We start from the raw sequence: 57671 nt of genomic DNA, 5'->3' as shown, positions 1-57671 counted from the left end.
ACGACGCTGAAGGGCCGTGGCTGGACCCGCGACGGCGGCGACCTCTACGAGACGCTGGAGCGCCTCGACAAGGAGGGCTGCGCCCGCTACGTCGTCACCGACATCGCCAAGGACGGCACGCTCCAGGGGCCCAACCTGGAGCTGCTGAAGAACGTCTGCGCGGCGACGGACCGCCCGGTCGTGGCCTCCGGCGGTGTGTCGTCCCTGGACGACCTGCGCGCCATCGCCGAGCTGGTGCCCCTCGGCGTCGAGGGTTCCATCGTCGGGAAGGCCCTGTACGCGAAGGCGTTCACCCTGGAAGAGGCCCTGGAGGCAGTGTCATGAACGTCATGAGAACGGACGCGGTGTCATGACGTCCGATGCCGTGCGGCGCGTGCAGAGCGGGAGCCCCTGGGAGGAGTCCTTCGGCTTCGCGCGCGCCGTCGCGGCGGGCGACCGCGTCCTGGTGGCGGGCACCACGTCCTTCAAGGGCACTGTCCTGTACGGGGAGGGCGACCCGTACGAACAGGCCAAGGTGGCCTTCGCCGGCGCGATCGAGGCGCTCGGGGAGTTCGGGCTCGGTGTCGAGTCCGTGGTCCGTACGAGGGTGTATCTGGCGCATCTGCGGGACGTCGACGAGGTGGGGCGGGCCCACAAGGAGATCTTCGACCCCGTGCGCCCGGCCGCGACCCTGCTGGTCGTGGAGGGTTTCGTCGACCCGCGCATCCTCGTCGAAGTGGAAATCGAAGCATTCAGAGGTCCGAGGCCTTCGGAGACCCCCGGAAAGCCCTCGGGAAGCACTGGTTAGGAGCCGTGGATTCATGACCCTGGCGGTCCGAGTCATCCCCTGCCTGGACGTGGACAACGGCCGGGTCGTCAAGGGGGTCAACTTCCAGAACCTGCGTGACGCGGGCGACCCCGTCGAGATGGCCAAGGTGTACGACGCCGAGGGCGCCGACGAGTTGACGTTCCTGGACATCACCGCGTCCTCCGGCAACCGCGAGACCACGTACGACGTGGTGCGCCGCACCGCCGAGCAGGTGTTCATCCCGCTGACGGTCGGAGGCGGTGTCCGTACGGCCGAGGACGTCGACAAGCTGCTGCGGGCGGGCGCCGACAAGGTGGGCGTCAACACCGCGGCGATCGCCCGCCCCGACCTCATCCGTGAGATCGCCGAGCGCTTCGGCCGTCAGGTGCTGGTCCTGTCGGTCGACGCCCGCCGTACCGAGTCCGGCACCTTCGAGGTCACGACCCACGGCGGCCGTCGTGGGACGGGCATCGACGCGGTCGAGTGGGCCCACCGCGCCGCCGAGCTCGGCGCCGGCGAGATCCTGTTGAACTCGATGGACGCCGACGGCACCAAGGACGGCTACGACCTGGAGATGATCCAGGCCGTACGCCGCCACGTCACGGTCCCGGTGATCGCCTCCGGCGGCGCCGGCAAGCTCGCCGACTTCCCCCCGGCCGTCGAAGCGGGCGCCGACGCCGTCCTGGCGGCGTCGGTCTTCCACTTCGGCGACCTCCGCATCGGCGAGGTCAAGGGGGCGCTGCGGGGAGCGGGGCATGCGGTGAGGTGACGCCGTCGGACGTCAGCCGCCCTCGGCGCGACTGACGCCGTTCGTGGGCCTCTTCTGCCTTGGTGTAAGCCCCGTTCACCTGGTGAGCGGGGCTTACTCGGCTCAGATGCCCAGTTGCTTCGTGTCGCTCACCTTGGTGATCGCGTCCTTGTCGCCCTCCAGCTCCACGTCGGCCACCTGCTGGCGGCCGTAGAGGAAGAGGAGCAGTTCCGAGGGTTCGCCGGTGACGGTGACGACGGGGGTGCCTTTCTTGGCGACCGCTGTGCGGCCGTCGGGGCGGCGGAGGACAAGGCCGGTGGGGGAACCGCGGCCCATGAGACGGGCCGTGCGCTCCAGACGGGACCACAGGGCGTCCTGGAAGACGTGGTCGAGCTCGCGCGGGGACCAGTCCTCCTGGGCGCGGCGGATGTCCTCGGTGTGGACGTAGAACTCGATCGTGTTGGACGCCTCGTCGATCTGCTTGAGGGAGAAGGGCGAGAAACGCGGCGGTCCGGTGCGGACGAGCTGGATCAGCTCCTCGTACGGCTTCGCGGCGAACTCCTCCATCACCCGGTCCAGGCGCGACGCGAGCTGCTTGATGAGGATGCCGCCGGCGGCATCGGGGCGGCGCTCGCGCACGACCACGTGCGCGGCCAGGTCCCGGGTCGTCCAGCCCTCGCACAGGGTGGGAGCCTCCGGGCCTGCGGTCTCCAACAGGTCGGCGAAAAGGAGCCGTTCACGCTTGGCATGGGTCGACATGACGCCAGCCTACGACTGGGGCCGACGGTCCGTGTGGTGGGGCTCCGGCGGGGTGCTCGGCGAGTGGAGCCGTGGTGTTCGTAGGACAAGCCGATGAGAGGGTCCGGCCTGTGGACAACGGGCGAGGCCGGTCCAGGGGCGCGGCACAATGGCCGCATGACCAGCACGCCGTCCCCCAGCAGCCCCCTCGGCCCCGAAGCCCGCAGCGGCCCCGGCGCTCCCAGCCGCCTGGACCCCGAGATCGCCGCGCGCCTCAAACGCAGCGCCGACGGACTCGTGCCTGCCATCGCCCAGCAGTACGACACGGGCGAGGTGCTCATGCTCGGCTGGATGGACGACGAGGCACTGCACCGCACCCTCACCACAGGACGCTGCACCTACTGGTCGCGCAGCCGCCGCGAGTACTGGGTGAAGGGTGATACTTCCGGCCATTTCCAATGGGTGAGATCCGTCGCCCTGGACTGCGACGCCGACACCGTCCTCGTCAAGGTCGACCAGGTCGGTGCCGCCTGCCACACCGGCGCCCGCACCTGCTTCGACGAGGACGTCCTCGAAGCCACCGAGGGCGCCACCGCTTCCGACGTACCGTCACTGGATCAGTAAGGTCAGCCGCCATGGACCTCGAGACGTTCCGCAAGCTGGCCACCGACCGCCGTGTCATCCCCGTCAGCCGCAAGCTCCTGGCCGACGGAGACACCCCCGTCGCGCTCTACCGCAAGCTCGCCGCAGAGCGCCCCGGCACCTTCCTCCTGGAGTCCGCCGAGAACGGCCGCACCGCGTTTCAATGGTCTCGCTACTCCTTCATCGGCGTCCGCAGCCATGCCACGCTCACCGCGCGCGACGGCCAGGCCCACTGGCTGGGCACCCCGCCCGTCGGCGTCCCCGTGGACGGTGACCCGCTCGTCGCCCTGCGCGCCACCATCGAGGCCCTCCACACCCCCCACCAGGAGGGCATGCCGCCCTTCACCGGCGGCCTGGTCGGCTACCTCGGCTACGACATCGTGCGCCGCCTGGAGAAGATCGGCCCCGGCGAGCGCGACGACCTCCGACTGCCCGAGCTGACCATGCTGTTGACGAGCGACCTGGCGGTCATGGACCACTGGGAGGGCTCGGTCCTGCTGATCGCCAACGCCATCAACCACAACGACCTCGACACAGGTGTCGACGAGGCCCACGCCGACGCCATCGCCCGCCTCGACGCCATGCAGGCCGACCTCAGCCGTCCCGTCGCCCAGCCCCCGGCCGTCCTCCCGCCCTCCGAACTGCCCGAGTACACCGCGCTGTGGGGCGGCACCGACTTCCAGGAGGCCGTGGAGGACATCAAGGAGCGCATCCGCGCCGGAGAGGCATTCCAGGTCGTCCCCTCCCAGCGCTTCGAAACCCCCTGCACCGCAAGCGCGTTGGACGTCTACCGGGTCCTCAGGGCGACCAACCCCTCGCCGTACATGTACCTGTTCCGGTTCGACGGCTTCGATGTGGTCGGCTCGTCCCCCGAGGCCCTGGTCAAGGTCGAGGACGGGCAGGCCATGGTCCACCCCATCGCCGGCACCCGGCACCGGGGCGCCACCCCGCAGGAGGACCAGGCCCTCGCCGACGAGCTGCTCGCCGATCCCAAGGAGCGCGCCGAACACCTGATGCTCGTCGACCTGGGCCGCAACGACCTCGGGCGGGTCTGCGAACCCGGTTCGGTCGAGGTCGTCGACTTCATGTCCATCGAGCGGTACTCGCATGTGATGCACATCGTGTCCACGGTCACCGGCCGCGTCGCGGCGGGCCGTACCGCCTTCGACGTACTGACCGCCTGCTTCCCCGCCGGCACCCTCTCCGGCGCCCCGAAGCCACGCGCCATGCAGATCATCGACGAACTGGAGCCCTCCCGCCGGGGCCTGTACGGCGGCTGCGTCGGCTACCTCGACTTCGCGGGCGACTCCGACACCGCCATCGCCATCCGCACGGCCCTCCTCCGTGACGGCACGGCATACGTCCAGGCCGGCGCGGGTATCGTCGCCGACTCCGACCCCGTGGCCGAGGACACCGAGTGCCGCAACAAGGCGGCGGCGGTCCTGCGCGCGGTCCACACGGCGAACCGACTGCAGGGGGAAGGATGAGCGACCGGCCGCACAAGGAGAGACGGGCGATCGGCTGCGCGAGGGGGGATGAGCGACCGGCCGCGTGAGGAGGGATGGAGGAGCGGGCGAAATGTGGCGCGGGACACGGTGAACCCCGGGTGACGGGGCCGGTGGGGCGCGCGCGATAGTGGAGTACGTGACCGCAGTACCTCACCCCCGTTCCGAGCCCGCGTTCGTCCGCTCCGGGCGGCGCAGCCTCGCCCTCGCGCTGTTGAGCGGCGCGCTGGGCGCGGCCGTCGCGCTGCTCGCCACCCGTCAACGCTGGTCGGAGGGCACCATCTCGGTGGCCGGCGGCCCCTTCCCGCTCACCGCCAAGGGCAGCGACATCACCGGTGTGCCGGCGGCCCTCGCCATAGTGGGCCTCGCCGCGCTGGTCGCCGTGTTCGCCGTACGCCGGTCCGGGCGCGCCCTGGTCGCCGTGCTGCTCGCGCTCTCCGGCGCGGGCACGGTCGCCGCCGCGCTGTTCGGCGCCTACGACAGCTCGGCGCTGGACGACAAGGCCGCCGAGGCCTCCGGCGACACCTCCGCGACCGTCGACGCGCTCAGCCACACCGGCTGGCCGTATGTGGCGGCCGTGGGCGGGGCGCTCATCCTGCTCGCCGGATTGCTCGCGCTGCGCTACGGACGGCTGTGGCCCGGGATGTCGGGCCGTTACGAGCGCGACGGCACGCCCCGGCCGCGCAAGGCCAAGCCCGTCGACCCGGACCGGCCCGAGGACATGTGGAAGGCGCTGGACAGGGGCGAGGACCCGACAGGCGCGGACACGCCATAGCCGGAAGACGGGGGGAGACCCCCGCTCAAGACAGTCGCGCGCGTCGGGGACAATGGACGGCGAGCGTCCGACTCACCACAGGCATCGAGCGTCACGCATCGAGCACAGCATTCAGCAACGAGGAGCAAGTCATGGCGGGCAGCAGCCACGGTCACACCCCGGCCGCCTGGACCGGAGTCACCATCGCCTTCATCGGTTTCTGCGTCTCGGGCGCGTTCATGGTGATGGCCGAGCCGCTGGGATTCTGGGCGGGGATGGCCATCGTCGTCCTCGGCGGTGTCGTCGGCATGATCATGCGCTCGATGGGCCTGGGCCAGCCGAAGGACGCCCACGCGGTGTACGAGGGCGCGGTGACCAAGAGCGCCGCGACCGCGTCCGCGACGCCCGAGCCGGCCGCCGCCAAGAGCTGAAGCCCTGCGGAGGGGCGGTCCGGCAGCCGTACGAGGCCGGACCGCCCCTCCGTGCTGTCGCCGGACCGATTGGTCCGGACGGCTCCGCACGCGCGTGTGCGGTGGGCGGCGGGCAGAATGCGGTATGTGAACGCCGAGAGTCAGCCAGTCCCGTCGCCATGTGCCGCCGAACAGCGCGGCCCGGTCGCGCACGCGGGGCCGAGCGGTGGGGCGCGACGGCTGTGGCTGCCCGCAGGGGTGCTCGCTGCCGTCGGCGGGGCCTTCGCCTATGTCGCCGCCGTGGACCCCAATGAGCCCGGCCACTACCCGGTCTGCCCGTTGTGGCGGTTCACCGGGCTGTACTGCCCGGGCTGCGGCGGACTGCGCAGCGCGCACGCCTTCGCGCACGGCGACTTCGTCACCGCCCTCACCGACAACGCGCTCGCCGTGGCGGGCTTCGTGGGCTTCGCGGTGCTGTGGACCGTATGGGCGGTCCGGGCGGTGCGCGGCCGGCCGGTACGGCTCGACCTCGGGCCCGTTCAGTTGTGGACACTCGGTGCGGTGGTGCTGGTGTTCACCGTTGTCCGGAACCTGCCGTTCGGTGGCTGGTTGCATCCTTGATCATCGGGCGAACGTCCAGGAGTGGGGGAGGGACCGCCAACGGCCGGATGCGAGAGCTGTGCCCCGCTCCGGATACCATCGCAGTGAACTTGTAGAACCCCGAGAACCGCTCGACTGTCAATGCTTGACTGTCAAACGTTGTCAACGATCGCAACCGTCTGAAAGGGGGCCGCTCGCGTGAGTGTGCTCGACGAGATCATCGACGGAGTTCGTGCCGACCTCGCGGAGCGGCAGGCGCGCGTCAGCCTCGACGAGCTCAAGGAGCGCGCGGCGAAGGCTCCGGCGGCCAAGGACGGCGCCGCCGCCCTGCGCGGTGACGGCGTCAAGGTGATCTGCGAGGTCAAGCGGTCCAGCCCTTCCAAGGGCGCGCTCGCCGCGATCGCCGACCCGGCGGGACTCGCCGCCGACTACGAGGCGGGCGGCGCCGCCATCATCTCCGTCCTCACCGAGCAGCGCCGCTTCGGCGGTTCGCTGGCCGACCTCGAAGCCGTCCGCGCCCGCGTGGACATCCCCGTCCTGCGCAAGGACTTCATCGTCACCTCCTACCAGCTGTGGGAGGCCCGCGCGTACGGCGCCGATGTGGCCCTGCTGATCGTCGCGGCCCTAGACCAGCCCGCCCTCGAATCCCTGATCGAGCGCGCCGAGTCCATCGGGCTCACCCCGCTCGTCGAGGTGCACGACGAGGACGAGGTCGAGCGGGCCGTGGACGCCGGCGCACGGGTGATCGGTGTCAACGCGCGCAACCTCAAGACGCTCGAAGTGGACCGCGCGACGTTCGAGCGGGTCGCTCCCGAGATCCCCGACTCGATCGTCAAGGTCGCCGAGTCCGGTGTGCGGGGGCCGCACGACCTCATCGCGTACGCCAACGCCGGCGCCGACGCGGTACTCGTGGGCGAGTCCCTCGTCACCGGCAAGGACCCCAAGACCGCGGTCGCCGATCTCGTCGCCGCCGGTGAGCATCCGGCGCTGCGCCACGGGCGGGGCTGAACCGGGTATGACGTACGACCTCGCACTCACCGCCGACCACCGGCCGGGGTCCTGCCCCGCCGGGGTGGAGAGGTGCGCGGTCGCGGAGGGGCGCGCGGTTTCGGTCGGACTTTCGGTCGGGCTTTCGGAAGTCGCCCAGGAGGTCACCCACATGGGTGATCAGGGGTCGGTAGGCTGTGCCCCGATGTTCTCGATCTCCATGACTGCCAGGGACCCCTACGCCCGCCTCGCGCGCGGGTGCCGTCCCCGTGGCTGCCGGGCGCCCGCGCGCCGGGTCCATGGGCGCCGGGTTCGGTATGTCATCGGGGACGAGCCGGGTCAGGTGAACGGTATGCGATGGCCCCGCCCACGCGTCATCTGCGGTGAGCCCGGCCGAGTCCTTCGCTGAACGCCGGGTGACGTGTCGCCGCCGGGCCGTGGTGATGGTTCGGTGGGGGCGGTGTCGCTCGGTTGCCTGGGATGAGGCTGATAGGTGCTTGCGATGCGCTGAGCGTCGTCCACCCTGCGTGAGCGCCGTGTTTCTCCGGGCGCCCGACGGTTCGATGAGGGCGGTTCCTGCCGGTTCGGCACCGCCGATCAACGCCGTCGTGGTCGCTCGCCGTCGCGGCGGGTACTTCGGGGCGGCGGTGATGGGGCCGCTGCGCGGAGATACCGGGCCGTTCGGCGAGATGCGGCCGCTCGGCGAGATGCGGCCGTTCGGCGAAAGTGCTGCTCGGTGACATGGCGCTGTCGGCTTGCCGTTGGTGATGGGCGTGGTTGTCGTGATCCCAGTCCGAAACAGACCCGGGGCCTGGCCCCTGTGAGGTATGCGTATGTCCAGTGAGTTCTTCATTCCCGACCCCGAGGGGCAGGTGCCCAGTGCCGAGGGGTACTTCGGGGCCTTCGGCGGCAAGTTCATCCCGGAGGCCCTCGTCGCCGCCGTGGACGAGGTCGCCGTCGAGTACGACAAGGCCAAGCACGACCCCGAGTTCGCGCGTGAGCTCGATGATCTGCTCGTCAACTACACCGGGCGGCCCAGCGCGCTGACCGAGGTGCCGAGGTTCGCGGAGCACGCCGGGGGCGCCCGGGTGTTCCTCAAGCGCGAGGACCTCAACCACACCGGCTCCCACAAGATCAACAACGTGCTCGGTCAGGCCCTGCTCACCAAGCGCATGGGCAAGACCCGGGTCATCGCCGAGACCGGCGCGGGTCAGCACGGCGTCGCCACGGCGACGGCCTGCGCGCTCTTCGGGCTCGACTGCACCATCTACATGGGCGAGATCGACACCCAGCGGCAGGCCCTCAACGTCGCCCGGATGCGCATGCTGGGCGCCGAGGTCGTCGCCGTGAAGTCCGGCTCCCGCACCCTGAAGGACGCGATCAACGAGGCGTTCCGCGACTGGGTCGCCAATGTCGATCGCACGCACTATCTGTTCGGGACCGTCGCCGGGCCCCACCCGTTCCCCGCCATGGTCCGTGACTTCCACCGGGTCATCGGGGTCGAGGCCCGGCGGCAGCTGCTGGAGCGTGCCGGCCGGCTGCCCGACGCCGCCGTCGCCTGTGTGGGCGGCGGGTCCAACGCCATCGGGCTGTTCCACGCGTTCATCCCCGACACCGATGTACGGCTCATCGGGTGCGAGCCCGCCGGGCACGGTGTCGAGACCGGTGAGCACGCGGCGACCCTGACCGCCGGTGAGCCGGGCATCCTGCACGGCTCGCGGTCGTACGTCCTCCAGGACGAGGAAGGCCAGATCACCGAGCCGTACTCGATCTCGGCCGGTCTGGACTACCCGGGCATCGGGCCCGAGCACTCCTACCTCAAGGACAGCGGGCGCGGCGAGTACCGTGCGGTCACCGACGACGCGGCCATGCAGGCACTGCGTCTGCTGTCGCGCACCGAGGGGATCATCCCGGCCATCGAGAGCGCCCACGCGCTCGCCGGTGCCCTGGAGGTCGGCAAGGAACTGGGCAAGGACGGGCTGATCGTCGTCAACCTGTCCGGGCGCGGCGACAAGGACATGGACACGGCGGCGCGCTACTTCGGTCTCTACGACAAGGGGGCCGATGCCGAGGTCGCCGCCAACGCGGCCGACACCGCCGAGATCGAGGGGGACGCCAAGTGAGCGGAAACATTCAGCTGCTGTCGGACACCCTCGCAGCCGCCAAGGCCGAGGGCCGCTCCGCGCTCATCGCCTACCTGCCGGCCGGGTTCCCGACCGTCGACGGCGGTATCGCCGCGATCAAGGCGGTCTTCGAGGGCGGCGCCGACATCGTCGAGGTCGGGCTGCCGCACAGCGACCCGGTTCTCGACGGGCCCGTCATCCAGACCGCCGACGACATCGCCCTGCGCGGCGGGGTCAAGATCGCGGATGTGATGCGTACGGTCCGGGAGGCGTACGAGGCGACGGGCAAGCCGGTGCTCGTGATGACGTACTGGAATCCGATCGACCGTTACGGCGTCGAGCGGTTCACCGCTGAGCTGGCCGAGGCGGGTGGCGCGGGGTGCATCCTGCCCGATCTGCCGGTGCAGGAGTCGGCGCTGTGGCGGGAGCACGCCGAGAAGCACGGGCTCGGCACGGTCTTCGTGGTCGCGCCCAGCAGCAAGGACGAGCGGCTCGCGCAGATCACCGCGGCGGGCAGCGGCTTCGTCTACGCCGCCTCGCTGATGGGCGTCACGGGCACCCGGGAGTCGGTGGGCGCCCAGGCGCAGGACCTGGTGCGACGCACCCGGGCCACCGGCACCGACCTGCCCGTCTGCGTCGGCCTCGGGGTCTCCAACGCCGAGCAGGCCGCCGAGGTGGCCGGCTTCGCCGACGGCGTGATCGTCGGGTCCGCGTTCGTGAAGCGCATGCTGGACGCGCCCGACGAGGCGGCCGGCCTGGACGCCGTACGGGAACTGGCGGGCGACCTCGCGAAGGGCGTACGCCGGGGCGCGTGACCGGGCGTACAGCAGCGGGCGTGACGTTCACCCGTTTGTCGTACGGGTAGGGGTGGACGTCACGGGTCAACCGCTCGCTCGAACGAGTGGAAGAAGGATCGGGGAGGCGCGGTGCGCCTCCCCGGTTCGTTCTGCGGGATGTGAGCGAGAAGAACCGTGACGGAAAGCGCAGCGCCCGCGAGCGGCTGGCGGAGGAGCGCGAGAAGCAGAAGGCCGCGGAGAAGCGGCGCCGGGCACTGATCGTGGGTGCCTCGGTGCTGTGCGTGCTGGGGCTGGCGGCCGTGATCGGCGTGGTCGCGGCGAACGCGGGCAAGGACGACGCCTCCGACGCCTCGGGCCCGGTCGTGGCGCCCTCGGGGGCCAACGGCGAGGACAGCCTCGCGATCCCCGTCGGGGACGCCGGCGCCAAGTCGACCCTCACGGTGTGGGAGGACTTCCGCTGCCCCGCCTGCAAGTCCTTCGAGGACGCCTACCGCTCGACGATCCATGAGCTGACCGAGGCCGGACAGCTGAAGGTCGAGTACCACCTGGCCACCCTGATCGACGGGAACATGGGCGGCAGCGGCTCCCGCAAGGCCGCCAACGCCGCCGCGTGCGCGCAGAACGAGGGCGAGTTCGCCGCGTACCACGACGTTCTCTTCGAGAACCAGCCCGCCGAGACCAGCGATGACTTCGCCAGCAACAGAAAGCTCCTCGACCTCGCCAAGAAGGTAGACGGACTCGACACCGCCGAGTTCCGCGGCTGTGTCGAGGACGGTAGGCACAACAGCTGGGTCGTGAAGTCGAACGAGGCGTTCCAGAAGGGCGGCTTCTCCGGGACGCCGAGCGTCTTCCTCAACGGCACCAACATCTACGCGGACCAGTCGATGACCCCCGCCAAGCTGAAGCAGATGGTGGAGGAGAAGGCCAAGGGGTGACGCCCCGTGTCGGGCCCCGGAAGAGCGGGGCCGCTGAGAGGGATGGGGCGGCGGGGGAAAGGGGGGCGTTATGGACCCGTTGTCGGGGCGCCTGCCGTCCGTCGGGCCCGGCAAGGTAGCGTCGGTTCTGCCATGGAACTTGCCTACATTCCCAGCCCGTCGCGCGGGGTGCTGTACCTCGGCCCCATCCCGCTGCGCGGCTACGCCTTCTGCATCATCATCGGTGTCTTCGTAGCCGTCTGGCTCGGAAACCGACGCTGGATCGACCGCGGAGGGCGGCCCGGAACGGTCGCGGACATCGCGGTCTGGGCCGTGCCCTTCGGTCTCGTCGGCGGCCGGCTCTACCACGTGATCACGGACTACGAGCTGTACTTCAGCGAGGGCCGTGACTGGGTGGACGCGTTCAAGGTCTGGGAGGGCGGCCTCGGTATCTGGGGCGCGATCGCCCTCGGTGCCGTCGGCGCGTGGATCGGGTGCCGCCGTCGTGGCATCCCGCTGCCCGCGTACGCCGATGCCGTCGCCCCCGGTATCGCGCTCGCGCAGGCGATCGGGCGGTGGGGGAACTGGTTCAACCAGGAGCTGTACGGGCGGCCGACCGATCTGCCGTGGGCGGTGGAGATCACGTCCTCCACGGATGGGCGGATGCCGGGGACGTACCACCCGACGTTTCTGTACGAGTCGCTGTGGTGCATCGGGGTCGCGCTGCTGGTCATCTGGGCGGACCGGAAGTTCAAGCTGGGGCATGGGCGGGCGTTCGCGCTGTATGTGGCGTCGTACTGTGCCGGGCGGTTCTGGATCGAGTACATGCGGGTCGATGAGGCCCACCACATCCTTGGCCTGCGGCTCAACAACTGGACCGCGCTGCTGGTCTTCGTTCTCGCCGTGATCTACATCGTGCTGTCCGCCAAGAAGCGGCCGGGGCGGGAGGAGGTCGTCGAGCCGGGCGCCTCCGACGGGGGGACCGATTCCGGCTCGGTGGACCTTGAGAAGAAGGACGAGGAGCCGGAGGCGGAGAAGAAGGGCGAGGAGACGTCGGGGGCCGACACCGACGGGGACTCCGGCTCGGACTCCGATGACGCCGAGGTCAAGGATCGGGCCGAGGCCGTCGAGAAGAGTTGATGTCCCGCGCGGACTGAGGTGATCCGCCGCTTCGCGACGGATGTTTCCCACCCGCCCACCCTTTCAGGGTGGGCGGGTTTTTTGGGTTGTGGGCGGGGATCGTGCGGGATGGAGGCGCCAAGTGGGTGGGGTGCGACGGGACGCGAGGTGGGCCGGGGCCGCGCGGGGCGGGGACGTGAAACGGACGGGCGCCGTGGTCGGCGGGGACCGTGTGGGGGTGAGGCGCCAAGTGGGTGGGGACCGTGTGGGCGCGAGTGGGTGGGGGTGTGCGGGACGGGCCGCGAGGTGGGTGGGGCGTGCGGTGACGAGGCGCGAGGTGGGCGGGGTGTTCGGGGCGGGACCCGGAGCGGGGCGGGGTCTGCGGGGCGGGGACCGTACCGCGTGGAGGTCGCCCGGGTGGGCGCAGACCGTGCGGGGGCGGGCCCGGAACGGGGGTCAGTGTTTGGTGGGGCGGTTGGCCAAGGTGAGGGTTTTTTGGGCTTGGGCCAGGACTGCCGGGTCGATGAAGTGGCCGTTGGGGAGGGCTTGGGCGCCGGGGGTGGTGGTTGCTGCCTCCAGGATTTCCTGGGCTGATTCGATCTCCTGGGGGGTGGGGGCGTAGGCGCGTTCGATCACCGGGAGTTGGCGGGGGTGGATCGCCGTACGGCCCAGGAAGCCCAGGGCGCGGCCGCGGGCGCAGGAGGCGGCGAGGCCGTCCAGGTCCTTGGTGTCCGGGTAGATCGACTGGGCGGGGGACGGCAGGCCCGCGGCTCTGGCGGCGAGGATCACTCGGGAGCGGGGCCAGTCGAGGGCTGTTTCGGCGGTGGTGCCCAGGTCCGCGCGCAGGTCCGCCTCGCCCAGGGCGATGCCTCGGAGGGCGGGGTGGGCGGTCGCGATGGCGTAGGCCTGTTCGATGCCGAGCGCCGATTCGAGCAGCGCGTAGAGGGGGGTGCGGGCTGTTCGCTCGGCCACGCGTACCACGTCCTCGGGAGAGGTGATCTTGGGGAGGCGCAGGCCTGAGAGACCCGGGAGCTGGGCCAGGGTTTTCAGGTCCCGTGTGGTGAAGGGGGTGTTCAGGGCGTTCACGCGGACGTGGACCGGGGTCGGCGGAGGGGCCGAGAGCAGGTCTGCCGTGGCCGCGCGGGCGTATTCCTTGCGGGCCGGGGGGACCGCGTCCTCCAGGTCGACGATCACCACGTCCGCGCCGGAGGCCAGGGCCTTCGTGACCACCTCCGGGCGGTCGCCGGGGACGTACAGCCAGGTCAGGGGGATGGGGTGGGTGGGGGGTGGTGTCATACGGCGCCCTCCTCGCGGAGGGTTGCCAGGTCCGTCTCCGTCAGGCCCAGTTCCGTCAGGATCGTCTGGGTGTCGGCGCCGTGGGGGCGGCCCGCCCAGCGGATGGAGCCGGGGGTCGCGGAGAGGCGGAAGAGGACGTTCTGCATACGGAGGGGGCCCAGGTCGGGGTCGTCGACCGTCGTGATCGTGTCGAGAGCCCGGTACTGGGGGTCGGTCATCACCTCCCGTACGTCCTGGATGGGGGCCACCGCCGCCTCCGCCTTCTCGAACACCTCGATGACCTCCTCCCGGGTGTGGCGGGCGATCCACGCGCCGACCGCGTCGTCGAGGACGTCCGCGTGGCGGGCGCGGTCGGCGCCCGAGCCGAACCACGGCTCGTCGATCAGCTCGGCGCGGCCCACCAGGCGCATCACCCGCTCCGCGACCGACTGGGCCGAGGTGGAGACCGCCACCCAGGAACCGTCCGCCGTGCGATAGGTGTTGCGGGGCGCGTTGTTGGCGGAACGGTTGCCGGTGCGGGGCTGGACGTGGCCGAGTTGGTCGTACCAGAGGGGCTGGGGGCCGAGGACCGTGAGGATCGGCTCGATGATCGCCATGTCGACGATCTGGCCCTCGCCGGTGCGGTCGCGGGCGGCGAGCGCCGTCATCACCGCGTACGCCGTCGCCAGGCCCGCGATCGAGTCGGCGAGGCCGAAGGGCGGGAGGACCGGCGGAGCCTCGGGTTCGCCGGTGATCGCGGCGAAGCCGCTCATCGCCTCGGCGAGCGTGCCGAAGCCGGGGCGGTGCGCGTACGGGCCGAACTGGCCGAAGCCGGTGACGCGGGCCAGCACCAGGCGGGGGTTCGCGGCGGAGAGTTCCTGCCAGCCGAGGCCCCACTTCTCCAGGGTGCCGGGGCGGAAGTTCTCGATGATCACATCGGAGCCGGCGGCGAGACGGAGGAGGGTGTCACGGCCGCCGGGGGTGGAGAGGTTGAGCGTCAGGGTGCGCTTGTTGCGGCCGAGGAGTTTCCACCACAGGCCCACGCCGTCCTTCGAGGGGCCATGGCCCCGGGACGGGTCGGGTTTCGTCGGGTGCTCGACCTTGATGACCTCCGCGCCGAAGTCACCGAGCATCGTGGCGGCCAGGGGGCCGGCGAAGAGGGTGGCCAGGTCGAGGACCCTGAGGTGGGTGAGGGGGGCCTGCGTCTCGTTCACTGCGGGCATGGAAGGGCGGTCTCCCGGAGGGTCAGTCGGGCCAGGGTGTCGAAGCCGGTGCCGTTGAAGTCGGCGATCGAGGTGGTCAGACGGTTCTTGAGGGGGGCGGTCCAGTGGGTGGGGAGGGCTTGCGGGGAGCCGGTCAGCAGGGCCGCGATGCTGCCCGCCGTGGCGCCGTTGGAGTCGGTGTCCCAACCACCGGACACCGCACGGCAGATGGAGGCCGTGAAGTCGCCGTTCGCGTGGGTGAGGGCGGCTGTGATCAGGGCCGTGTTCGGGATGGCGTGGACCCAGTGGTGGTCGGCGTAGGTGGCGTGGAGTTCGTCGACGACCGTGTCGAAGTCCCGGTGCAGGTCGGTCAGTTGCAGGGCGTGGTCGATCGCCTTCGCCAGACGGGAGTTCGGGGGGACGACCGTGCGGCCGGTGCGTAGGCAGTGGTGGATGTCGTGGGTGCCGGTCGCGGCCTCGGCGATCGTGGCCGCGATGTACATCGCCGCGTAGACGCCGTTCGCCGTGTGGGTGAGGGTGGCGTCCCGGTGGGCCTGTTCGGCGGCGGCGGCTGGATTGCCGGGGTTGGTCCAGCCGTGGACGTCGGCGCGGATCAGGGCGCCGATCCATTCGCGGAACGGGTTGCGGTGGCGGGCCGTGTGGGGTGGGTCGATGCCGGTGAGGAGGTTGCGGTAGGCGATGCGTTCGGCTGTGAACGTGCGGCCCGCCGGGAGTTCGTCCAGCCAGAGGCGGGCCACGTCGGTGGTGGTGAAGTCGTGGCCGTGGCGGTTCAGGAGGAGGAGGTTGAGGAGGGGGTAGTTGAGGTCGTCGTCCTCGGGCATGCCGTCGATGTTCTCGGCGAGGGAGGTGGGGGCCGAGCGGCGGTTCCAGGGGTGGGAGCGGAGGAGGTCGGCGGGGACGCCCTGGGCTGTGAACCAGGTGGTCAGGGGCCAGTTGCCGGTGGAGCGGGCGAGGGCGCGGATTGCGGAGAGGGGGAGTTTTTCCACGGGTTTGCCGAGGAGGCAGCCTGCGGCTCTGCCTAGCCAGGCGGCTTCCAGGTGGGGGAGGTAGTTGGAGGGCGAGGGGAGTGAGAGGGAGGGGTGGTACTTGCTTGGGGTGGGGGGTTCGGCTGGGGCGTGGTGGGTGGCTGGGGTGGGGTGGGTTTCACCGGCCTGCGCTGGCAGGGTGCCGCCTGCGCCCACCCTCCCCCACTCTCGGCTTCGCTCGATCGGGGGGACCCCCATCGCCCCAGCGGCACGATTGCCCGCGGAGGAGTGAGGCCATTGCGGGCAGAGCGCTCTGATTCTGTCCAGGTCTGTTGGCTCGGTGTCCGTCAACCTGCTGGGTAGGTCTGCCAGTTCGTCCAACAGGTCCTCGGCGAGTTGGCGGAGGTAGCGGGAGGCCGGTTGTTCGGAGGCGCCTGCTCTGTGGGGGGACGGGGGGCCGCCCGCTGTGTGCCATCGGGCGGCGATGGCCTTGGGTTCTCGGCCGTCCTGGGCCGCCTGGTGGAGTTCATGGCCCAGGAGGTCCTCCGGTTGGACCCAGGTGAGGCGGAGGGGGGTCATCGGGTGGCCGCCAGGGTGGTGAACGCGGCCTCGTGGGCGCGGCGGCGGCGTACGTCCTCGGTGTGGATCTCGCGGGTGACCTCGGCGAGAGCCGTCGCGGGGGTGTGCAGGTCCAGGCGGCTTGCCTCCGCCACCGTTTTCGCCCAGTCCTGTGGGATGTCCGAGCCCAGTGCTCCCGCCAGGGCGCCGGCCATCGTGGCGATCGAGTCGCAGTCGCGTCCGTAGTTCACCGAACCGAGCACCGCGTGGCGGTAGTCGCCGCGTGCCAGCAGCAACATGCCCAGGGCGATGGGGAGTTCCTCGATCGCGTGGAGGCGGGAGGGGCGGCGGGCGCCGAGGGAGGGGGCGCGGTAGTCGGGGCCGACGGTGTCGAAGGGGGTCACGGCGGTGCGGAGGGGGCGCAGCGCCGACTCGAAGTCCGAGTGGCGGGCGGCGACTTCGCAGACGGCTTCGATCGCCTGGCGCGTGCCGTCCTTCGCCAGGCGGAGGGACGTCTCGATGACCGAATCCGGGGTCGCTCCCGGTACGCACGCCGCCGCCACCGCTGCCGCGAACACGCCCGCCGCCTCCCTGCCGTACGACGACTGGTGGGCGCCGGCGATGTCGAGTGCCTCGGCGTACGCGCCCCTCGGGTCGGCGGCGTTGACCAGGCCGACCGGGGCCATGTACATCGCGGCACCGCAGTTGACGATGTTGCCGACACCGGCCTCGCGGGGGTCGATGTGGCCGTAGTGGAGGCGGGCGACCAGCCATTTCTCGGCCAGGAAGACGCGTTGGAGGGGGAGTGCCTCGGCTTCCAGTTCCGGAATCCAGCGGGGCGTGGTCATCATGTCCGGGACCAGGTGCTCGGCGATCGCGTACGCGTCCAGGTGGTCGCGGACCTTCGCGTAGACCCGCACCAGCGCGTGGGTCATCAAGGTGTCGTCGGTGACATGGCCGTCGCCCTTGTGGTAGGGGGCGATGGGGCGGGCGGTGCGCCAGGCGTCGCCGTTCCAGGGGCCGACGATGCCGTGGACGCGGCCGCCGTGGCGTTCGACGATCTGCTCCGGGGTGTAGCCCTCGACGGGGCCGCCGAGGGCGTCGCCGACCGCGGCGCCCACGAGGGCTCCGGTGATGCGTTCTTCGAGGGACGCGTGAGTGAGGGGCGCTTCGGGGGACGCGTGAGTGAGGGGCGCGTCGGCGCGAGTCGCGTCGAGGGATGCGTCGGTGTGGGGTTCGTTGGGGGGCGTCATGCCCGAATCATCCTCCTGGGACTGCCAGTTCCGTGGCTGCGAGAAGTTCGGCGAGGTGTACGAGATCCGTACCGGTGAGGCGGGGGAGGGCGCAGCCGGAGAGGGTGCGGCAGGCGTCGCGCCAGGCGTCGGGGATGGCGGTGCCGCCGCTGAGCGCGCCGGTCAGGGCGCCGGCGAGGGCGGGCGCGGAGTCGGCGACGCGGGAGAGGCAGGCGGCCGCCGGGACCGCCTCGGCGATACGGCCGCGCGCGGCGGTGGCGAGGGCGAGCGCCACGGGGACGGTATCGGCGGCGGCGATGCCGTAGCTGTAGACGTGGTCGACGATCTGGTGCTCCAGGAGGGGGACCAGAGCGAATGTTCCTTCTTTTTTGTGGCGTTGGGCGAGGTCGAGGGCGTGGCGGGCGTTGCGGCCGATCTCCGTCTCCTCGGGGAGTTCGGCGAGGGCTGCCGCCGCGCAGTCGTCGACGTTCGCGCCCGTCAGGGCGAGTGCGATCGCCGCCGCCATCGCTCGGGCGCCGTGCACTCCGTCGCCGTCCTGGGTGTAGCGGGCGTCGAACTCGGCCAGGTCGGCGGCGCGTTGGGGGTCGCCGGGGTGGGCGACCGCCAGGACGCAGGCGCGTACGCAGGCCGCGTCGTCGAAGTAGTGCGGGTTGTCGTGGCCGGTGGCGGGTGGGCGCAGACCGGTGGCGAGGTTGCCCAGGCCGGCGCGTACGGAGATACGGGCGCGCAGGGGGAGTACGGCGGACTCGACCTCGGGGGCGCGTTCCGCGGCGGCGGCGATCTCGCTGGCCACGGCGTTCCAGGAGAGGTCGATCGAGGCTCGGGTGCGGCGCTCCACGCTCAGGTCGCCGAGGGCGGCGGTGTCCGAGGCGCGCAGTACGGCCTCTGCGGCGAAGGCCGCCCACTCCGCGTCGTCGGAGGGGCCGAGGCGTAGGGGCTCGGGGGGTTGGTTGAGGGCGATGGGGACGGGGAGGGTGGTGGTCGCGTTCTGCTCGGCGAAGGTGTCCAGCTCGCGGGTGAGGCGGCGGGTCCACTCCGGCATGCGGGCGGCGCGGTGGCGGGCGGCGGGCCAACCGGCGGCGTCGCCTGCGGCCAGGCCCAGCAGGAGGCCCTCGATGCGGCGGGGGTGGCGGGCCTTGGCCTCGGCTGCGCCATCGGCCTTCGGGCTCGCCTCGGCTGCGCCATCGGCTTCCGGTTTCCCACCCGCACCGCCCGTGCGACTCTCGTCGTCGGGCGCGGGTGGCCCCTGTGGGGGAACCTCGCCGTCGGCGACCGCGGGTTCGGGGGTGGGGTCCGGGATGACGGGGGGTGGGGCGAGTGAGGGTTCAGGGGCGGTTGAGGGCGGGGTGACTGCGGGCGGGGCGACTGCGAGTTCGGCGGTGACTGCGGGCTCGGGGGTGATGGTGGATGGGGCGACTGCGGGCTCGGGGGCGATTGTCGGTACGGCGACTGTGAGTTCGGCGGTGACTGCGGGTGAGGCGACCGTGGGCTCGGGGGCGATCGCCGGTGCGGCGACTGCGAGTTCGGCCATGACTGTGGGTGCGGTGACCGGGACTTCGGCGGCGCCTGGGGGCATGGTGACCGTGGCTGCGGCCGTCCCCGGCGTCGTGTGCGTCCGTTCTTCGGGCTGTGCCGTCGGCAACGCGGCCGGGGGCGCCGGCAACGCGGCCGGAGGCGTCTCGTCCCAAGGGGTGGGCGGGGTCATGATGGGTTCTCCGCGTGGTTGTCCCTCGGCAGGGCGAGGTTGGTGTCGGGGGCCAGGGTCAGGGCGCTCGGGTCCGGTGGGGGCCAGGCGTCCGGGGGCGAGGGGTGGGTGCTCGGGGCCCACTTGCCGCCCTCGTTCGGGACCAGGAGCTCTGCCACGTCCAGTACGTGATGGCCGGCCATGGAGGGGAGGCAGGTGCCGCGCGCCGGGCCGATGGCGGTGGCCCACTCGGGAGGGATCGCGGTGGTGCCCCGGGTCGCCCCGGCCAGGGCGCCGGCGACCGCCGCGGTCGTGTCGGCGTCGCGGCCCATGTTCACCGCCGTGAGGACCGACTCGGTGAAGTCGCCGTCGGCCGCCGCGTAGGCGCCGAAGGCGAGGGCCACCGCCTCGGGGGCGAGGTCGGTCCAGGGGTAGCCGCCGATGACCACGGCCGAGCGGACCGCCCGTTCGCCCCGGTGGGCGACGGCCACCGCGCGGCGGAGGGAGCGGGCCGTCCAGGAGTCGTCCGGGACGACGGCGAGGGCCGAGGCGACCACGGCGATGGTCGGGGCGCCCGCCATGGCCGCCGCCACTCCGGCCGCGACCGCCTGGCCGCCGTAGATGCCCTCGCCCTCATGGCTGACCGAGCCGTCGATGGCCACGAGGCGCGCGGCCTCCGCCGGGCGGCCGGCCGCGAAGACGCCGAAGGGGGCCGCGCGCATGGCCAGGCCGTCGCTCCAGGCGTGGCGGTGCTGGGCTGAGATGGGGGCGGCGAGGCCCCGGCGAAGGTTCTCCAGGGTGCCGCGTTCGCTGAAACCGGCGCCCCGGAACGGGCCCTCGTCGCGGTCCGCGATCCACTGGTGCCAGGCCGTCTCCACATGTGTGACCGTGAGCGCCGAGCCGTGCCGGGCCAGCAGCAGCCCGGAGAAGATGGCGTACTCGGTGTCATCCGTGCCGCAGGGGTTCTCGGCGACATAACCGGTGATGCGCCCCCAGCGCGCGCGGATCTCGGAGGGCTTCATGTTCTCGGCGGGCGCCCCGAGCGCGTCCCCCACGGCGAGCCCCAGCATGGCTCCGCGCGCCCGCTCGCGGAGATCGGTGGCGTCCCCCTCCGCCGGTAGTGACGGAACGCAGGCGATGGAAGGCATACGGTGCCTCTCTGGCCCAATGGGCAGTCTGGCCCGGTGGGGGCGGTCGGCCCGGAGGGGCAGTCCGGCCCTGTGGGCAGTTGATCCGCTCTCAAGACTTGTTCTTGTCTCAAGATCTGTTCTTGAAGATCTCTGCCACATCGGGTGCCTCACCGGCTGCCGGAATGCGTTCGTATCACCCGGTCGACATCTGTGCGGTGTCCTGTACGAATGAGCGCGATCGTTTCCTCGAACAGTCGCGGGCCGGATCGCGGTGCCTTCGGCCGCCCGGTGTGCGCGCGCGGGTAAGTGCGGCCTTCCTTGCTGGCAGAAGCGATTTCCCGAGCGTACGTTCGAGATATGGCGATCATCGATTTCGAAGCTCGGCTGCATGCGGCGCACCGTGACAATCACACCCACCGGGATGTGAGCGGGGGCTGGTTGCGGCCCGCGGTGTTCGGGGCGATGGACGGGCTCGTGTCCAACCTGGCGCTGATGACCGGTGTGGCGGGGGGCTCCGAGGGGCGGCAGGCGGTCGTCGTCGCCGGGCTGGCGGGACTCGCGGCCGGCGCCTTCTCCATGGCGGCCGGTGAGTACACCTCCGTCGCCTCGCAGCGCGAACTCGTCCAGGCCGAACTGGATGTCGAGCGGCGGGAGTTGCGCAAGCATCCGAAGGACGAGGAGAAGGAGCTGGCCGCGCTGTACCGGGCGCGTGGTGTCGAGCCGAAGCTCGCCCGTGAGGTCGCGCGGCAGCTCTCGCACGATCCCGAGCAGGCGTTGGAGATCCATGCGCGGGAGGAGCTGGGGGTCGACCCCGGTGATCTGCCGTCGCCCACGGTCGCCGCCGTGTCCAGCTTCGGGTCCTTCGCGCTGGGTGCCCTGCTGCCCGTACTCCCTTATCTGTTCGGTGCGAGTGCGCTGTGGGCCGCCGTGCTGGTCGCGCTCGTCGGGCTCTTCGTGTGCGGCGCGGTGGTGGCCCGGGTGACGGCGCGGAGTTGGTGGTTCAGCGGGCTGCGTCAGCTGGCCCTCGGAGGGGCCGCCGCGGGTGTGACGTACGCCCTGGGCAACCTGTTCGGCGCGGCCGTATGATGAATCGGATCGCTACCTATGCAAGGGACTGCATAAGTAGTCGTTACTGCGCGGTTTCGAATGCTTAACCGCTGGGCATGAGCCGTAAGCGCCGCTGGCAATGACGCCCGCGCCGCACCTTCCAGCAGTACCTCCAGTAGTGGGCGATGCCGCCCCCTGCGTCCGAGTCGATGGACATGGATCTGTCCGGCTGACTCCACTTACTTCCGCCGCCGTGCGCAGCACCCGCTCCGCGCTCGCGGCGTCCCGCATGTTGGAACGATTTATCCACTTCCCGAGAATCGCTCCATCATGTAACCTGCACGAAATTTTGCACTTTACGCAGAGGGCCAGCGTCGTCCCTCGGCAATTTGCTCCCCCAGAGCCCTTGAGGGCCTGGGAGGAACCTCCAGCCAGATGACGACGACGGGAGAGCCGATGCGTACGCCGCGCCAGCCGTCCCAGCATTCCGCGAATGGCCAGAACTGGTCGTTCATGGATGCTCGCCCTGCTGCGCAGGGTATGTACGACCCGCGCAACGAGCGCGACGCCTGTGGCGTCGGCTTTGTGGCCACCCTCACCGGCGAGGCGAGCCATACGCTGGTCGAACAGGCGCTCACGGTTCTGCGCAACCTGGAGCACCGAGGTGCCACCGGCTCCGAGCCCGACTCGGGTGACGGCGCCGGCATCCTCTCCCAGGTACCGGACGCGTTCTTCCGTGAGGTGGCCGGATTTGAGCTGCCCGAGGCCGGCTCGTACGCCGTCGGTATCGCCTTCCTGCCCGAGGATGGCTCCGACGAGGCTGCCGCCCGTATCGAGGCCATCGCCGACGAGGAGGGCCTGACCGTCCTCGGCTGGCGCGAGGTGCCCGTCGCCCCCGAACTGCTCGGCGCCACCGCCCGCTCGACGATGCCCGTCTTCCGGCAGATCTTCGTCAGCGACGGCGCCGCCGCGTCCGTCGCGGGCATCGACCTCGACCGCAAGACCTTCGTGCTGCGCAAGCGCGCCGAGCGCGAGGTCGACGTCTACTTCCCCTCGCTGTCCGCGCGGACCATCGTCTACAAGGGCATGCTGACCACCGGCCAGCTGGAGCCCTTCTTCCCGGACCTGTCCGACCGCCGCTTCGCCTCCGCGATCGCGCTCGTGCACTCCCGGTTCTCCACGAACACCTTCCCGTCGTGGCCGCTCGCGCACCCGTACCGCTTCGTCGCGCACAACGGCGAGATCAACACGGTCATGGGCAACCGCAACTGGATGCGCGCCCGTGAGTCCCAGCTGGTCTCCGATCTGTTCGGTGAGCAGGACAAGCTGGAGCGGATCTTCCCGATCTGTACGCCGGACGCCTCCGACTCCGCCTCCTTCGACGAGGTCCTGGAACTGCTCCACCTGGGCGGCCGTTCGCTTCCGCACTCCGTGCTGATGATGATCCCGGAGGCGTGGGAGAACCACGACTCCATGAACCTCAAGGACACAGCCCGACGCGCGTTCTACCAGTACCACTCCACGATGATGGAGCCCTGGGACGGCCCGGCCTGTGTCACCTTCACCGACGGCAAGCAGGTCGGCGCCGTTCTCGACCGCAACGGTCTGCGCCCCGGCCGCTACTGGGTCACCGACGACGGCCTCGTCGTCCTCGGCTCCGAGGTCGGCGTCCTCGACATCGAGCCCTCCAAGGTCGTCCGCAAGGGCCGGCTGCAGCCGGGCCGGATGTTCCTCGTCGACACCGTCGAGCACCGCATCATCGAGGACGACGAGATCAAGGCCGCCCTCGCCGCCGAGCAGCCGTACGCGGAGTGGCTGGAGGCCGGGGAGATCGAGCTCTCCGACCTGCCCGAGCGTGAGCACATCGTGCACACCCACGCCTCGGTCACCCGCCGCCAGCAGACCTTCGGTTACACCGAGGAGGAGCTGCGCGTCATCCTCGCCCCGATGGCGAAGGCCGCCGCCGAGCCGATCGGTTCGATGGGTACGGACTCGCCGATCGCCGCGCTCTCCTCGCGCCCCCGGCTGCTGTTCGACTACTTCACCCAGCTGTTCGCGCAGGTCACCAACCCGCCGCTGGACGCCATCCGTGAAGAGCTGGTCACCTCGCTGCGCTCCTCGCTGGGCCCGCAGGGCAACCTGCTGGAGCCGACCGCCGCGTCGTGCCGCAGCGTCACCCTGCCCTTCCCGGTGATCGACAACGACGAGCTGGCCAAGCTCATCCACATCAACGCCGACGGCGACATGCCTGGTATGAAGGCCGCGACCCTGTCCGGTCTGTACCGGGTCAGCGGTGGCGGCGAGGCGCTGGCCGCGCGGATCGAGGAGATCTGCGCCGAGGCCGACGCGGCCATCGACAACGGCGCCCGGCTGATCGTCCTGTCCGACCGGCACTCGGACGCCGAGCACGCGCCGATCCCGTCGCTGCTGCTCACCGCGGCCGTCCACCACCACCTCATCCGCACCAAGCAGCGCACCCACGTGGGCCTGCTGGTCGAGGCCGGTGACGTCCGCGAGGTCCACCACGTCGCCCTGCTCATCGGCTACGGCGCCGCCGCCGTCAACCCCTACCTGGCGATGGAGACCGTCGAGGACCTCGTCCGCGCCGGAACGTTCCTCTCCGGTATCGAGGCCGAGCAGGCGATCCGCAACCTGATCTACGCCCTCGGCAAGGGCGTCCTGAAGGTGATGTCCAAGATGGGCATCTCCACGGTCGCCTCCTACCGCGGCGCCCAGGTCTTCGAGGCCGTCGGTCTCGCGGACGACTTCGTCGAGAAGTACTTCAACGGCACGGCCACCAAGATCGGCGGCGTCGGCATCGACGTCATCGCCCAGGAGGTCGCCGCCCGCCACGCCAAGGCGTACCCGGCGTCCGGCATCGCGCCGGCCCACCGCGCCCTGGAGATCGGCGGCGAGTACCAGTGGCGCCGCGAGGGCGAGCCGCACCTGTTCGACCCGGAGACGGTCTTCCGCCTCCAGCACTCGACGCGCACCGCCCGCTACGACATCTTCAAGCAGTACACCGGGCGCGTGAACGAGCAGTCCGAGCGCCTGATGACGCTGCGCGGCCTCTTCGGCTTCAGGAGTGACCGTCCGTCGATCTCCATCGACGAGGTCGAGCCGGTCTCCGAGATCGTCAAGCGGTTCTCGACCGGCGCCATGTCGTACGGCTCGATCTCCCGCGAGGCGCACGAGACGCTCGCCATCGCCATGAACCAGCTGGGCGGCAAGTCCAACACCGGTGAGGGCGGCGAGGACCCCGAGCGTCTGTACGACCCGGCGCGGCGTTCGTCGATCAAGCAGGTCGCCTCCGGCCGCTTCGGTGTGACGAGCGAGTACCTCGTCAACGCGGACGACATCCAGATCAAGATGGCCCAGGGCGCCAAGCCCGGTGAGGGCGGTCAGCTGCCCGGCCACAAGGTGTACCCGTGGGTCGCCAAGACGCGTCACTCGACGCCGGGCGTGGGCCTGATCTCCCCGCCGCCGCACCACGACATCTACTCCATCGAGGACCTGGCCCAGCTGATCCACGACCTGAAGAACGCGAACCCGCAGGCGCGGATTCACGTCAAGCTGGTCTCCGAGGTCGGCGTCGGCACCGTCGCCGCGGGCGTCTCCAAGGCCCACGCGGACGTCGTCCTCATCTCCGGCCACGACGGTGGCACGGGCGCTTCCCCGCTCACCTCGCTGAAGCACGCCGGTGGTCCCTGGGAGCTGGGCCTCGCCGAGACCCAGCAGACCCTGCTGCTCAACGGCCTGCGCGACCGCATCGTCGTCCAGACCGACGGCCAGCTCAAGACCGGCCGTGACGTGGTCATCGCCGCGCTGCTCGGCGCCGAGGAGTTCGGCTTCGCGACCGCGCCGCTGGTTGTCTCCGGCTGCGTCATGATGCGCGTCTGCCACCTGGACACCTGCCCGGTCGGTATCGCCACGCAGAACCCGGTCCTGCGCGACCGGTTCTCCGGCAAGGCCGAGTACGTCGTGAACTTCTTCCGGTTCATCGCCGAAGAGGTCCGCGAGCTGCTGGCGGAGCTGGGTTTCCGCTCCATCGAGGAGGCCGTCGGCCACGCCGAGGCGCTCGACGTGACCCGCGCGGTCGACCACTGGAAGGCGCAGGGCCTGGACCTGGCCCCGCTGTTCCACGTACCCGCGCTGCCCGAGGGCGCGGTGCGCCACCAGATCATCGAGCAGGACCACGGTCTGGCGAAGGCCCTCGACAACGAGCTGATCAAGCTCGCCGCCGATGCCCTCGCCGCCTCGGACGCCACCGACGCCCAGCCGGTCCGCGCCCAGGTCAAGGTCCGCAACATCAACCGCACGGTCGGCACCATGCTCGGCCACGAGGTGACGAAGAAGTTCGGCGGCGCGGGTCTGCCCGACGACACCATCGACATCACCTTCACCGGCTCGGCGGGCCAGTCCTTCGGCGCCTTCCTCCCGCGCGGCGTCACGCTGCGCCTTGAGGGCGACGCCAACGACTACGTCGGCAAGGGCCTCTCCGGCGGCCGTGTCATCGTCCGCCCGGACCGGGGCGCCGACCACCTCGCCGAGTACTCGACGATCGCGGGCAACACGATCGCGTACGGCGCGACCGGCGGTGAGCTGTTCCTCCGCGGTCGTACGGGTGAGCGGTTCTGTGTCCGTAACTCCGGGGCCCTGGTGGTCTCCGAGGGCGTGGGCGACCACGGCTGCGAGTACATGACCGGCGGTTACGCGGTCGTCCTCGGCGAGACGGGCCGCAACTTCGCGGCCGGTATGTCGGGCGGTGTCGCGTACGTGATCGATCTGAACCGCGACAACGTGAACGTCGGCAACGTCGGTGCCGTGGAGGCGCTGGACGACTCCGACAAGCAGTGGCTGCACGACGTGGTGCGTCGGCACGCCGAGGAGACCGGCTCCACGGTCGCCGAGAAGCTGCTCGCCGACTGGGACGCGTCCGTGGCCCGCTTCAGCAAGATCATCCCCAGCACGTACAAGGCAGTGCTCGCCGCCAAGGACGCCGCCGAGCGAGACGGTCTCTCCGAGACCGAGACCCACGAGAAGATGATGGAGGCGGCGATCAATGGCTGACCCGAAGGGCTTCTTGAACCACGGCCGCGAGGTCGCCAAGTCCCGCCCCGTCGACGTACGGCTGAAGGACTGGAACGAGGTCTACGTTCCGGGCTCGCTGCTGCCGATCATCTCCAAGCAGGCGTCCCGCTGCATGGACTGCGGCATCCCGTTCTGCCACAACGGCTGTCCGCTCGGGAACCTCATCCCCGAGTGGAACGACTACGCCTACCGCGAGGACTGGGGGGCGGCGAGCGAGCGCCTGCACGCCACCAACAACTTCCCGGAGTTCACCGGCCGTCTGTGCCCCGCCCCGTGCGAGTCGGCCTGCGTCCTCGGCATCAACCAGCCGGCCGTCACCATCAAGAACGTCGAGGTCTCGATCATCGACAAGGCATGGGACAGCGGCGATGTCGCGCCCCAGGCCCCCGAGCGGCTGTCCGGCAAGACGGTCGCGGTCATCGGCTCCGGCCCGGCGGGCCTCGCGGCCGCCCAGCAGCTGACGCGGGCCGGCCACACGGTCGCCGTCTACGAGCGCGCGGACCGCATCGGCGGTCTGCTCCGGTACGGCATCCCCGAGTTCAAGATGGAGAAGCGGCACATCAACCGCCGTATCGAGCAGATGCGCGCGGAGGGCACCCGCTTCCGTACGGGCATCGAGATCGGCCGCGACCTCAAGGCGACGGACCTGAGGAAGCGGTACGACGCCGTCGTGATCGCCGCCGGTGCGACCACCGCCCGTGATCTCCCCGTCCCCGGGCGGGAGCTGAAGGGCGTCTACCAGGCGATGGAGTACCTGCCGCTGGCCAACAAGGTCCAGGAGGGCGACTACGTCACCTCCCCGATCTCGGCCGAGGGCAAGCACGTCGTCGTCATCGGTGGCGGTGACACGGGCGCCGACTGCGTGGGCACCGCCCACCGCCAGGGCGCGGCCTCCGTGACCCAGCTGGAGATCATGCCGAAGCCGGGCGAGGACCGTGCCCCGCACCAGCCGTGGCCGACCTTCCCGATGCTCTACAAGGTCACCTCCGCGCACGAGGAGGGCGGCGAGCGGGTCTACTCCGTCTCCACCACCCACTTCGAGGGCGACGAGGACGGCAACGTCCAGTGGCTGCACCTCGTCGAGGTCGAGTTCATCGAGGGCAAGCTGACGCAGAAGCCGGGCACGGAGCGCAAGATCCCGGCCCAGCTGGTCACCCTGGCGATGGGCTTCACCGGCACCGACCGGGAGAACGGCCTGGTCGAGCAGTTCGGCCTGGAGCTGGACGAGCGCGGCAACATCGCCCGCGACGCCGACTTCCAGACCAACGTTCCGGGTGTCTTCGTCGCCGGTGACGCCGGCCGCGGCCAGTCCCTGATCGTCTGGGCGATCGCCGAGGGCCGCTCCGCGGCACGCGGCTGCGACCGCTTCCTGACGGGCGCGAGCGACCTTCCGGCACCGATCCGGCCCACGGACCGTTCGCTGATGGTCTGACGATCAGAAAAACACCGGTGACCTGACGGTCGCCCCATGAACGTCCCGTACAACGGCGTACGGAACATTGACGGCGCCTGCCCGCCAGTCCCCGACCGGACGACTGGGCAGGCGCCGCCGCATGTTCGGGGCGTGTTCGGCGGCGCCTGCGGTGTCCGCGGCAGGCCCTCAGCCCGTCATCGACGCCACCTTCCCCACCGCCAGCACCACCAACAGCGCCAGCATCACCACGCACGCCCCCGCCTGGATCAGGGTCCTCTGCCGGTCCCTCGGGGCGTACGCGAAGGCCAGCGCCACCGTGCCGCCCGTCAGGAGTCCGCCCAGGTGGCCCTGCCAGGACGTGGCGACCGCCGAGATGACCAGCCAGATCAGGAGGCCGGCCATGAAGCGGTTGATGCCGGCGGGGTCGGCGCCGAGGCGGCGGGCGAGGACGTAGTACGCCGTGCAGACGCCGAAGATCGCGCCGGAGGCGCCCACCGTGCCGGCGTCCGGGGCGAGGAGGAGGACGAGGACCGAGCCGCCGAGGGCGGAGAGCAGGTAGAGCGCCAGATAGCGGGATCGGCCGAGTTGGGCCTCCACGGCCCGGCCGACGTTCCACAGCGTGACCATGTTCATCACGATGTGGAGGATGCCGAACGTGCCCTCCGTGGGTGGGAGATGGAGGAACGCGCCGGTCAGGAGGCGGTACCACTCGCCCTCCGCGACGCCCTCGGGCTGGAAGCCGGACGGGTGGACCGCCTGCCAGACGTAGTGGATACCGTCCGGGCCGACCAGCCCCCGGCCCAGCATCGCGAACTCGTCCACGATCGCCGGGCGGACGAGTTCGGCCACGTAGACGAGGACGTTGAGGGCGATCAGTGCGTACGTCACCACCGGCACGGCCGAGATACGGCCGCCGAACGCCGTACGGGCCTGGCGGACCGTCCGCGCGCCCTCCTTCACGCACTCCGGGCACTGGTGGCCCACCGCCGCGTCATGCATGCAGTCGGGGCAGATGAACCGGTCACAGCGCGTGCAGCGGACGTACGACTCCACCTTCGGGTGGCGGTAGCAGGTCGTGACGGTGGGCTCGGGATGCGAGGGGGACTCGGGTTCCACTGCCGGCTCCTTGTATGTGCCATGTGCGGTGCGGGACTGATGACGAGCCGGTGAGGACGGCGGCGAACAAAATAGCGAACGATCAGGGACGGGTGGGGAGGGGGAGGTCTTCGGGGAGCACGGCAGAGGCAATCCCGTCACGGGCGACCCCGTGAGCCCGTAGTCTCGGGCCCTCGTCGAATTCTCCCCGTACGGCAGGAGGGCACCCCTATGTCCGCGATCAGCCTCAGCAAGGTGAGGGAGACGGCCCCCGCGCTCGTGGACCTCTACAAGGCCGCCGGGGTCTCCCTCGACAAGCACGGGCTCAAGGGGCAGCGGGCCGCCGTCTATCTCGTGGTCGACCACAGCGGTTCCATGCGGCCGTACTACAAGGACGGTAGTGTGCAGGCCCTCGCGGACCGCGTGCTCGGGCTGTCCGCGCAACTCGACGACGACGGGAGTGTGCCGGTCGTCTTCTTCTCCACCGGGGTCGACGCGGTGACGGAGATCGGTCTCGCCGATCACCGGGGGAGGATCGAGCGGATCGTGGCGGGGCTCGGCCACATGGGGAAGACCAACTACCACCTGGCCATGGACGCCGTCATCGACCACTATCTCGGCTGCGGCGCCGAGGACCCGGCGTTCGTCGTGTTCCAGACGGACGGCGGGCCGACCAGCAAGTTCGCCGCGGAGCGGTATGTGTGCAAGTCCGCCCGTCTCCCCCTCTTCTGGCAGTTCATCGGCTTCGGTGATCCGGACAGCAGGCAGTTCGACTTCCTCCGGCGGCTGGACGAGCTGGCCGTGCCGGGCAAGCGGGTCGTCGACAACGCCGGGTTCTTTCACGCCGGTTCGCGTCCGGGGGCCCTGTCGGACGGGGAGCTGTACGACCGGTTGTTGGGGGAGTTCCCGAAGTGGCTGGTCGAGGCGAGGGCCCTGGGGATCGTCGGGTAACCGGTCGCAGGGATGCCGTATCGGCATGTCCCACCCATGGCATCTCCCATCCGTTGCATGTCACATCCGCGCGCTCGGGTTCGTCGAGTAAGGCGTGGAAGCGGAGTGGCGTAAGTGGGGAGTGTTCCCCATTTACAGCGCGGGGTGTGCGTGCCACTCTGGGACGAGCCGAGGGGAGGGCTGCGCATGGACGGCGTGCGGGCGGGCAAGTCGGACGGCGGTGGTGCGAGGGGAACTGCGACGGGCGGTCGGGGGAGGGGCGCCCCGCCGGGCAAGGGGGAGCGCGTCGCGGACTGGGCCGACGGGCGGCTCGGGATCTACGGCATCGCCAAGGCCAATCTGCGCAAGGTGTTTCCGGACCACTGGTCCTTCATGCTCGGCGAGGTCTGTCTCTACAGCTTCCTCGTGCTGATCCTCACCGGGGTCTATCTGACGCTGTTCTTCGAGCCGAGCGGCGTGGAAGTCGAGTACAACGGCACGTACGAGCCCCTCAACGGCGTCCTCATGACCCGGGCCTACGAGTCCACACTGGAGATCAGCTTCGACGTACGCGGCGGTCTGCTGATCCGGCAGATCCATCACTGGGCGGCACTGGTCTTCGTCGCCGGGATGCTGGTCCACATGATGCGGGTGTTCTTCACCGGCGCCTTCCGCAAGCCCCGCGAGATGAACTGGCTGTTCGGCTGGACGCTGCTGTTCCTCGGCATCCTCACCGGTCTGACCGGCTACTCGCTCCCGGACGACCTGCTCTCCGGCACCGGCATCCGCTTCACCCAGGGCGCCATCCTGTCCCTCCCGGTCGTGGGGACGTATCTGTCGTTCTTCCTGTTCGGCGGGGAGTTCCCGGGGCACGACATCATCTCGCGGCTCTTCCCGATCCATGTGCTGCTGCTGCCCGGGATCATGCTGGGGCTCGTCGTCGCCCATCTGATCCTCGTCTTCCACCACAAGCACACCCAGTACCCCGGGCCCGGAAGGGACCAGAAGTCCGTCGTCGGCATGCCCTTCATGCCGGTCTACATGGCGAAGGCCGGCGGCTTCTTCTTCCTCGTCTTCGGTGTGCTGACGTTCATGGGCGCGATCGCGACCATCAACCCGGTGTGGGCCTTCGGGCCCTACCGCCCCGATCTCGTCACCACAGGCGCCCAACCCGACTGGTATCTCGGCTTCTCCGAGGGCCTGATCCGGGTGATGCCGGGATGGGAGATCAACGCCTTCGGACACACGCTCGTCCTCGGCGTCCTCATCCCCTTCACCCTCTTCCCACTGATCCTGCTGGCCATCGGCGCCTACCCGTTCGTCGAAGGCTGGATCACCGGCGACAAGCGCGAGCACCACATACTCGACCGGCCCCGGAACGTCCCCGTCCGCACCGCCCTCGGCGTCGCCTGGCTGAGCCTCTACGGTGTCCTGCTGATCGGCGGCGGCAACGACATCGTCGCCACCCATCTGCATCTGTCCATCAACGCCATCACCTGGTTCGTCCGCATCGGCTTCTTCGTCGTGCCCGTCCTCGCCTTCGTCGTCACGAAGAGGATCTGTCTGGGGTTGCAGCGGAGGGACCGCGACAATGTGCTGCACGGCCGTGAGACCGGCATCGTCAAACGGCTGCCGCACGGCGAGTACGTCGAGGTCCACGAACCGCTCTCCCAGGGGCGGTTGTTCACACTCACCCAGCATGAGCAGCCGCCGCCGTACGAGATCGGGCCGGTCGTCGACGCGGGCGGTGTACGGCGCCGGGTCAGGGCCGTCGACCGGGTGCGCGCCCGGCTCGCCCGGGCCATGTTCGGGCCGGGGACGCACATCCCGAAGCCGACGGTGGAGGAGTACCGGGAACTCACGAGCAGCGATCACCACCACTGAGATCACCGCCGGTGAGCGGCTCCGGGTCCTGGGTGCCCAACGCCCGCCGGGCACCCAGCACTTCGTCCCTGCACTCCGCCGGGCTGCCCCAGGCCGTCCTGAGCGCGCGGGCCTTGGTCAGCCACAACGACAGGTCGTACTCGGCGGTGTAGCCGATCGCCCCGTGCAGTTGGAGCGCCGTACGGGCGGTGGTGTACGCCGCCTCGCAGGCCGTGACCTTGGCCGCCGCCACATCCGCCGGGCCCATCGTGACCGCCGCTCCGAAGACCAGCGGACGCGCGAACTCCAGGGCCACCTTCGCATCGGCCAGCCGGTGCTTCACCGCCTGGAACGAGCCTATGGGCACCCCGAACTGGGACCGCTGCCTCACATACGCCACCGTCCGGTCCAGCAGGGCGAGCCCCACGCCGAGCGCCTGGGCGGCGACCGCGAGACGGGCCCAGAGGAGGGCGTGGGGGAGGGGCGGGCGCGCGGAGAGCACCTCGCCGCCGGAGGCGAGAGGGGTCAGCCGACGGGCCGGGTCCAGGGAGGGGCGGACCGGGCCGTGGCCGGGGGACAGCCGCAGCTCGTCGGCGGCGGTCACCGAGAGGCGGGTCGTCGCCGCGTCACCGTCCAGGGCGTACGAGGCTGAGGGCGCCGCGACCGTGGCCATGGCCTCGCCCGACACCAGTGCCGGGAGGAGCCGCTTGGCCGGGGCCGGGTCGTCCAGGGCGGCCAGCAGGACCGTCGCCGTGACCGTCTCCACCAAGGGGCCCGGCACCGCGTGTCTGCCCAGCTCCACGAAGGCGGCGGCCAACTCCACGGGAAGGGGTCCCACACCCTCGTACGCCTCCGGAACGGCCAGTCCGAACACGCCCAGCCGCCCGATCCGCGCCCACAGCTCCCGCCCGGCCCTGTGCTCGCCGCGCGCCCAGTCCCGTACGACCGCCGGGGTGTCCGAGGCCGCCAGCAGCGCCGCCAGCGACTCCGTGAACGCCCGCTGCTCGGTGTCGAGGAGGAAACGCATCAGCGATGCCCTTTCGGAAGCGCCCGGTGCGGGCCGCGAGGGTGGCGCCCGTCGCTGAGGTCATCCATCAGCGCCGTCCCTTCGGCAGGCCCAGCAGCCGTTCCGCGACGATGTCGCGCTGGATCTCGTTCGTACCGGCGTAGATGGGGCCCGCCAGGGAGAAGACATAGCCCTCGGACCATGCCGTGTCGGCCAGCTCGCCCTCCTCGTCGAGCAGTTCCAGGGCCGTCTCGTGCAGGGAGATGTCGTACTCGGACCAGAAGAGCTTGTTCAGGCTGGACTCCGGGCCGATGGGGGTGCCGTCGAGGAAGCGGGAGGCGGCGGCGTAGGTGAACAACTGATAGGCGCGGGCGCCGATCAGGGCGTCGGCCACTCGGGCGCGCTCGGCGGACGGCCGCCCGCGCGTGTGCCACAGGTCGTGGAGCCGGGCGGCCGAGGCCAGGAAGCGGCCGGGGGAGCGGAGCATCAGACCGCGTTCGTTGCCCGCCGTCGCCATGGCGATGCGCCAGCCCTGGCCGGGGGCGCCGATGACGTCCTCGTCGGGGACGAACACCTCGTCGAGGAACAGCTCCGCGAAGGCCGGCTTGCCGTCGAGGCGGCCGATCGGGCGGACCGTCACACCCGGGGCGCGCAGGTCGAACATCAGATAGGTCAGGCCCTGATGCGGCTTCGGGGTGCCCGGCTCGCTGCGGAACAGGCCGAACGCCCGGTCCGCGAAGGCCGCCCGCGACGACCACGTCTTCTGGCCGCTCAGCAGCCAGCCGCCTTCCGCGCGCACGGCCCTGGAGGTGAGCGACGCCAGGTCCGACCCGGCCTCGGGCTCCGACCACGCCTGCGCCCAGACGACCTCGCCGGAGGCCATCGACGGCAACACGCGCGCGCGTTGCTCCTCCGTGCCGTGGTCGAAGAGTGTCGGGGCGAGGAGATGGATGCCGTTCTGACTGACGCGGCCCGGGGCGCCCGCCGCGTAGTACTCCTCCTCGAAGATCAGCCACCGTAAGAGGCCCGCGTCACGGCCGCCGTACGCCGTCGGCCAGTTCACCACCGACCAGCGGTCCGCGCACAGCTCGGCCTCCCACGCGCGATGGGCGGCGAAGCCCTCCTCCGTCTCCAGGGAGGGCAGCGGCTCGGGCGGCACATGCGCGCGCAGCCACGCGCGCGCCTCGGCGCGGAAGGCCTCGTCGGCGGGGGAATGGGCCAGGTCCACGGCCACCCCTCCTTCCCTAACAAGTGTTTGGTAGGTTAGCGTGCTGTCATGAAGAACGTCGAGGCCCCGGCGTACGTTCCCGGGCACGGACTGCTCCGCGGACGCACCGCCGTCGTCACCGCGGCGGCCGGCGCGGGCATCGGCGGGGCGACCGCGCGACGCCTCCTGGAGGAGGGCGCCCGCGTGATCGTCAGCGACGCCCACGCCCGAAGGCTCAAGGAGTACGAGGACCGGCTGACCCAGGAGTTCGGGGCCGGGCGGGTCGGGGCGGTGGCGTGCGACGTGACCGACGACGCACAGGTACGCGCCCTGTTCGAGGCCGCCGTACGGGAGCACGGGCGACTCGACATAGTCGTCAACAACGCCGGGCTCGGCGGCACTTCGACCCTCGTCGACATGAGCGACGAGCAGTGGTCACGCGTGCTGGACGTGACGCTGAACGGCACCTTCCGCTGCATACGGGCGGCACTGCGGCTCTTCCGTGAGCAGTGGCGAGGCGGCCGTGAGCAGGGGAACGACGGCAGAGAACGTGAGCGTCGCGGCGATTGCGGGGTGATCGTCAACAACGCCTCCGTCGTCGGATGGCGGGCCCAGGCCGGGCAGGCGCACTACGCGGCGGCCAAGGCCGGGGTGATGGCGCTGACCAGGTGCGCGGCGCTGGAGGCCGCCGAGTACGGGGTGCGGGTCAACGCGGTCTCGCCGAGCCTCGCCATGCATCCGCATCTGGTGAAGGTCACCACACCCGAACTGCTGGAGGAGCTGACCGCGCGGGAGGCCTTCGGACGGTACGCGGAACCCTGGGAGGTGGCCAACGTGATCGTCTTCCTCGCCTCCGGCTACTCCTCGTACATGACGGGCGAGATCGTCTCCGTCAGCAGCCGGCACCCCTAGGCCGCCCCCCTGCCGACCAGCCCACACCCCGCCGACCGGAGCAGCCCACAATGGACGTGTGCCGACCAAGAAGAAGCCCCAGGTGACCGCCGCGCCCGCCCGCCGCCGCGAACTCCTCGACACCGCCGCCGAGGTCTTCGCCGAGCAGGGCTACAACGCCACCACCGTACGCAAGATCGCCGACCACGCGGGCATGCTCGCGGGCAGCCTCTACTACCACTTCGACTCCAAGGAGTCGATGCTGGAGGAGATCCTGCGCACCTTCCTCGACGAGCTGTGGAACGGCTACGACGCCGTCCTGGACGCCGAGCTGAGCCCGCGCGAGACGCTGGCCGCCCTGGTCACCGAGTCGTTCCGGGAGATCGACCGGCACCGCGCGGCCGTCGCGATCTACCAGAAGGAGAGCAAGCAACTCGTCGCGCAGGAGCGGTTCGCGTTCCTCGTCGAGTCGCAGCGCAGATTCGAGAAGGCCTGGCTGTCCACGCTGGAACGCGGGGTCGCGGCCCGGGTCTTCCGGGACGACCTCGACATGCGGCTCACCTACCGCTTCGTCCGCGACACCGTCTGGGTCGCCGCCTCCTGGTACCGGCCCGGCGGACACCACAGCCCCGAGGAGATCGCCCGGCAGTACCTGTCGATGGTGCTGGACGGGATCGCCGTACGCACATAGCCGTCGAAGTGCCCTTCAGCCGTTGAAGGGACCCTTGCCGAGAGGGAGTCGCCATGGCCGAGGCCTATATCGTCGAAGCGGTCCGTACGCCCGTGGGGCGGCGCGGGGGAGGGCTCGGCACGGTGCATCCGGCCGACCTGGGCGCGCATGTCCTCAAGGCACTCGTCACGCGCGCGGGTGTCGACCCGGCCGCCGTGGAGGACGTCGTCTTCGGCTGTCTGGACACCGTCGGACCGCAGGCCGGTGACATCGCCCGGACCAGCTGGCTGGCCGCCGGGCTGCCCGAGGAGGTGCCGGGCACCACCGTCGACCGGCAGTGCGGCTCCTCCCAGCAGGCCGTGCACTTCGCCGCGCAGGGCGTCCTCTCCGGCACCCAGGACCTGGTCGTCGCGGGCGGCGTCCAGAACATGACGATGGTCCCCATCGCCTTCGCCTCCCGCCAGGCCGCCGTCCCCCTCGGCCTCACCGAGGGCCCCTTCGCCGGCAGCGAGGGCTGGCGCGCGCGATACGGCGACCGGCCCGTCAACCAGTTCGCCGGCGCCGAGATGATCGCCGCCAAGTGGGGCATCGGCAGGCGTCAACAGGAGGAGTACGCACTGCGCTCCCACCAGCGCGCCGTACGCGCCGTCGACGAGGGCCGCTTCGAGAGGGAGACCGTCCCCTACGGGGAGGTGACCGTCGACGAGGGGCCCCGCCGGGACACCTCGCTGGAGAAGATGGCCGCGCTCAAGCCGGTGATCGACGGCGGCACCGTCACCGCCGCCTGCTCCTCCCAGGTCTCCGACGGAGCGGCGGCCCTGCTGCTCGCCTCGGAACGCGCGGTACGCGAACACGGGCTGCGCCCACGCGCGCGCGTGCACCATCTCTCCGTACGCGGCGAGAACCCCATCCGGATGCTCACCGCCCCCATACCGGCGACGGCGTACGCCCTGAAGAAGACCGGTCTCGGCCTCGACGCCATCGACCTCGTCGAGATCAACGAGGCCTTCGCACCCGTCGTCCTCGCCTGGCTGAAGGAGACGGGCGCCGACCCCGACAAGGTCAACGTCAACGGCGGCGCCATCGCCCTCGGCCACCCCCTGGGCGCCACCGGAGCCAAGCTGATGACGACCCTGCTGCACGAACTGGAGCGCACCGGGGGCCGTTTCGGCCTCCAGACGATGTGCGAGGGCGGCGGCCAGGCGAACGTGACGATCATCGAGAGGCTGTGAGGCGCGGTCGCCGACGAGGTGTGAGCGGCTTGGTCAGTGCGCGCCCGCGAGCCGCTCTCTGACCTCCTCGGCCTCCTTCATGATCCGCTCCACCAGCTCCGCGCACGACGGCAGGTCGTCGATCACCCCGGCGACCTGCCCGGAGGCCATCACACCGAGGTCCGTACGGCCGTCCACCATGGCCGACCTGAGCAGCATGGGCGTGTTCGCGGCGAGCAGGACCTGACTCCAGGACAGCTCCTTGCCGTGCTTCATGGCGAGCCCGTCGCGGACGAGCCGGGGCCAGGAGAGCCCGGAGAGCTTCCGGAAGCCGGTCGCGCGGCGGACCGCGTGCAGCAGCCTCCTCGCACGGCCGGAGTCCTCCAACGCGGTCACCAGGTCCGTGCGCAGCATCCGGTGGGGCAGTCCGTCGACGGCCCGGGTCACGGTCACGTCCTTGACGGTCGCCGCCAGATAGCGCGCCTTCACCGCGTCCGGCACGGTCGAGTCCGAGGTGAGCAGGAACCGTGTCCCCATCGCCACGCCCGCCGCGCCGTACGCCAGCGCCGCCATCAGCCCCCGCCCGTCGAAGAAGCCGCCGGCCGCCACCACCGGGATGTCCACCGCGTCCACGACCTGCGGCAACAGCACGGTCGTCGCCACCTCCCCGGTGTGCCCGCCGCCCTCCCCGCCCTGCACGATCACCGCGTCCGCACCCCACGCCGCCACCTTCTCGGCATGCCGCCGGGCGCCCACGGACGGGATGACGACGACACCCGCCTCCTTCAGCCCGGCGATCAGCTCACGAGAGGGCGCGAGGGCGAAGGAGGCGACGCGCACACCCTCCTCGATCATCACGGCCACCCGGTCACCGGCATCCGCCGCGTCGGCCCGCAGATTGACCCCGAAGGGGGCGTCCGTACGGGACTTCACCTCGCGTACCGCCTCGCGGAGCCGGTCGAGGGTCATGGTCGCGGAGGCCAGGACGCCGAGGGCGCCCGCGTCGGCCGTGGCGGAGACCAGCCGGGGCCCGGCGACCCAGCCCATACCGGTCTGGACGATCGGATGACGGACCCCGACGAGCCGGGTGAGGGCCGTGTCCATGGGTGACTTCCCCTCTGTCGGTCCTGCCCTTGGGACAGGCGCTCTGCCACCGTCAACCGGCGACCTCACGCGCGCGTGTGGTGCGCGGGTCGATGACCTCGCGGATCAGGCGCAGCTCTTCCGGGGCCGGTTCACGGGTGTACGGCACCTCGTCCGGGACGGCGAGTGCGAAGCCGGTTGCCTCGCGCACCTGCTCGACCGTGACGCCCGGGTGCAGCGAGGCCAGCCGCATCGAGTGGTCCGGGGTGGCGAAGTCGAACACACCGAGGTCGGACACGACGCGCGGGAGATGGTGGAAGCGCGCGGTCACCGGATGCTCGGCCGCGCGGTCGTACCCCACCCCGCACACCATGTCGACGCGCTCCACGAAGACCCGCCGGGAGTGCTTCGGCACCCAGTAACTGGTGGGGTGGTTCATGGAGTTGACGGGGGCGCCGCGCACACCGAGCAACTGCCGTTTGGGCCGCGACCAGTCGCCGATGCACGAGATGTTCTGGTTGCCGTAGCGGTCGATCTGGCTCGCCCCCATCATCACGTGCCGCCGGCCGCTCGTGACGAGGGCGAGGTGCTGACGGTACGGCAGCCAGCCCTCCGGTGTTCCGTCGAGCCCGACGAGCGTGGCCTCGCCGTCGGTGAGCAGCAGGTCGGGCGCGAAGGTGCGCCGGGCGAGGCGCGCACCGAGGGAGGGGATGAGCCCCATGGGGCTGGCGAGGATCTCCCCGGCACCGCGCCAGGCCTCGGCACAGGCGAGCACGCAGTACTCGGCGCGGGTGGGCGGCGCGACGGGGGGCGGTGTGGTCATGAAAGGGGCTCCTCGCGCTCTGTGTGCCAGCTCCGCACTGCCTCCTGGTAGGTCTCTTCGTCGCCCCTCAGGAACCGTTCGGCGAAGTCGGCCCACGGTGTGGTCGCGTAGTGCTTCTGGAAGACCTCGTCGCGGGACTGATCGGGGGCGCACGAGGTGAAGTGCGCGCCGTTGGGTGCCTCCACGACTCCCGTCACGGTGTGGCGCTTGATGAGCAGCGACTGGGGTGGGCCTTCCTTGGTCACCTCCGCCGCGCCGATGGTGTCGACGAGCCGTTCGCACGACACATACGCGGTGTCGGCCGCCTCGCAGAACAGGTCGTCGAAGTACGGGTCCGGCCCCAGATACTGGCCGTTGCCCAGCCGGTCGGCCCGGTTGACATGCACGAACGCCGCGTCCAGACGGAGAGCGGGCATGGCGACGTAGGTCTCCCCGTCGTCGTACGGGGAGGTGACGGTCCGCAGCCCGGGGTTGACGCGCATGACGTCCGAGCCGATGCCCGCGCGTACCGGCATGAACGACAGCCGGTTCGCCGCCGCGTGCAGCCCCCACATGAACATCGCCTCGTCGACCTCCATCAGCTCGAACGCCCCCCGCTCGCGAGCCGCGCGGAAGTGGGGTTCGAGGGGGACCGAGTCGAGGGTGGCGAAGGCGGCGACCAGCTTTCGTACGCGTCCGGCGGCGGCCAGCATGCCGACGTCGGGGCCGCCGTACGAGACCACGGTGAGATCGGTGATCCCGGTACGGAGCAGCGCTCGCACCAGGGCCATGGGTTTGCGGCGCGAGCCCCAGCCGCCGATGCCGAGCGTCATACCGCTGGCCAGCCGGGACACGGCCTCGTCGGCGGTCATCGTCTTGTCACCCATCCGTACCCCCGCTTCCCGTCCCACGTGCGCTGCCCGTCCCACGTGACTTGCCGAAGGTGTCGCGGACCTCGTCGGCGACTCCGCTGAGGTTGGCCTCGAAGGTGAAACCCTGTTCGAAGCGGTAGCTGCGGCGGACGTCGACGGGGTCGATGCCGTTGATCGCGGCCTTGGCCAGCCGGATCAGCCGCCCGTCCTTGGCGGCGATCTCCCGCGCCAACTCCAGGGCCGATTCCCGTAGTCCGGCACGCGGTACGACCCGCCACACCGAGCCGTGCGCACGCAACTCGGCCGCGGTCGCCGTACGGGAGGTGTAGTAGAGGGCGCGCATCAGATGGTGGGGCACCAGCCGCGCCAGATGGGTCGCCGCGCCGAGCGCGCCCCGGTCCAGCTCCGGCAGTCCGAACGTGGCGTCGTCGCTCGCCACGATGGCGTCCGCGTTGCCGACCAGCCCGATCCCGCCGCCCAGACAGAAGCCGTGCACGGCGGCCACCACCGGCACCTCGCACTCGTACACCGCGGCGAACGCCTCCGCACAGCCGTGGTTGGCCCCGATCAGCGCGCTCGGTCCGGCCGACTGGATCTCCTTGATGTCCACGCCCGCGTTGAAGCCCCGCCCCTCGGCCGTCAGCACCACACACCGCACCGCGGGGTCACGGCCCGCACCGCGCACCGCCTCGGCCAGCTCGAACCAGCCGCGCACCGGCAGCGCGTTCACCGGCGGAAAGTCAACCGTGACAACGGAAATCCCCTTTTCGGGGGATGAGGTGGAGACACCCATAGCAGCATCAGCTACCTTCCACCTAACGTTTGTTAGGTACGTCTCTTGGGTGGAAGGTAGCAGCGGATGGAGCTCGACGGGAAGCTCGCCGTCATCACCGGCGGCACACGCGGCATCGGCGCCGGCATCGCCCACGCCTTCGTCGAAGCGGGCGCCGAGGTCGTCATCTGCGCCCGCCGCGCACCCGAGACCCCGATCAAGGGCACCGAATTCATACCGGCCGACGTCCGCGACCCCGACGCCGTGCAGGGACTGTTCGACGCCCTGCCGAGGGTGGATGTGCTGGTGAACAACGTGGGCGGGACGCCGTATCGGTTGCTGGGTGGGGGAGCCGAGGCCATGGCTGATGGGGGAGCGGCGGCCATGCCTGATGGGGGAGCGGTGGCCATGGCCGAAGCCCGGCGCCATGCCCGGGTCGTCGAGCTCAATCTCATCGCTCCGCTGACCGTCTCCCTCGCCGCCCATGAGCACTTACGGAGGGCCAGGGGCGCCATCGTGATGATCGGCAGCGTCAGCGGCAGCCGACCCTCACCCGGCTCGGCGGCGTACGGCGCGGCCAAGGCGGGTCTCGCTCACCTGGCCCGCTCCATGGCCGTGGAATGGGCCCCGGAGGTCCGCGTCAACACGCTGGTGCTCGGCATGGTCCACACGGAGCTGGCCCATCTCCACTACGGCGACGAGGCCGGCATCGCCGCCGTATCCCGCACGGTCCCCCTCGGCCGCCTCGCCACCCCCTCCGATGTCGCCTCCGCCGCTCTCTTCCTGGCCTCCGACGCGGCGGCGTACATCACCGGCGCCTCCCTGCTCGTCCACGGCGGCGGCGAACGACCGGCGTTCCTCGACCAGGCGACGGTCAACAGGGAGATCGGCAGCACATGAACCCGACACCGAACCCGGACATGAACCCGACGAAGCGAAAAGGGGAACCGGCATGAGTGCGCAGCGGCTCTGTGAGGGGCGCGTGGTGGTGGTGACCGGCGCCGGGCGCGGGCTGGGACGCGCGCATGCGCTCGCGTACGCCGCCGAGGGCGCCCGAGTCGTCGTCAACGACCTGGGCGTGGGACTGGACGGTACGCCCGACGCCGACAGCCCGGCGGCGCAGGTCGTGGAGGAGATCCGCGCGGCCGGGGGTTCCGCCGTGGCCCACGGCGGCGACGTGGCGACGACCGAGGGCGCCGCGTCCCTCGTCCGCACCGCACTCGACACCTACGGCCGTCTCGACACCCTCGTCAACAACGCCGGCTTCCTCCGCGACCGCATGCTCGTCAACCTCGAAGAGGACGACTGGGACGCGGTCGTCCGCGTCCACCTCAAGGGTCACTTCCTGCCGCTGAAGCACGCCGCCGCCCACTGGAGGACGCAGGCCAAGGCCGGCCGCGTCCCCACGGCCAGGGTGGTCAACACCAGCAGCGGAGCCGGCCTCCTGGGCTCCGTCGGCCAGGTCAACTACAGCGCGGCCAAGGCGGGCATCGTGGCGCTGACCCTCGTCGCCGCCGCCGAACTCCAGCGCTACGGCGTCCAGGTCAACGCGATAGCCCCGGCCGCCCGCACCCGTATGACGGAGCGGACCTTCGCCGCCACGATGACCGCCCCGGACAAGGGCTTCGACGCGATGGCCCCCGAGAACGTCTCCCCCCTGGTCGTCTGGCTCGGCTCCACCGCGAGCCAGGGAGTAACCGGCCGGGTCTTCGAAGCGGAAGCGGGCCGCATCACGGTCATGGAGGGCTGGCACAGGGGCCCCACCACAGACAAGGGCACCCGCTGGACCCCGAGGGAGGCAGGAGAGACAACCCTGAAACTTTTGTCGGAGGCAGAGCCGCCGGGGGCGGTGTACGGGGCCGGGTGAGCGATGGCTTAGGGGGCCCGCCCGAGTGCGGTACTCCGGGGGGTGGCTGTGCGTTGGCCGCGCTCATAACCAAGGCGGCACCCCTTGCTTTTAAGGGGCGCGGGGCTGTGTCGATTTGCGGCTCCGCCGCGTGGGCGCGACAAGCCCCCACAAACCCGCACCCGCCAACGCACGATCCCACCCCACCCCTCTCGCGCCCCCCAAAAAACCTACGTATCGCACTCCAAAACAGTCCGACACAACCCACACCGAGCCCGCACCCGCCCCCGAACCGGCACCCGAATCCTCTGATGACAGGTAGGACAAGAAAACGACACCCGCAACGGCTGCCCCCGCTCATCAGGAGTGAACGCATACGACACCCCGGAACCCCCGGAACCCCCGGGCACCCCCGACATCGGCTGAGCCGGCCGCAGGCCCTCCGCATGGCGCCGATCCCGCGCATACCTCCGCCGCCCCGCCCACCCCGCACCGGTCAGCGGCGGCTGCTGCTCATCCCGCCGAGCCCGCACCCGCCCCTCCGTATACGCGGAGTACGCCTGCGGACTCGTGAACCACACGGAGGGGTCCTCCCCGAACACCAGCGCCCGCTTCGCCAGCACATACCCGAACTCCTCCGGCGTCAGATACCCCAGCTTCTGCGACGACGCCCCGTCCTCCCGAAAGGCGTCGAGGAGCAGCCACCCGGCGCCGAGGTAGGTCGCCGCCGTGTCCGTGAGGATCTCGTTGTCCCGGGTGCCGGGGAAGGACAGCCCGAGGCGGTGCAGATACACATGCATGATCTCGTGGGCGAGGGCCGCGCCGATGTCCCGGCGATGGGTGCGGAACCGGTCGTTGAGTTCGATGAAGTACTCGGGCCCGGCGGCCAGTTCGACGTTCGCCGCATGGGTCATCTCACGGAACCCGACGATCATCCGCGCGTCCGGCAGCCGATAGTGCCGCACCAGCTCACGCGCCACCCGCTGGGCGCCCAGATGGAGATCGTCGATGTCGCAGAACGCCACGTCGACCGGGGCCACGCTGGTGTCGAAGGTCCGGATCGTGTCGTACGAGAGCCGCTTGTACAGCGCGGTGATCGACGCCCGCACGGTGTCCAGGTGCGGGTATCCGTGCTCGACAGGTCCGCCGTTCGCCACGTCCGCACCCCCAAAGACGCCGATACGTTCCACTCTAAGCCGACCCACGGGCATACCGACGGGCCCACCGAAAGCCGTCCCTCACCGCCCCCGCCCCCTGTCCACATGCCGGTTCCGCACGATGATCGGCCCACCACCTCACCGTAGGGTGACGACCATGACCACCAGCGACACCAACGAGGCGAACAGCGCGGCCGCTGCCGAAGGGACCGATCGCGGGCCCGCGGTCGGCGGGATCGACGAAGACGTCCGGGCCGAGCTCGCCCGGCTGCGGGACAGCATCGACAACATCGACGCGGCCGTGGTCCACATGCTCGCCGAACGCTTCAAGTGCACCCAGCGCGTCGGCCACCTCAAGGCCCGCCACCAACTCCCCGCCGCCGACCCGGCCCGCGAGGCCCACCAGATCAGCCGACTCCGAGGCCTCGCCGAAAGCGCCAAACTCGACCCGGCATTCGCGGAGAAACTCCTCAATTTCATCATCGCTGAAGTGATCCGCCACCATGAACGCATCGCGGACGACGCCCTCAACGGCACCACACGCACGGCGACCGGCGCCGGGGAGTGACACGGCGGCCGGCACAGGGCATCCTGCGTGAGCACTCTTCGTCAGAACCCGAATACACGCAGTGATGGACTCGGGTCCGGGCCGCCGAACACGGTCCGACGGCCCGAGCGAGGGGACATCCGCCATGCCGTCGGAAGCCAAGATCCTCATCGTCGACGACCATGAGGACACGCTGTACGCCCTGGAGAGCGCCCTGGCCCCGCTGGGCTACCGCCTCACCCGCGCCACCAGCGGCGACGCGGCCCTCAAGGAAGTCCTGCGCGGCCAGGTCGGCCTGCTCCTCCTCGATGTGCGCATGCCCGGCGTCAGCGGCCTCGACGTCGTCCGCTACATGCGCAAGGTGGAGCAGACCCGGCACATCCCCGTCATCCTCCTCACCGGCTTCGGCCCCGACGCCGACCTCACCTCCGCCGCCTTCCACCTCGGCGTCGCCGACCTCGTCATGAAACCCATCGACCCCTGGTCCCTGCGCACCAAGGTCCGCTACCTCTACGACGCCCACGAACGCGCCCACGCCCTCGAACACGAGAACACCACCCTCCGCGCCCGCCTCAAACACCACGAGGACCACCACGAGGAGCGAATCGACAGCCACGAGGAACGCGCGGACGACCACCAGGAACGCGAGGACCATCACGAGAAGCACGAGGGCCATCACGAGAAGCACGAGGGCCATCACGAGAAGCACGCGGACGACGACCACGTCAGGCACGACGACGACCATCGCGTACCCACCCAACGAGAAGGCCTCAACGACCCCGCGCAAGACCTGAACGACCGGGCGGCGGGGGCGCACTACCGGACATAGGTCGCGTACCCGGCCCGCCCCTGTCCCGGCTCCTGGGCATCAGGCAGCATGTCCCCCATGTCCGTACTGACGCGCGACGAAGCGCAGACCCGTGCCAAGCTCCTCGACGTCCACCACTACGAGATCACCCTCGACCTCACGCGTGGCGACGAGACGTTCGACTCCCTCACCGTCATCCGCTTCACCGTGCGGGGAAAGAAGAAGGCCGCGGACACCTTCGTCGAACTCAAGCCCGCCGAACTGCGCTCCCTCACCCTCGACGGCCACCCCCTCGACCCCGAGACCCTCGACGACAACCGCCTCCCCCTCAAGGGCCTCACCCCGGGCGAACACGAACTACGCGTCGACGCCGCCATGCGCTACTCCCGCACCGGCGAGGGCATGCACCGCTTCACCGACCCCACCGACGGCGAGACATACGTCTACACCCAACTCTTCATGGACGACGTCCAGCGCGTCTTCGCCGCCTTCGACCAACCCGACCTCAAGGCCGCCTTCGACCTCACCGTCACCGCCCCGCAAGGCTGGACCGTCCTCGCCAACGGCATCACCGAACGCCAGGACGACGGCAGTTGGCGCGCCGCCACCACCCCACCGATCTCCACCTACCTCGTCGCCGTCGCCGCCGGCCCCTGGCACTCCGTCCGCACCGAACACCGGGGCCTGCCCTTCGGCATCCACTGCCGCCGCTCCCTCGCCCCCCACCTCGACACCGACGCCGACGAACTCCTCGACATCACCCGCGCCTGCTTCGACCGCTACCACGAGAAGTTCAAGGAGCCGTACCCCTTCGACTCCTACGACCAGGCCTTCGTCCCCGAGTTCAACGCCGGCGCCATGGAGAACCCCGGACTCGTCACCTTCCGCGACGAGTTCGTCTACCGCTCCGCCGTCACCGACGTCGAACGCCAGACCCGCGCCATGGTCATCGCCCACGAGATGGCCCACATGTGGTTCGGCGACCTCGTCACCCTCAAGTGGTGGGACGACATCTGGCTGAACGAGTCCTTCGCCGAGTACATGGGCTACCAGACCCTCACCGAAGCCACCCACTTCGAGGACACCTGGGTCGACTTCGGCATCGCCCGCAAGGCCTGGGGCTACGACGCCGACCAGCGCCCCTCCACCCACCCCGTCGCCCCCGAGGCCGTCGACGACACCGCCGCCGCCCTCCTCAACTTCGACGGCATCTCCTACGCCAAGGGCGCCTCCGCCCTACGCCAACTCGTCGCCTGGCTCGGCGAGAAGGACTTCCTCGACGGCATCAACGCCCACTTCACCCGCCACCGCTTCGGCAACGCCACCCTCGCCGACTTCATCGACAACCTCGCCGGCGCCACCGACCGCGACGTCCACGCCTGGGCCGACGCCTGGCTGCGCACCACCGGAGTCGACACCCTCACCCCCAAGATCACCCGCACCCCCGACGGCACCCACACCCTCACCGTCGACCACACCGGCAGCCGCCCCCACCACATCACCGTCGGCATCTACGACCAGGACCTCGCCGACGACCAGGGCCACCTCACCCTCCGCACCGGCCTCGACCTCGACATCCCCCAGACCACCGAACACCCCATCGGCAAACGCCCCGCACTGATCCTCCTCAACGACGGCGACCTCACCTACGCCAAGATCCGCTTCGACCCCGACTCCTTCACCACCGTCACCGAAAGCCTCTCCGGCCTGCCCACCCCGCTCACCCGAGCCGTCGTCTGGAACGCCCTCCGCGACGCCGTACGCGACGGCGGCAGCGCCACCCAGGGAACCACGGACGGCGGCAGCGCCACCCAGGGAACCACGGACGGCGGCAGCGCCACCCGGGCGACCAACCCCGAACCCCCGATGTCGCCCACCGCCTACCTCGACGCCGCCCGCACCCACCTCCCCCGCGAGACCGACCTCGCCATCGTCCAAGGCGTCCTCGGCTTCGCCACCACCCAGGTCGCCGACCGCTACCTCACCCCCGAACAGCGCCCCGCCGGCCTCGCCACCCTCACCTCCCTGTGCCGCGACCTCATCCGCCGCACCGAGGACGGCGACAACCCCGGCCTGCGCCTGACCGCCGTACGCCACTTCATCGACGTCGCCGCCCACCCCGAGACCATCGCCGCCTGGCTCGCCGACGGCACCGTCCCCGGCGGCCCCGAACTCGACCCCGAACTGCGCTGGCGCGTCCTCGGCCGCCTCGCCGTACTCGGAGCGATCGACGCCGACGAGATCGCCGCCGAACTCGAACGCGACCCCAGCGCCACCGGCCAGGAAGGCGCCGCCCGCTGCCGCGCCGCCCTCCCCGACCCCGAGGCCAAACGCCAGGCATGGGAGTCCATGTTCACCACCGACACCCTCTCCAACTACCTCTTCACCGCCACCGCCCAGGGCTTCTGGCAGCCCGAACAGGCCGATCTGCTGGGCGAGTACGTCGACCGCTACTGGTCGGACGCGGTGTCGCTGGCCGCCCGCCGGGGCCCCGCCATCGCGGACGCGGCCGGCCGCTGGGCGTTCCCGTCCCACGCGGTCACCCCGGAAACCCTCAAGGCAGGCGAACGCTGCCTGAACGAGTCCGCCCCGATCCCGTCCCTCCACCGCAAGTTGGTGGACCAACTGGACGACCTGGGCCGCGCGTTGAGGGTGAGGGAGGCCCAGGGAGCCTGACGACCGGGGGCCTTCCTCTGTGGCCGGGGGGCCGCTTCCCTGAGGCCGAAGGCCTCAAAGGGGGCGCGGGGAACTGCGCGACCAGCCACGTACAACCCGCACCCTGCAACTCGCCCTAGGTTCAACGGCGCCAATCCGGCTCTCCCAGCGGAGCGCCCCCGTACCCTCTTTCGGTTGTAATTGACGGTATTTTCGGGTCTCACTACCCAATTGGCGTACAAGATGGGGTTCCCCGCGCTCCGGAGGACCCCATGCCCACCCCACCCCTCGCCTCGGCCCCCCAAGGCCCCGGCGCGCTACCCCCCTTGCTGGACACAGTCCTCCAAGCCCTGCGCGCCGGCGCGAAGACGAGGGGCGGCCCCCTCCCCACCGGCGGCCCGGAGCGCGTCGCCGCCCAGATCCGGGACGCCCTCGGCGACCCCCTCCCCACGGAGGGCGACCCCGACGCCCTCCACCGCCTCGTCCACGCCCTCGCCGCAGGCTCGGCCGACCCCGCCGACCCCCTCTGCGCGGCCCACCTCCACACCCCACCCCTCGCGGTGGCCGCCGCGGCCGACCTCGCCGCCACCGTCCTGAACCCCTCCCTGGACTCCTGGGACCAGGCCCCGGCGGCCTCCGCCCTGGAAGCCCTCGTCACCCAGGCCCTGGCCAAGGAAATCCACGGCGCCCACGCCCCCGCAGGGACCGCCCTGGTCACCACCGGCGGCACCGAGTCCAACCAACTCGCCGTCCTCCTCGCCCGAGAAGCCCACCCGGGCACACAGCTGATCCACGGAGCCAACGCCCACCACTCCCTCGCCCGCGCCGCCTGGCTGCTCGGCCTCCCCGAACCCCTCACGGTCCCCGCCCCCTCCGGCACCCTGGACCCCGCCGCCCTCGACGACGCCCTCACCCGGCTCCACGGCCGCACCGCCCTCGTCGCGGCCACCGCCGGCACCACCGACGCCGGCCTCATCGACCCGCTCCCCGACATCGCCGACCTCTGCCAGGCCCACGGCGCCCGCCTCCACATCGACGCGGCCTACGGCGGAGCCCTCCTCCTCACCGACCGCCGCCGCCCCCTCCTGAACGGCCTCGACCGCGCCCACACGGTCACCCTCGACCTGCACAAACTCGGCTGGCAACCGGTCGCCGCCGGCCTCCTCGCCGTACGCGACACAGGCGACCTCACCGCACTGGACCACCGCGCGGACTACCTCAACGCCGACGACGACACCGAAGCCGGCCTCCCCGACCTCCTCGGCCGCTCCCTGCGCACCACCCGCCGCCCCGACATCCTCAAGATCGCCGTCACCCTCAAAACCCTCGGCCGCAACGGACTCGGCGCCCTCGTCGACCACGTCTGCGACCTCGCCCAGGAGTTCGCCGCGCTCATCCACGCCCACCCCGGCTTCGACCTCCACGACCGGCCCACCATCAGCACCGTCCTGTTCCGGCCCACCGGAGCCTGTGACGACACCGTGGCCGCCGTACGCCGACAACTCCTGCGCGACGGCCGCGCCGTCATAGGCCGGGCCACCGCCGACGGCCGCCTCTGGCTCAAGGTCACCCTGCTGAACCCACACACCCGCCCGGATGACCTCGCCGCCCTCCTCAAGCTCGTAGAACGCGCGGAACCCTCCGCACTCCCAGAAGGAAACACCCCCACATGAGCACGCCCAGCACACCCGCCGACGACCCCGCCCACCCCGCACCCGAGGCCCCCCGCGACCTCGTCGGCGTCGGCATCGGCCCCGCCAACCTCTCCCTCGCCGCCCTCGCCCACCCACTCGCCGAACTCGACACCGTCTTCTACGAACAGCGCCCCGGCTTCGACTGGCACCCCGGTCTCCTCATCGAGGGCAGCACCATCCAAGTGCCCTTCCTCGCCGACCTGGTGACCCTCGCCGACCCCGCCAGCCCCTGGTCCTTCCTGAACTATCTGCGCACCCGCGACCGACTGTTCCCCTTCTACTTCGCCGAGCGCTTCCACATCCAGCGCACCGAGTACGACGCCTACTGCCGCTGGGTCAGCGAGAGCCTGCCCGGACTGCGCTTCGGCCACCAGGTCGACTCGGTCCGCTGGAACCCCGAACGCGACCTGTTCGAGATCGACCACACCCAACTCGGCGCGGACGGAGAGGCCGAAACACTGGGCCGTACCTACGCGCGGAACGTGGTCCTCGGCGTCGGCACCGAACCGTACGTCCCCGAACCCCTCAAGCCCCTCGTCGAAGCACCCGGCGTCCCCGTCATCCACGCCGCCGACTACCTCCGCGAACGCGACCGCCTCCGCACCGCCGGACACGTCACCGTCATCGGCGCCGGCCAGTCCGGCGCCGAGGTCTTCCTCGACCTGCTCCGCCACAGACCCGCGGGACGCGAAGGACTGCACTGGCTGGGCCGCACGGAAGCCTTCGCCCCCATGGAGTACTCCAAGCTCGGGCTTGAGCACTTCACCCCCGACTACACCCGCTACTTCCACGCCCTCACCGAATCCACCCGGGACCGCCTCGTCGCCGCCCAGTGGCAGCTCCACAAGGGCATCGGCGCCGACACCATCGCCGCCATCCACGACGAGCTCTACCGCCGCACCCTCGACGGCGGCTGGCCCGACGCCACCCTCACTCCCGGCGTCCACGTCCGCACCGCCGGCCGACTCGCCACCACCAAGGTCGAACTCCACCTCGAACACAGCGAACAGGGCACCCGCTCCCGCCTCACCACCGACGCCGTCGTCCTCGCCACCGGCTACCGCGAACGCCCCCTCGACCGCGTCCTCGCCGGCCTCGACCCCTACATCCGCCGCGACAGCCGCGAACGCCCCCGCGTCGACGAACAGTTCCGCATGATCCTCGACCCGTCCGTCACCGCCGCCGGCTGCCACGTCTACGTCCAGAACGCCGAACTGCACACCCACGGCGTCGGCACCCCCGACCTCGGCCTCGCCGCCTGGCGCAGCGCCACCATCCTCAACACCCTCACCGGCAAGGAGCCCTACCCCCTCCCCGGCCGCACCGCCTTCACCAGCTTCGGCCTCACCCCACAGCCACGCATCCCGCACGCCCGCCAGGAGAAGCCGGCCACCCCACTGACGCCACTCGCCGACGTCAGGTAATTGAAAGGCAAAGAAGTAAGGCAAGAGTGGTGACGGCTGCAAAAAAACTGCCTACCTTTCCGCCATGACCAGCACCCGCACAGACAACACCGGCAGCGCAGACCAGACACCCACCACCTGGATCGCCGCCCACCGCTCCGCCGTCATCAACCCCCACGAAGCCTTCAAACTCTTCGAAGTCCGAGGCTTCACCAACCAGACCGTCCGCCAAACCATCCGCCCCGCAGGCGGCGGCAACGCCCTCCGCATCCACCTCAGCAACCGCTACGGCACCACCCCCCTCCACATCGGCGGCGCCCACCTCGCCCACCGCACCGAACGCAGCGGCATCGACCCCCACACCGACACCCCCCTGCTCTTCGACGGCGCCGAAACCATCACCATCCCACCAGGCGAAGACATCACCACCGACCCCATCCACCACCCCATCACCGCAGGCCAGGAACTCGCCCTCAGCCTCTACCTCCCCGACGACACCGGCCTCACCACCTACTCCGCCATCCCCTACGACATCGGCCACGCCGTCCCCGGCAACCAGCTCACCGCCGAAACCCTCGACGAATCAGAAGAACTGATCACCAGCCACCTCATCACCGGCATCGACGTCCTCGCCCCCGAACACACCCGCATCGCCATCGCCTTCGGAGACTCCTGGATCGAAGGCATGGCCACCACCCCCGGCACCGGCAGCAGCTTCCCCGCCCAACTCGACCGCCGCCTCACCAACGGCTGGATCGTCGCCCCCGGCATCTCCGGCAACCGACTCCTCACCGACGAGATCGGCGCCCACCTCCTCGACCGCGTCGAACGCGACGTCCTCACCATCCCCGGCGCCACCCACGTCATCATCCACACCGGCCTCAACGACCTCGGCCTCCCCGGCGCCATCGCCTTCCCCGAACCAGGCAAACTCCCCACCGCCACCGACCTGATCGACGGCCTGACCACCCTCGCCGACCGCCTCCACACCGCCGGCCTCACCGTCATCGGCTCCACCATCGGCCCCTACGCCGGCACCGTCTACCCCGGCTACGACACCGACGAAGGCCAAGCCATACGCGCCGACGTCAACACCTGGCTCCTCGGCACCGACCACCCCTTCGACGCCATCATCGACATCGCCACAGCCGTCGCGGACCCCGACCAACCCACCAGAATCCGCGACCACTACAACAGCGGCGACGGCCTCCACGTCAACGACGCCGGCGCGAAAGCCATCGCCGACGCCGTCGACCTCTCCCTACTGACCCTCTAGAACACGGGCGTACCGTCCCGCGTCAACTTCCAGTCCACCGACGCGAACTCCGCCGAATCGATCGAACCCTTCGCCTTCACCCACGCGATCATCGTGTTACGGATCTCATCCGAATTCGACCACAACAACGGGGCCGCGGCGACAAACGGGAAATTACCCCCGCCGTTGGCCCGGTAGTTGTTCACCGCGAACACAAACTTCTCGTCATCAGCCAACGCCACACCCTCGAACCGCACATTCGTGACACGCGACCCCGCCGGCTTCGCGATATCGATCTCATACGACAGACCGCTCACCGCGTCGTAGTTGTAATCCGGCGTACCGCCCGCGTTCGTCAGCTTCGCCGGATCGATCACCGCGTCGGCCGCCGTCTGCACGAAATAATTCGCCGAATACTCCAAGTACGCCTTCATCTGCGCACCCGTCATCAGCCGCGCCTCCAGCGTGTTCTCGAACACATACAGACCGGCCACATCGCGGATGGTCACATTCCCCGCCGGAATCACCGCGCTCCGCGAGAACGCCGCAGCCTGCGACAACACCGGCAACGACGCATACTCGGTGGAGGACAACGCCTGCTTCACCGTGTCCGCCTGAATATGATTGATCAGATCGATGATCGCGACATCCTTGTACGGCGCCTCCACCGACGTCATCTCGGAAGCATTCGTACCGATCACCTGATTGACGTACGCCACCACCTTCTCGTGCTCGTCCGCCAACAACTTCACGATCTCCGGGTCCTCCTCCACCGCATTGGAGTTGAGAACCTGCGCACCAACCTTCTCGACCTTCCAGCAGCCCTTGCTCCACACCATCTCGAAGTCGAACAACGTCAACCGCTGCCCCCACTTCAGCGGCTCCGACAGAACCACCTGCTCACCGGTCTCCTTGTTGGCCACGAAATACTCGGCGATCTCCGTATGCGCATGCCCCACCAGAATCGCGTCGATCCCCGGAACCTGCTCGGCCACAAGCCCCGCCGCATTCTCGACATACGGCAACTGATCACCGTACGACGACGTCCCCGACGAACCACTGTGCGCCGACACGATGACGACATCCGCCCCCATCGACCGCAACTTCGGCACCCACTTCGCCGCCTGCTCCTCCAAACCCGGGAACGTCATCTTCCCCTGCACATTCGCCTTGTCCCAGATCGCGATACCCGGGTTGGTGAGCCCCAGCACCGCCACCTTCACATCACGACCGAACGGCGTCCGCAACCGATGCATACTGAACGGCGGAAAAGCGGGCCGCAACGTCTTCGCATCCAACGCGTTCGCGCCCAGCAGCGGAAAACGGCACTGCTCCTCAAACTTCCGCAGCACCGGAATACCGTAATTGAACTCGTGGTTGCCGAGCGCGGCCGCGTCATAGTCGATCGCATTCATCGCCTGCGCCATCGGATGCACCGGACCACCCTTGGCGGTGATCGGGTCCACCTTCGCGTAGTAATACGACAGCTGCGTGCCCTGAATAGTGTCACCGGCATCGATCAGCAGCGTGTTACGACGCCCCCTCTCCTCACGGACCTGATTCACCAACGTGGAAATCTTCGCCAGACCAACGTCGTTGTGCGCCCTGTCGTCGAACTCCTTGTCCGTGAAATAGTCCCAGTTGAAGACATTCCCATGCAGATCCGTCGTCCCCATCACGGTGAACCTGTACCGCTTCGGGCCCTTCCGACCACTCTTACCCCCCGACACCTCGGCCGCCTGCGCGCTCGGCGCCACCCCCGCACCGGCGACCGCCACCCCCGCACCGGTCACAGCGGACTTCTTCAGAAACTTCCGACGATTCAAGGCCATGACAGGAACTCCTAGGAGGGAACGAACGACATCGCAACGCGCGTAGACGAGTGCGGACAAAACCCACACCACACAACGACGCGCGTAGATTCTGACCCGCACCCGTCCCCACACAACACCCCCCACAGGTTTCGATCTGATGACCAGCCACACCCCCACCACCCGATCACCAGTGACAGAGTGGGACGTATGACCACCGCACCAGAAGACCCCCAAACACCCGCCGTCCCCTACGGCACCCCCGACGCACCCCGCATCGCCGTCCGCGGCGAAGCCCGCCTCGAAGTCGACCCCGAAATCGCCCGCATCGGCATCACCGTCCTCGCCCGCGGCAAAGACCGCCGCACCGCCCTCGACGACCTCACCCGCCGCAACACCACCGTCCTCGACCTCATCAAGACCTACGGCGAAGCAGTGGAACGAGTAGAGACAGGCGCCTTCTCCCTCACCCCCCAACTCAAAGAGAAGAGCAGAGGCGAACGCATCCACGCCTACCACGGCAGAGTCCACATCCACGCCGAACTCACCGACTTCACAGCCATGGGCGAACTGACGACCCGCCTCGCCGACCTCGACCTCACACGAGTAGACGGCCCCTGGTGGTCACTCCGCCCCAACTCACCCGCATACAAACAAGTCCGCCAAAAGGCCGTGAAGGAAGCCGTACAACGCGCCAAGGAATACGCCGAAGCACTCGGCACCACCCTCGCGGCCCTCGTCGAACTCGCCGACATCGGCGCCGAAGCCGCCCCCCAACCCCTCCGCCCCGCCGCCCCCGGCGGCATCATGCGCACCATGTCCGCCGCAACCGAGGACACCCCCGCCGCCCTCGACCTCGAACCCCAACGCCAACGCGTCTACGCCACCGTCAACGCACGCTTCACCATGCGACCACCACAGCTGTAAAACCACGAGGGACAGTTCCGACAGTTCCTCACACCTTGTCAACTCCCCTTAATGCAAAGGTCGTTGAGTAGTCACGCCCCACCAAACCGCTACCAACGGGTAAGTCATAAGGTCGAAACATGCGCCGAGCGAAGATCGTCTGCACCCTCGGACCCGCCACCGACACATACGACCAGATCAAAACCCTGGTCGACGCCGGCATGGACGTGGCCCGCTTCAACCTCAGCCACGGCTCCCACGCCGAACACGAGGAGCGCTACCACCACGTCCGCAAAGCAGCCGACGAAACCGGCCGCAGCGTCGGCATACTCGCCGACCTCCAAGGCCCCAAGATCCGCCTCGGCCACTTCACCGAAGGCCCCGTACTCCTCGAACGCGACGACACCTTCACCATCACCGTGGAGGAGGGCGTCGAGGGCGACGGCGAGATGTGCGGCACGACGCACCCGGGCCTGGCCGCTGACGTCACGCCCGGCGAACGCATCCTCGTCGACGACGGCAAAGTCACCCTCGAAGTCACCGCCGTCGACGGCCCCCGAGTCCACACCAAGGTCATCGAAGGCGGCGTGATCTCCGACCACAAAGGCCTGAACCTGCCAGGGGTGGCCGTGTCCGTCCCCGCCCTGTCGAAGAAGGACGAGGAAGACCTCCGCTGGGCCCTGCGCATGGGCTTCGACATCATCGCCCTGTCGTTCGTCCGTTCCGGCCGGGACATCGAGGACGTCCACCGCATCATGGACGAGGAAGGCCGAAGGCTCCCCGTCATCGCCAAGATCGAGAAACCGCAGGCGGTCGACGCCATCGCCGACATCGTCGCCGCCTTCGACGGCATCATGATCGCCCGCGGAGACCTGGGGGTGGAGATGCCCCTGGAACAGGTCCCGATGGTCCAGAAACGAGCGATCAAGCTCGCCAAACGCAACGCCAAGCCCGTCATCGTCGCAACCCAGATGCTCGACTCGATGATCGACAACTCCCGCCCGACGAGGGCCGAGGCAAGCGACGTCGCGAACGCGGTACTGGACGGCACCGACGCCGTCATGCTGTCCGGCGAGACGAGCGTCGGGAAATACCCCGTCGAAACGGTCCGCACCATGGCGAAGATCGTGAAGGCGGCGGAGGAGGACATGCTCTCCAAGGGCCTCCCCCCTCTGACCGAACACAACAAACCCCGCACACAAGGCGGCGCCGTAGCCCGAGCGGCAGCAGAGATCGGCGACTTCCTGGGAGCGAAGTACCTGGTCGCCCTCTCCCAATCCGGCGACACCGCCCGCCGCCTCTCCCGCTACCGCTCACCCATCCCGCTGCTCGCCTTCACCCCCGAACCGGCAACCCGCTCCCAACTCAGCCTGACCTGGGGCGTCGAGACCTTCCTGGGGCCGCGTGTGGACTCGACGGACGCGATGGTCGACCAGGTGGATGAGCTGCTGCTGAAGTACGGCCGCTGCAAGAAGGGCGACGTGGTGGTCATCACCGCCGGCTCACCGCCGGGGGTTGCGGGGACGACGAACATGGTGAGGGTGCATCACATTGGGGAGGATGACGGGCCGAAGTAGGGGGTGGGGGTTAGTACTTGGGGCCTACGTGGGTGTCGAGTAGGGCGACGGATGCTTTCTTGGCGACGGAGATGTTGTACGGGTTGCCGTCGCGGGTGCAGCGCGTCCACTCGATGCCGACTTTGTCGAGGGTGTCGGTGTACAGCTGCCGGATGTCATCGGACACGTTGGTGAAGAAGTACCGGGGGTACTCGTAACGCTTGCGCTCACCTCCGACTAGGCGGGTGGTCCAGTTGGTGATGCGGCAACCGTCGGAGTGGATGAGGCCACGGATGAACTCCCAGGGGTGGGCGTCCACGATGTCCTGCTGCCAGGGTTCGAGAATGATCCGGCGCTCGTGTTTCCTGCCGGGACCATGCTGAGGGAACAGGCAGGTCAGGTGCTTTGAGTAGACCTTGATGTTCTGGCATCCGATGCGCTGGAGTCGGTGCACGCCATTGTCTGGGAAGACCACTCGCATCGCTGCCTCTGTCTCGTTGGCGATTCCTGGCCACGCGTCTGCGCAGGTGATCATGAGGCTCGGCACGCGGTGGTGCGAGTACTGGCTGATATGGCCGTCCCCGAGGTACTGACCCAGCAGATACGAGTACACGGCTGGGTCCAAAGGGCGGCCGTCGCATCGTGGGCAAGCTGGGTTGTGGGCACCGGGACACTCTCCGCGCTTGGCACGGTCCATGTGCTTCCAGTACCCGATCGTGCCAAGCGGAACGTTGAGCTTGCGTGCTACGTCCGCGTTCTTCGCACCCTCGCGCAGCAGCGTGACGGCCTTCTGTCGCACTTCAGTGCCGTGAAAGTTCATGCGACCACTCTGTGTTACTGATCGCCGCCGCGCGCAGCAAAAAGCGGAGATCCACGCGAACGTGGAACTCCGCTTTATTGGTGATCTTGGAATCTAAGGAAAAGTGCCCCGGGTGGGATTCGAACCCACGCTGTCGGTGGTTTGAGCACCGTGTCTCTTCCGCTGGACTACCGAGGCTTCCTCTAAAAAGAAGGTTGGCGGTCACCCGCCGTGCCCCCACCTTACCGCAGCTAGGTACCCTCTTGTCAGCAGCACCCCTGCCCCGCAACAAGGAGCCCACGTGACCGCCCCCGAGTCGCCCCAGCCTCTCGACGCATCCGAAGACGACAAGTCGCACGTGCCTCCGCTGACGACCCGCGTCGTCATCGCCGAGGACGAGGCGCTGATCCGCCTCGACCTGAAGGAGATGCTCGAAGAGGAGGGCTACAGCGTCGTAGGCGAGGCCGGTGACGGCGAGCAGGCGATCGAGCTGGCCCGTGAGCACCAGCCCGACCTGGTGATTCTCGATGTGAAGATGCCGAAGCTCGATGGGATCTCCGCAGCCGAGAAGATCGCCGAGGAGCGTATCGCCCCGGTGTTGATGTTGACGGCGTTCTCGCAGCGTGACCTGGTGGAGCGGGCGAGGGACGCGGGTGCGATGGCGTATCTGGTGAAGCCGTTCAGCAAGAGTGATGTCGTTCCGGCGATCGAGATGGCTGTCTCGCGGTTCAACGAGTTGAAGGAGTTGGAGAAGGAGGTCGCGGACCTCACTCTTCGGCTGGAGACGCGGAAGCTCGTCGACCGTGCGAAGTCGATTCTGCAGACGGAGTACGGGTTGACGGAGCCGGCGGCGTTCCGGTGGATTCAGAAGACGTCGATGGATCGTCGGATGTCGATGCAGCAGGTGGCGGAGGCGGTTATTCAGGACGCGGAGGAGAAGAAGGCCGCGAAGGGCTGACCGCGCAGCGGACGAACGTATACGGCGAGGCCCGCGGGCGCCCGGGTAGGGGGGGCGGGGCCCGACGCCTATGTGTTTGTGGTGGTGGTTGTGTTTGGTGCTCGGGCTTG

Annotated in this window: 49 protein-coding genes, 1 tRNA gene and 1 pseudogene (1 of these 51 running past the window's edge); 33 read left to right on the top strand and 18 right to left on the bottom strand. The window is 70.0% G+C overall.

Annotated features, from left to right (window positions below; translation table 11 throughout):
- The 3 genes in view from priA to hisF are tightly spaced (at most 25 nt apart) and all read left to right on the top strand, a layout consistent with a single transcriptional unit that may run on beyond the window.
- Positions 1-324 carry the final stretch of a bifunctional 1-(5-phosphoribosyl)-5-((5-phosphoribosylamino)methylideneamino)imidazole-4-carboxamide isomerase/phosphoribosylanthranilate isomerase PriA gene (priA, locus tag ACWD4G_RS17460; protein WP_451294187.1) on the top strand. 414 nt of this gene lie to the left of the window's left edge, so only the last 324 of its 738 coding nucleotides appear in the window; its start codon lies beyond the left edge, outside the window; its stop codon occupies positions 322-324.
- 25 nt (positions 325-349) lie between these two features.
- Entirely contained in the window at positions 350-787 is a 438-nt protein-coding gene (locus tag ACWD4G_RS17455; protein ID WP_451294185.1) for a RidA family protein, read from the top strand.
- A gap of 13 nt (positions 788-800) precedes the next feature.
- Entirely contained in the window at positions 801-1556 is a 756-nt protein-coding gene (hisF, locus tag ACWD4G_RS17450) for an imidazole glycerol phosphate synthase subunit HisF (protein ID WP_451294183.1), read from the top strand.
- A 102-nt stretch (positions 1557-1658) separates the two neighbouring features.
- Here hisF and ACWD4G_RS17445 read toward each other — a convergent pair whose 3' ends face one another.
- On the bottom strand, positions 1659-2294 hold the full coding sequence (locus ACWD4G_RS17445) for a TIGR03085 family metal-binding protein (RefSeq protein ID WP_451294181.1): 636 nt from the start codon (positions 2292-2294) through the stop codon (positions 1659-1661).
- Positions 2295-2450: 156 nt separating this feature from the next.
- Between ACWD4G_RS17445 and hisI the strand changes: the two genes are divergently transcribed.
- From hisI to lgt, 11 genes are all read left to right on the top strand, one after another.
- A complete protein-coding gene (hisI, locus tag ACWD4G_RS17440) occupies positions 2451-2897 on the top strand; it encodes a phosphoribosyl-AMP cyclohydrolase (RefSeq protein WP_451294179.1) in 447 nt (148 codons plus the stop codon).
- A gap of 11 nt (positions 2898-2908) precedes the next feature.
- Entirely contained in the window at positions 2909-4402 is a 1494-nt protein-coding gene (locus ACWD4G_RS17435; RefSeq protein ID WP_451294177.1) for an anthranilate synthase component I, read from the top strand.
- Between the two features lie 148 nt (positions 4403-4550).
- Positions 4551-5195, top strand: a complete 645-nt coding sequence (locus ACWD4G_RS17430) for a TIGR02234 family membrane protein (protein WP_451294175.1) — start codon at positions 4551-4553, stop codon at positions 5193-5195.
- A gap of 131 nt (positions 5196-5326) precedes the next feature.
- Positions 5327-5605: an HGxxPAAW family protein gene (locus tag ACWD4G_RS17425; protein WP_451294173.1), complete on the top strand. Its 279-nt coding sequence runs from the start codon at positions 5327-5329 to the stop codon at positions 5603-5605.
- Between the two features lie 117 nt (positions 5606-5722).
- Positions 5723-6205 (top strand): DUF2752 domain-containing protein, encoded by a 483-nt coding sequence (locus tag ACWD4G_RS17420; protein WP_451294171.1) that lies wholly within the window; start codon positions 5723-5725, stop codon positions 6203-6205.
- A 177-nt stretch (positions 6206-6382) separates the two neighbouring features.
- Positions 6383-7192 (top strand): indole-3-glycerol phosphate synthase TrpC, encoded by an 810-nt coding sequence (gene trpC, locus ACWD4G_RS17415; RefSeq protein WP_451294169.1) that lies wholly within the window; start codon positions 6383-6385, stop codon positions 7190-7192.
- Positions 7193-7376: 184 nt separating this feature from the next.
- Positions 7377-7580, top strand: a complete 204-nt coding sequence (trpM, locus tag ACWD4G_RS17410; protein ID WP_451294167.1) for a tryptophan biosynthesis modulator TrpM — start codon at positions 7377-7379, stop codon at positions 7578-7580.
- A 424-nt stretch (positions 7581-8004) separates the two neighbouring features.
- Positions 8005-9294 carry a tryptophan synthase subunit beta gene (gene trpB, locus ACWD4G_RS17405; protein WP_451294165.1) on the top strand — a complete coding sequence of 430 codons (1290 nt, stop codon included), beginning with the start codon at positions 8005-8007 and terminating at the stop codon, positions 9292-9294.
- Positions 9291-10109 (top strand): tryptophan synthase subunit alpha, encoded by an 819-nt coding sequence (trpA, locus tag ACWD4G_RS17400; RefSeq protein ID WP_451294163.1) that lies wholly within the window; start codon positions 9291-9293, stop codon positions 10107-10109. The genes trpB and trpA overlap by 4 nt, the downstream gene beginning before the upstream one ends.
- A 140-nt stretch (positions 10110-10249) precedes the next feature.
- Positions 10250-11026 (top strand): thioredoxin domain-containing protein, encoded by a 777-nt coding sequence (locus tag ACWD4G_RS17395; RefSeq protein WP_451294161.1) that lies wholly within the window; start codon positions 10250-10252, stop codon positions 11024-11026.
- Positions 11027-11158: 132 nt separating this feature from the next.
- Positions 11159-12145: a prolipoprotein diacylglyceryl transferase gene (gene lgt / locus ACWD4G_RS17390; protein ID WP_451294159.1), complete on the top strand. Its 987-nt coding sequence runs from the start codon at positions 11159-11161 to the stop codon at positions 12143-12145.
- A gap of 435 nt (positions 12146-12580) precedes the next feature.
- On the opposite strand, the gene ACWD4G_RS17385 is transcribed toward lgt, so the two are convergent.
- The 6 genes from ACWD4G_RS17385 to ACWD4G_RS17360 form a co-directional block, all read right to left on the bottom strand.
- Positions 12581-13420 (bottom strand): HpcH/HpaI aldolase/citrate lyase family protein, encoded by an 840-nt coding sequence (locus tag ACWD4G_RS17385; protein ID WP_451294157.1) that lies wholly within the window; start codon positions 13418-13420, stop codon positions 12581-12583.
- Positions 13417-14622, bottom strand: coding sequence for a CaiB/BaiF CoA transferase family protein (locus tag ACWD4G_RS17380; RefSeq protein WP_451294155.1), 1206 nt, complete (start codon positions 14620-14622; stop codon positions 13417-13419). The genes ACWD4G_RS17385 and ACWD4G_RS17380 overlap by 4 nt, the downstream gene beginning before the upstream one ends.
- On the bottom strand, positions 14610-16166 hold the full coding sequence (locus ACWD4G_RS17375) for an ADP-ribosylglycohydrolase family protein (protein WP_451294153.1): 1557 nt from the start codon (positions 16164-16166) through the stop codon (positions 14610-14612). Before ACWD4G_RS17375 ends, ACWD4G_RS17380 begins: the two co-directional genes overlap by 13 nt.
- Positions 16163-17398, bottom strand: coding sequence for an ADP-ribosylglycohydrolase family protein (locus ACWD4G_RS17370; RefSeq protein ID WP_451294151.1), 1236 nt, complete (start codon positions 17396-17398; stop codon positions 16163-16165). The genes ACWD4G_RS17375 and ACWD4G_RS17370 overlap by 4 nt, the downstream gene beginning before the upstream one ends.
- Positions 17399-17405: 7 nt before the next feature.
- A complete protein-coding gene (locus ACWD4G_RS17365) occupies positions 17406-18515 on the bottom strand; it encodes an ADP-ribosylglycohydrolase family protein (protein ID WP_451294412.1) in 1110 nt (369 codons plus the stop codon).
- 584 nt (positions 18516-19099) lie between these two features.
- The gene (locus tag ACWD4G_RS17360; RefSeq protein ID WP_451294149.1) at positions 19100-20230 is read right to left on the bottom strand and encodes an ADP-ribosylglycohydrolase family protein; all 1131 of its coding nucleotides are present in this window, start codon (positions 20228-20230) and stop codon (positions 19100-19102) included.
- Between the two features lie 339 nt (positions 20231-20569).
- Between ACWD4G_RS17360 and ACWD4G_RS17355 the strand changes: the two genes are divergently transcribed.
- The 3 genes from ACWD4G_RS17355 (at position 20570) to ACWD4G_RS17345 (ending at position 27782) form a co-directional block, all read left to right on the top strand.
- Positions 20570-21298, top strand: coding sequence for a VIT1/CCC1 transporter family protein (locus tag ACWD4G_RS17355; protein WP_451294147.1), 729 nt, complete (start codon positions 20570-20572; stop codon positions 21296-21298).
- Positions 21299-21715: 417 nt separating this feature from the next.
- Positions 21716-26329, top strand: a complete 4614-nt coding sequence (gene gltB / locus ACWD4G_RS17350; protein WP_451294410.1) for a glutamate synthase large subunit — start codon at positions 21716-21718, stop codon at positions 26327-26329.
- Positions 26322-27782 carry a glutamate synthase subunit beta gene (locus tag ACWD4G_RS17345; protein WP_451294145.1) on the top strand — a complete coding sequence of 487 codons (1461 nt, stop codon included), beginning with the start codon at positions 26322-26324 and terminating at the stop codon, positions 27780-27782. The genes gltB and ACWD4G_RS17345 overlap by 8 nt, the downstream gene beginning before the upstream one ends.
- A 168-nt stretch (positions 27783-27950) precedes the next feature.
- Here the strand turns inward: ACWD4G_RS17345 and ACWD4G_RS17340 are convergent, their stop codons facing one another.
- The gene (locus tag ACWD4G_RS17340) at positions 27951-28880 is read right to left on the bottom strand and encodes a rhomboid family intramembrane serine protease (RefSeq protein ID WP_451294143.1); all 930 of its coding nucleotides are present in this window, start codon (positions 28878-28880) and stop codon (positions 27951-27953) included.
- Positions 28881-29090: 210 nt separating this feature from the next.
- Between ACWD4G_RS17340 and ACWD4G_RS17335 the strand changes: the two genes are divergently transcribed.
- Both ACWD4G_RS17335 and qcrB read left to right on the top strand, forming a co-directional pair.
- Positions 29091-29810 (top strand): vWA domain-containing protein, encoded by a 720-nt coding sequence (locus tag ACWD4G_RS17335; protein WP_451294141.1) that lies wholly within the window; start codon positions 29091-29093, stop codon positions 29808-29810.
- Between the two features lie 186 nt (positions 29811-29996).
- The gene (gene qcrB / locus ACWD4G_RS17330) at positions 29997-31673 is read left to right on the top strand and encodes a cytochrome bc1 complex cytochrome b subunit (RefSeq protein WP_451294139.1); all 1677 of its coding nucleotides are present in this window, start codon (positions 29997-29999) and stop codon (positions 31671-31673) included.
- Here qcrB and ACWD4G_RS17325 read toward each other — a convergent pair.
- Both ACWD4G_RS17325 and ACWD4G_RS17320 read right to left on the bottom strand, forming a co-directional pair.
- Positions 31648-32679 (bottom strand): acyl-CoA dehydrogenase family protein, encoded by a 1032-nt coding sequence (locus tag ACWD4G_RS17325; protein WP_451294137.1) that lies wholly within the window; start codon positions 32677-32679, stop codon positions 31648-31650. The genes qcrB and ACWD4G_RS17325 overlap by 26 nt on opposite strands.
- A 67-nt stretch (positions 32680-32746) precedes the next feature.
- On the bottom strand, positions 32747-33886 hold the full coding sequence (locus ACWD4G_RS17320) for an acyl-CoA dehydrogenase family protein (protein ID WP_451294135.1): 1140 nt from the start codon (positions 33884-33886) through the stop codon (positions 32747-32749).
- A gap of 48 nt (positions 33887-33934) precedes the next feature.
- Between ACWD4G_RS17320 and ACWD4G_RS17315 the strand changes: the two genes are divergently transcribed.
- Genes ACWD4G_RS17315 through ACWD4G_RS17305 form a run of 3 tightly spaced genes read left to right on the top strand, consistent with a single transcriptional unit; the run spans position 33935 to position 36658 of the window.
- On the top strand, positions 33935-34777 hold the full coding sequence (locus ACWD4G_RS17315; RefSeq protein WP_451294133.1) for an SDR family oxidoreductase: 843 nt from the start codon (positions 33935-33937) through the stop codon (positions 34775-34777).
- Positions 34778-34835: 58 nt separating this feature from the next.
- Entirely contained in the window at positions 34836-35447 is a 612-nt protein-coding gene (locus ACWD4G_RS17310) for a TetR/AcrR family transcriptional regulator (RefSeq protein ID WP_451294131.1), read from the top strand.
- Positions 35448-35500: 53 nt separating this feature from the next.
- The gene (locus ACWD4G_RS17305; RefSeq protein WP_451294129.1) at positions 35501-36658 is read left to right on the top strand and encodes an acetyl-CoA C-acetyltransferase; all 1158 of its coding nucleotides are present in this window, start codon (positions 35501-35503) and stop codon (positions 36656-36658) included.
- Positions 36659-36691: 33 nt separating this feature from the next.
- On the opposite strand, the gene ACWD4G_RS17300 is transcribed toward ACWD4G_RS17305, so the two are convergent.
- Genes ACWD4G_RS17300 through ACWD4G_RS17285 form a run of 4 tightly spaced genes read right to left on the bottom strand, consistent with a single transcriptional unit; the run spans position 36692 to position 40187 of the window.
- Positions 36692-37741, bottom strand: coding sequence for an NAD(P)H-dependent flavin oxidoreductase (locus tag ACWD4G_RS17300; RefSeq protein WP_451294127.1), 1050 nt, complete (start codon positions 37739-37741; stop codon positions 36692-36694).
- A gap of 52 nt (positions 37742-37793) precedes the next feature.
- Entirely contained in the window at positions 37794-38543 is a 750-nt protein-coding gene (locus ACWD4G_RS17295; protein ID WP_451294125.1) for a CoA-transferase subunit beta, read from the bottom strand.
- Entirely contained in the window at positions 38540-39409 is an 870-nt protein-coding gene (locus ACWD4G_RS17290) for a CoA transferase subunit A (protein WP_451294123.1), read from the bottom strand. Before ACWD4G_RS17290 ends, ACWD4G_RS17295 begins: the two co-directional genes overlap by 4 nt.
- Positions 39402-40187 carry an enoyl-CoA hydratase family protein gene (locus ACWD4G_RS17285; RefSeq protein ID WP_451294121.1) on the bottom strand — a complete coding sequence of 262 codons (786 nt, stop codon included), beginning with the start codon at positions 40185-40187 and terminating at the stop codon, positions 39402-39404. Before ACWD4G_RS17285 ends, ACWD4G_RS17290 begins: the two co-directional genes overlap by 8 nt.
- A 66-nt stretch (positions 40188-40253) precedes the next feature.
- Between ACWD4G_RS17285 and ACWD4G_RS17280 the strand changes: the two genes are divergently transcribed.
- Positions 40254-41066 (top strand): SDR family oxidoreductase, encoded by an 813-nt coding sequence (locus ACWD4G_RS17280; protein WP_451294119.1) that lies wholly within the window; start codon positions 40254-40256, stop codon positions 41064-41066.
- 52 nt (positions 41067-41118) lie between these two features.
- Positions 41119-42033 carry an SDR family oxidoreductase gene (locus tag ACWD4G_RS17275; RefSeq protein ID WP_451294117.1) on the top strand — a complete coding sequence of 305 codons (915 nt, stop codon included), beginning with the start codon at positions 41119-41121 and terminating at the stop codon, positions 42031-42033.
- 209 nt (positions 42034-42242) lie between these two features.
- Here the strand turns inward: ACWD4G_RS17275 and ACWD4G_RS17270 are convergent, their stop codons facing one another.
- Positions 42243-43169, bottom strand: a complete 927-nt coding sequence (locus ACWD4G_RS17270; RefSeq protein WP_451294115.1) for a hypothetical protein — start codon at positions 43167-43169, stop codon at positions 42243-42245.
- Positions 43170-43326: 157 nt separating this feature from the next.
- Here ACWD4G_RS17270 and ACWD4G_RS17265 point away from each other — a divergent pair, with 157 nt between their 5' ends.
- The 6 genes and pseudogenes from ACWD4G_RS17265 to ACWD4G_RS17240 all read left to right on the top strand — a co-directional run bounded on the left by ACWD4G_RS17265 (position 43327) and on the right by ACWD4G_RS17240 (position 51552).
- Positions 43327-43737, top strand: a complete 411-nt coding sequence (locus ACWD4G_RS17265) for a chorismate mutase (RefSeq protein WP_451294113.1) — start codon at positions 43327-43329, stop codon at positions 43735-43737.
- A 124-nt stretch (positions 43738-43861) separates the two neighbouring features.
- Positions 43862-44305: pseudogene (locus ACWD4G_RS17260) on the top strand (response regulator); the annotation flags it as partial.
- A gap of 288 nt (positions 44306-44593) precedes the next feature.
- Positions 44594-47200 (top strand): aminopeptidase N, encoded by a 2607-nt coding sequence (gene pepN, locus ACWD4G_RS17255; RefSeq protein ID WP_451294111.1) that lies wholly within the window; start codon positions 44594-44596, stop codon positions 47198-47200.
- A 251-nt stretch (positions 47201-47451) separates the two neighbouring features.
- Entirely contained in the window at positions 47452-48852 is a 1401-nt protein-coding gene (locus tag ACWD4G_RS17250) for a pyridoxal phosphate-dependent decarboxylase family protein (protein ID WP_451294109.1), read from the top strand.
- Entirely contained in the window at positions 48849-50297 is a 1449-nt protein-coding gene (locus ACWD4G_RS17245; protein WP_451294107.1) for a lysine N(6)-hydroxylase/L-ornithine N(5)-oxygenase family protein, read from the top strand. Before ACWD4G_RS17250 ends, ACWD4G_RS17245 begins: the two co-directional genes overlap by 4 nt.
- Positions 50298-50361: 64 nt before the next feature.
- Complete coding sequence (locus ACWD4G_RS17240; protein WP_451294105.1) at positions 50362-51552, top strand: GDSL-type esterase/lipase family protein; 1191 nt, start codon at positions 50362-50364, stop codon at positions 51550-51552.
- Here the strand turns inward: ACWD4G_RS17240 and ACWD4G_RS17235 are convergent.
- On the bottom strand, positions 51549-53363 hold the full coding sequence (locus tag ACWD4G_RS17235; RefSeq protein ID WP_451294103.1) for a bifunctional metallophosphatase/5'-nucleotidase: 1815 nt from the start codon (positions 53361-53363) through the stop codon (positions 51549-51551). The genes ACWD4G_RS17240 and ACWD4G_RS17235 overlap by 4 nt on opposite strands.
- A 189-nt stretch (positions 53364-53552) precedes the next feature.
- On the opposite strand from ACWD4G_RS17235, the gene ACWD4G_RS17230 reads away from it, so the two are divergent.
- Together ACWD4G_RS17230 and pyk are read left to right on the top strand one after the other, a co-directional pair.
- Positions 53553-54269: an SIMPL domain-containing protein gene (locus ACWD4G_RS17230; protein WP_451294101.1), complete on the top strand. Its 717-nt coding sequence runs from the start codon at positions 53553-53555 to the stop codon at positions 54267-54269.
- A 119-nt stretch (positions 54270-54388) separates the two neighbouring features.
- A complete protein-coding gene (pyk, locus tag ACWD4G_RS17225) occupies positions 54389-55825 on the top strand; it encodes a pyruvate kinase (RefSeq protein WP_451294099.1) in 1437 nt (478 codons plus the stop codon).
- 10 nt (positions 55826-55835) lie between these two features.
- Here pyk and ACWD4G_RS17220 read toward each other — a convergent pair whose 3' ends face one another.
- Together ACWD4G_RS17220 and ACWD4G_RS17215 are read right to left on the bottom strand one after the other, a co-directional pair.
- On the bottom strand, positions 55836-56624 hold the full coding sequence (locus ACWD4G_RS17220) for a helix-turn-helix domain-containing protein (RefSeq protein WP_451294097.1): 789 nt from the start codon (positions 56622-56624) through the stop codon (positions 55836-55838).
- A gap of 104 nt (positions 56625-56728) precedes the next feature.
- Positions 56729-56801: transfer RNA gene (locus ACWD4G_RS17215), tRNA-Leu, on the bottom strand.
- 103 nt (positions 56802-56904) lie between these two features.
- Between ACWD4G_RS17215 and ACWD4G_RS17210 the strand changes: the two genes are divergently transcribed.
- Entirely contained in the window at positions 56905-57561 is a 657-nt protein-coding gene (locus ACWD4G_RS17210; protein ID WP_451294095.1) for an ANTAR domain-containing response regulator, read from the top strand.
- The last annotated feature ends 110 nt before the right edge of the window (positions 57562-57671 follow it).

The sequence above is a fragment of the Streptomyces sp. NPDC002643 genome (assembly GCF_053592555.1).
The sequence above is the reverse complement of the archived record's forward strand: the minus strand, read 5'-3'. Positions and strand labels throughout refer to the sequence as shown.

Bases quoted from the DNA above. Each gene is read 5' to 3' on its own strand.
- ACWD4G_RS17455 (WP_451294185.1), top strand. From the start codon at position 350: ATGACGTCCGATGCCGTGCGGCGCGTGCAGAGCGGGAGCCCCTGGGAG.
- hisF (WP_451294183.1), top strand. From the start codon at position 801: ATGACCCTGGCGGTCCGAGTCATCCCCTGCCTGGACGTGGACAACGGC.
- ACWD4G_RS17445 (WP_451294181.1), bottom strand. From the start codon at position 2,294: ATGTCGACCCATGCCAAGCGTGAACGGCTCCTTTTCGCCGACCTGTTG.
- hisI (WP_451294179.1), top strand. From the start codon at position 2,451: ATGACCAGCACGCCGTCCCCCAGCAGCCCCCTCGGCCCCGAAGCCCGC.
- ACWD4G_RS17435 (WP_451294177.1), top strand. From the start codon at position 2,909: ATGGACCTCGAGACGTTCCGCAAGCTGGCCACCGACCGCCGTGTCATC.
- ACWD4G_RS17425 (WP_451294173.1), top strand. From the start codon at position 5,327: ATGGCGGGCAGCAGCCACGGTCACACCCCGGCCGCCTGGACCGGAGTC.
- ACWD4G_RS17420 (WP_451294171.1), top strand. From the start codon at position 5,723: ATGCGGTATGTGAACGCCGAGAGTCAGCCAGTCCCGTCGCCATGTGCC.
- trpM (WP_451294167.1), top strand. From the start codon at position 7,377: ATGTTCTCGATCTCCATGACTGCCAGGGACCCCTACGCCCGCCTCGCG.
- trpB (WP_451294165.1), top strand. From the start codon at position 8,005: ATGTCCAGTGAGTTCTTCATTCCCGACCCCGAGGGGCAGGTGCCCAGT.
- lgt (WP_451294159.1), top strand. From the start codon at position 11,159: ATGGAACTTGCCTACATTCCCAGCCCGTCGCGCGGGGTGCTGTACCTC.
- ACWD4G_RS17385 (WP_451294157.1), bottom strand. From the start codon at position 13,420: ATGACACCACCCCCCACCCACCCCATCCCCCTGACCTGGCTGTACGTC.
- ACWD4G_RS17380 (WP_451294155.1), bottom strand. From the start codon at position 14,622: ATGCCCGCAGTGAACGAGACGCAGGCCCCCCTCACCCACCTCAGGGTC.
- ACWD4G_RS17375 (WP_451294153.1), bottom strand. From the start codon at position 16,166: ATGACCCCCCTCCGCCTCACCTGGGTCCAACCGGAGGACCTCCTGGGC.
- ACWD4G_RS17370 (WP_451294151.1), bottom strand. From the start codon at position 17,398: ATGACGCCCCCCAACGAACCCCACACCGACGCATCCCTCGACGCGACT.
- ACWD4G_RS17360 (WP_451294149.1), bottom strand. From the start codon at position 20,230: ATGCCTTCCATCGCCTGCGTTCCGTCACTACCGGCGGAGGGGGACGCC.
- ACWD4G_RS17355 (WP_451294147.1), top strand. From the start codon at position 20,570: ATGGCGATCATCGATTTCGAAGCTCGGCTGCATGCGGCGCACCGTGAC.
- gltB (WP_451294410.1), top strand. From the start codon at position 21,716: ATGCGTACGCCGCGCCAGCCGTCCCAGCATTCCGCGAATGGCCAGAAC.
- ACWD4G_RS17345 (WP_451294145.1), top strand. From the start codon at position 26,322: ATGGCTGACCCGAAGGGCTTCTTGAACCACGGCCGCGAGGTCGCCAAG.
- ACWD4G_RS17335 (WP_451294141.1), top strand. From the start codon at position 29,091: ATGTCCGCGATCAGCCTCAGCAAGGTGAGGGAGACGGCCCCCGCGCTC.
- qcrB (WP_451294139.1), top strand. From the start codon at position 29,997: ATGGACGGCGTGCGGGCGGGCAAGTCGGACGGCGGTGGTGCGAGGGGA.
- ACWD4G_RS17325 (WP_451294137.1), bottom strand. From the start codon at position 32,679: ATGCGTTTCCTCCTCGACACCGAGCAGCGGGCGTTCACGGAGTCGCTG.
- ACWD4G_RS17315 (WP_451294133.1), top strand. From the start codon at position 33,935: ATGAAGAACGTCGAGGCCCCGGCGTACGTTCCCGGGCACGGACTGCTC.
- ACWD4G_RS17305 (WP_451294129.1), top strand. From the start codon at position 35,501: ATGGCCGAGGCCTATATCGTCGAAGCGGTCCGTACGCCCGTGGGGCGG.
- ACWD4G_RS17300 (WP_451294127.1), bottom strand. From the start codon at position 37,741: ATGGACACGGCCCTCACCCGGCTCGTCGGGGTCCGTCATCCGATCGTC.
- ACWD4G_RS17295 (WP_451294125.1), bottom strand. From the start codon at position 38,543: ATGACCACACCGCCCCCCGTCGCGCCGCCCACCCGCGCCGAGTACTGC.
- ACWD4G_RS17290 (WP_451294123.1), bottom strand. From the start codon at position 39,409: ATGGGTGACAAGACGATGACCGCCGACGAGGCCGTGTCCCGGCTGGCC.
- ACWD4G_RS17285 (WP_451294121.1), bottom strand. From the start codon at position 40,187: ATGGGTGTCTCCACCTCATCCCCCGAAAAGGGGATTTCCGTTGTCACG.
- ACWD4G_RS17280 (WP_451294119.1), top strand. From the start codon at position 40,254: ATGGAGCTCGACGGGAAGCTCGCCGTCATCACCGGCGGCACACGCGGC.
- ACWD4G_RS17275 (WP_451294117.1), top strand. From the start codon at position 41,119: ATGAGTGCGCAGCGGCTCTGTGAGGGGCGCGTGGTGGTGGTGACCGGC.
- ACWD4G_RS17265 (WP_451294113.1), top strand. From the start codon at position 43,327: ATGACCACCAGCGACACCAACGAGGCGAACAGCGCGGCCGCTGCCGAA.
- pepN (WP_451294111.1), top strand. From the start codon at position 44,594: ATGTCCCCCATGTCCGTACTGACGCGCGACGAAGCGCAGACCCGTGCC.
- ACWD4G_RS17250 (WP_451294109.1), top strand. From the start codon at position 47,452: ATGCCCACCCCACCCCTCGCCTCGGCCCCCCAAGGCCCCGGCGCGCTA.
- ACWD4G_RS17245 (WP_451294107.1), top strand. From the start codon at position 48,849: ATGAGCACGCCCAGCACACCCGCCGACGACCCCGCCCACCCCGCACCC.
- ACWD4G_RS17240 (WP_451294105.1), top strand. From the start codon at position 50,362: ATGACCAGCACCCGCACAGACAACACCGGCAGCGCAGACCAGACACCC.
- ACWD4G_RS17235 (WP_451294103.1), bottom strand. From the start codon at position 53,363: ATGGCCTTGAATCGTCGGAAGTTTCTGAAGAAGTCCGCTGTGACCGGT.
- ACWD4G_RS17230 (WP_451294101.1), top strand. From the start codon at position 53,553: ATGACCACCGCACCAGAAGACCCCCAAACACCCGCCGTCCCCTACGGC.
- pyk (WP_451294099.1), top strand. From the start codon at position 54,389: ATGCGCCGAGCGAAGATCGTCTGCACCCTCGGACCCGCCACCGACACA.
- ACWD4G_RS17220 (WP_451294097.1), bottom strand. From the start codon at position 56,624: ATGAACTTTCACGGCACTGAAGTGCGACAGAAGGCCGTCACGCTGCTG.